The sequence below is a fragment of the Pseudomonas sp. IPO3774 genome, from assembly GCF_013386835.1.
GTDB lineage: Bacteria > Pseudomonadota > Gammaproteobacteria > Pseudomonadales > Pseudomonadaceae > Aquipseudomonas.
Map to the genome: position 1 here is coordinate 1 of NZ_JACAQY010000034.1, position 57,386 is coordinate 57,386.

Annotated in this window: 50 protein-coding genes and 3 pseudogenes (1 of these 53 running past the window's edge); 29 read left to right on the forward strand and 24 right to left on the reverse strand. The window is 61.7% G+C overall.

All coding sequences use genetic code 11. The features are described from left to right. Positions 1-197: 197 nt before the first annotated feature. From HYE77_RS18200 to HYE77_RS18290, 19 genes and pseudogenes are all read left to right on the forward strand, one after another. Positions 198-1,637, forward strand: a complete 1,440-nt coding sequence (locus HYE77_RS18200; protein ID WP_087692903.1) for a cytosine permease — start codon at positions 198-200, stop codon at positions 1,635-1,637. Beyond that, positions 1,624-1,771, forward strand: a pseudogene (locus HYE77_RS18205) (histidine ABC transporter substrate-binding protein); the annotation flags it as partial. The gene HYE77_RS18200 and the pseudogene HYE77_RS18205, both read left to right, overlap by 14 nt. Before the next feature lie 71 nt (positions 1,772-1,842). Continuing rightward, on the forward strand, positions 1,843-2,694 hold the full coding sequence (locus tag HYE77_RS18210) for a proline/glycine betaine ABC transporter permease (protein ID WP_003209260.1): 852 nt from the start codon (positions 1,843-1,845) through the stop codon (positions 2,692-2,694). Continuing rightward, positions 2,691-3,515 (forward strand): glycine betaine/L-proline ABC transporter ATP-binding protein, encoded by an 825-nt coding sequence (locus HYE77_RS18215; RefSeq protein ID WP_008430269.1) that lies wholly within the window; start codon positions 2,691-2,693, stop codon positions 3,513-3,515. Before HYE77_RS18210 ends, HYE77_RS18215 begins: the two co-directional genes overlap by 4 nt. A gap of 146 nt (positions 3,516-3,661) precedes the next feature. Beyond that, complete coding sequence (gene hutH, locus HYE77_RS18220) at positions 3,662-5,185, forward strand: histidine ammonia-lyase (RefSeq protein ID WP_177069091.1); 1,524 nt, start codon at positions 3,662-3,664, stop codon at positions 5,183-5,185. Between the two features lie 114 nt (positions 5,186-5,299). After that, positions 5,300-6,838: a histidine ammonia-lyase gene (gene hutH / locus HYE77_RS18225; protein WP_085984627.1), complete on the forward strand. Its 1,539-nt coding sequence runs from the start codon at positions 5,300-5,302 to the stop codon at positions 6,836-6,838. A 182-nt stretch (positions 6,839-7,020) separates the two neighbouring features. Then, the gene (locus HYE77_RS18230; RefSeq protein ID WP_008430271.1) at positions 7,021-8,427 is read left to right on the forward strand and encodes an amino acid permease; all 1,407 of its coding nucleotides are present in this window, start codon (positions 7,021-7,023) and stop codon (positions 8,425-8,427) included. A gap of 16 nt (positions 8,428-8,443) precedes the next feature. Further along, on the forward strand, positions 8,444-9,649 hold the full coding sequence (gene hutI / locus HYE77_RS18235) for an imidazolonepropionase (protein ID WP_003209269.1): 1,206 nt from the start codon (positions 8,444-8,446) through the stop codon (positions 9,647-9,649). Positions 9,650-9,660: 11 nt separating this feature from the next. Beyond that, complete coding sequence (gene hutG / locus HYE77_RS18240) at positions 9,661-10,461, forward strand: N-formylglutamate deformylase (protein ID WP_087692905.1); 801 nt, start codon at positions 9,661-9,663, stop codon at positions 10,459-10,461. A 259-nt stretch (positions 10,462-10,720) separates the two neighbouring features. Beyond that, on the forward strand, positions 10,721-11,668 hold the full coding sequence (locus HYE77_RS18245) for a choline ABC transporter substrate-binding protein (RefSeq protein ID WP_169386574.1): 948 nt from the start codon (positions 10,721-10,723) through the stop codon (positions 11,666-11,668). Between the two features lie 154 nt (positions 11,669-11,822). After that, positions 11,823-12,758 (forward strand): alpha/beta hydrolase, encoded by a 936-nt coding sequence (locus tag HYE77_RS18250; RefSeq protein ID WP_177069092.1) that lies wholly within the window; start codon positions 11,823-11,825, stop codon positions 12,756-12,758. Between the two features lie 103 nt (positions 12,759-12,861). Then, positions 12,862-13,833, forward strand: coding sequence for a prolyl aminopeptidase (pip, locus tag HYE77_RS18255; protein WP_008439282.1), 972 nt, complete (start codon positions 12,862-12,864; stop codon positions 13,831-13,833). After that, positions 13,830-14,267 (forward strand): D-aminoacyl-tRNA deacylase, encoded by a 438-nt coding sequence (dtd, locus tag HYE77_RS18260; protein WP_087692908.1) that lies wholly within the window; start codon positions 13,830-13,832, stop codon positions 14,265-14,267. Before pip ends, dtd begins: the two co-directional genes overlap by 4 nt. Positions 14,268-14,534: 267 nt before the next feature. Next, positions 14,535-16,286, forward strand: coding sequence for a glucan biosynthesis protein G (locus HYE77_RS18265; protein WP_008439280.1), 1,752 nt, complete (start codon positions 14,535-14,537; stop codon positions 16,284-16,286). After that, a pseudogene (gene mdoH / locus HYE77_RS18270) lies at positions 16,279-18,854 on the forward strand (glucans biosynthesis glucosyltransferase MdoH); the annotation flags it as partial. The gene HYE77_RS18265 and the pseudogene mdoH, both read left to right, overlap by 8 nt. 237 nt (positions 18,855-19,091) lie before the next feature. Further along, a complete protein-coding gene (locus HYE77_RS18275; RefSeq protein WP_043226395.1) occupies positions 19,092-19,895 on the forward strand; it encodes a transporter substrate-binding domain-containing protein in 804 nt (267 codons plus the stop codon). A gap of 219 nt (positions 19,896-20,114) precedes the next feature. Beyond that, positions 20,115-20,912, forward strand: a complete 798-nt coding sequence (locus HYE77_RS18280) for a transporter substrate-binding domain-containing protein (RefSeq protein WP_177069094.1) — start codon at positions 20,115-20,117, stop codon at positions 20,910-20,912. A gap of 143 nt (positions 20,913-21,055) precedes the next feature. Continuing rightward, positions 21,056-22,015, forward strand: coding sequence for an amino acid ABC transporter permease (locus HYE77_RS18285; RefSeq protein WP_003209286.1), 960 nt, complete (start codon positions 21,056-21,058; stop codon positions 22,013-22,015). Next, positions 22,008-22,742, forward strand: coding sequence for an amino acid ABC transporter ATP-binding protein (locus HYE77_RS18290; RefSeq protein ID WP_087692909.1), 735 nt, complete (start codon positions 22,008-22,010; stop codon positions 22,740-22,742). The genes HYE77_RS18285 and HYE77_RS18290 overlap by 8 nt, the downstream gene beginning before the upstream one ends. Positions 22,743-22,868: 126 nt before the next feature. Here HYE77_RS18290 and HYE77_RS18295 read toward each other — a convergent pair whose 3' ends face one another. From HYE77_RS18295 to ubiE, 12 genes and pseudogenes are all read right to left on the reverse strand, one after another. Then, complete coding sequence (locus HYE77_RS18295; protein ID WP_177069095.1) at positions 22,869-24,776, reverse strand: methyl-accepting chemotaxis protein; 1,908 nt, start codon at positions 24,774-24,776, stop codon at positions 22,869-22,871. Between the two features lie 172 nt (positions 24,777-24,948). Continuing rightward, positions 24,949-25,821 (reverse strand): methyl-accepting chemotaxis protein, encoded by an 873-nt coding sequence (locus HYE77_RS32975; RefSeq protein WP_371103578.1) that lies wholly within the window; start codon positions 25,819-25,821, stop codon positions 24,949-24,951. Continuing rightward, positions 25,807-26,865, reverse strand: a pseudogene (locus HYE77_RS32980) (methyl-accepting chemotaxis protein); the annotation flags it as partial. The gene HYE77_RS32975 and the pseudogene HYE77_RS32980, both read right to left, overlap by 15 nt. 178 nt (positions 26,866-27,043) lie before the next feature. Continuing rightward, positions 27,044-27,751 carry a 16S rRNA (uracil(1498)-N(3))-methyltransferase gene (locus tag HYE77_RS18305; protein ID WP_003209293.1) on the reverse strand — a complete coding sequence of 236 codons (708 nt, stop codon included), beginning with the start codon at positions 27,749-27,751 and terminating at the stop codon, positions 27,044-27,046. Further along, positions 27,748-28,539 carry a twin-arginine translocase subunit TatC gene (gene tatC / locus HYE77_RS18310; RefSeq protein WP_026078063.1) on the reverse strand — a complete coding sequence of 264 codons (792 nt, stop codon included), beginning with the start codon at positions 28,537-28,539 and terminating at the stop codon, positions 27,748-27,750. Before tatC ends, HYE77_RS18305 begins: the two co-directional genes overlap by 4 nt. Then, positions 28,536-28,982 (reverse strand): Sec-independent protein translocase protein TatB, encoded by a 447-nt coding sequence (tatB, locus tag HYE77_RS18315; RefSeq protein ID WP_003209296.1) that lies wholly within the window; start codon positions 28,980-28,982, stop codon positions 28,536-28,538. Before tatB ends, tatC begins: the two co-directional genes overlap by 4 nt. A 10-nt stretch (positions 28,983-28,992) precedes the next feature. Then, a complete protein-coding gene (locus tag HYE77_RS18320) occupies positions 28,993-29,271 on the reverse strand; it encodes a twin-arginine translocase TatA/TatE family subunit (RefSeq protein WP_003209298.1) in 279 nt (92 codons plus the stop codon). Positions 29,272-29,296: 25 nt separating this feature from the next. Beyond that, entirely contained in the window at positions 29,297-29,629 is a 333-nt protein-coding gene (locus HYE77_RS18325; protein WP_008439273.1) for a phosphoribosyl-ATP diphosphatase, read from the reverse strand. A gap of 2 nt (positions 29,630-29,631) precedes the next feature. Beyond that, entirely contained in the window at positions 29,632-30,024 is a 393-nt protein-coding gene (gene hisI / locus HYE77_RS18330) for a phosphoribosyl-AMP cyclohydrolase (protein ID WP_010169173.1), read from the reverse strand. Between the two features lie 41 nt (positions 30,025-30,065). After that, the gene (ubiB, locus tag HYE77_RS18335; protein ID WP_003209302.1) at positions 30,066-31,670 is read right to left on the reverse strand and encodes a ubiquinone biosynthesis regulatory protein kinase UbiB; all 1,605 of its coding nucleotides are present in this window, start codon (positions 31,668-31,670) and stop codon (positions 30,066-30,068) included. After that, positions 31,667-32,290, reverse strand: coding sequence for an SCP2 domain-containing protein (locus tag HYE77_RS18340; protein WP_003209304.1), 624 nt, complete (start codon positions 32,288-32,290; stop codon positions 31,667-31,669). The genes ubiB and HYE77_RS18340 overlap by 4 nt, the downstream gene beginning before the upstream one ends. Next, a complete protein-coding gene (gene ubiE, locus HYE77_RS18345; protein WP_003209306.1) occupies positions 32,290-33,060 on the reverse strand; it encodes a bifunctional demethylmenaquinone methyltransferase/2-methoxy-6-polyprenyl-1,4-benzoquinol methylase UbiE in 771 nt (256 codons plus the stop codon). The genes HYE77_RS18340 and ubiE overlap by 1 nt, the downstream gene beginning before the upstream one ends. Positions 33,061-33,203: 143 nt before the next feature. Between ubiE and HYE77_RS18350 the strand changes: the two genes are divergently transcribed. The 3 genes from HYE77_RS18350 (at position 33,204) to HYE77_RS18360 (ending at position 35,042) form a co-directional block, all read left to right on the forward strand. Then, on the forward strand, positions 33,204-33,479 hold the full coding sequence (locus HYE77_RS18350; protein ID WP_008439272.1) for a polyhydroxyalkanoic acid system family protein: 276 nt from the start codon (positions 33,204-33,206) through the stop codon (positions 33,477-33,479). Between the two features lie 105 nt (positions 33,480-33,584). Beyond that, a complete protein-coding gene (locus tag HYE77_RS18355) occupies positions 33,585-34,007 on the forward strand; it encodes a phasin family protein (protein ID WP_134325603.1) in 423 nt (140 codons plus the stop codon). A gap of 12 nt (positions 34,008-34,019) precedes the next feature. Then, the gene (locus HYE77_RS18360; protein ID WP_134325604.1) at positions 34,020-35,042 is read left to right on the forward strand and encodes a phasin family protein; all 1,023 of its coding nucleotides are present in this window, start codon (positions 34,020-34,022) and stop codon (positions 35,040-35,042) included. Positions 35,043-35,213: 171 nt separating this feature from the next. Here HYE77_RS18360 and HYE77_RS18365 read toward each other — a convergent pair whose 3' ends face one another. The 10 genes from HYE77_RS18365 to HYE77_RS18410 all read right to left on the reverse strand — a co-directional run bounded on the left by HYE77_RS18365 (position 35,214) and on the right by HYE77_RS18410 (position 48,194). Further along, the gene (locus HYE77_RS18365; protein WP_008439270.1) at positions 35,214-35,834 is read right to left on the reverse strand and encodes a TetR/AcrR family transcriptional regulator; all 621 of its coding nucleotides are present in this window, start codon (positions 35,832-35,834) and stop codon (positions 35,214-35,216) included. A gap of 27 nt (positions 35,835-35,861) precedes the next feature. Next, positions 35,862-37,544 (reverse strand): class II poly(R)-hydroxyalkanoic acid synthase, encoded by a 1,683-nt coding sequence (gene phaC, locus HYE77_RS18370; RefSeq protein WP_087692915.1) that lies wholly within the window; start codon positions 37,542-37,544, stop codon positions 35,862-35,864. Between the two features lie 101 nt (positions 37,545-37,645). Further along, complete coding sequence (gene phaZ / locus HYE77_RS18375) at positions 37,646-38,491, reverse strand: poly(3-hydroxyalkanoate) depolymerase (RefSeq protein WP_003209316.1); 846 nt, start codon at positions 38,489-38,491, stop codon at positions 37,646-37,648. 174 nt (positions 38,492-38,665) lie between these two features. After that, on the reverse strand, positions 38,666-40,345 hold the full coding sequence (gene phaC / locus HYE77_RS18380; RefSeq protein ID WP_003209318.1) for a class II poly(R)-hydroxyalkanoic acid synthase: 1,680 nt from the start codon (positions 40,343-40,345) through the stop codon (positions 38,666-38,668). 249 nt (positions 40,346-40,594) lie between these two features. Beyond that, entirely contained in the window at positions 40,595-40,972 is a 378-nt protein-coding gene (locus HYE77_RS18385) for a gamma-butyrobetaine hydroxylase-like domain-containing protein (RefSeq protein ID WP_003209319.1), read from the reverse strand. Positions 40,973-41,134: 162 nt separating this feature from the next. Next, positions 41,135-42,472 carry an ATP-dependent protease ATPase subunit HslU gene (gene hslU / locus HYE77_RS18390; RefSeq protein WP_003209321.1) on the reverse strand — a complete coding sequence of 446 codons (1,338 nt, stop codon included), beginning with the start codon at positions 42,470-42,472 and terminating at the stop codon, positions 41,135-41,137. Positions 42,473-42,510: 38 nt separating this feature from the next. Continuing rightward, positions 42,511-43,041: an ATP-dependent protease subunit HslV gene (hslV, locus tag HYE77_RS18395; RefSeq protein WP_003209323.1), complete on the reverse strand. Its 531-nt coding sequence runs from the start codon at positions 43,039-43,041 to the stop codon at positions 42,511-42,513. A gap of 256 nt (positions 43,042-43,297) precedes the next feature. After that, entirely contained in the window at positions 43,298-44,002 is a 705-nt protein-coding gene (locus tag HYE77_RS18400; RefSeq protein WP_177069097.1) for an SPOR domain-containing protein, read from the reverse strand. A 1-nt stretch (position 44,003) separates the two neighbouring features. Continuing rightward, a complete protein-coding gene (gene argS / locus HYE77_RS18405; protein WP_003209327.1) occupies positions 44,004-45,740 on the reverse strand; it encodes an arginine--tRNA ligase in 1,737 nt (578 codons plus the stop codon). 234 nt (positions 45,741-45,974) lie between these two features. After that, positions 45,975-48,194, reverse strand: a complete 2,220-nt coding sequence (locus HYE77_RS18410) for a primosomal protein N' (RefSeq protein WP_177069098.1) — start codon at positions 48,192-48,194, stop codon at positions 45,975-45,977. A gap of 297 nt (positions 48,195-48,491) precedes the next feature. On the opposite strand from HYE77_RS18410, the gene rpmE reads away from it, so the two are divergent. From rpmE to HYE77_RS18425, 3 genes are all read left to right on the forward strand, one after another. Further along, a complete protein-coding gene (gene rpmE / locus HYE77_RS18415) occupies positions 48,492-48,722 on the forward strand; it encodes a 50S ribosomal protein L31 (RefSeq protein WP_003209330.1) in 231 nt (76 codons plus the stop codon). A gap of 41 nt (positions 48,723-48,763) precedes the next feature. Beyond that, positions 48,764-49,552: a thermonuclease family protein gene (locus HYE77_RS18420; RefSeq protein ID WP_177069159.1), complete on the forward strand. Its 789-nt coding sequence runs from the start codon at positions 48,764-48,766 to the stop codon at positions 49,550-49,552. Positions 49,553-49,733: 181 nt separating this feature from the next. Further along, the gene (locus HYE77_RS18425; protein ID WP_003209334.1) at positions 49,734-51,002 is read left to right on the forward strand and encodes a malic enzyme-like NAD(P)-binding protein; all 1,269 of its coding nucleotides are present in this window, start codon (positions 49,734-49,736) and stop codon (positions 51,000-51,002) included. 195 nt (positions 51,003-51,197) lie between these two features. On the opposite strand, the gene HYE77_RS18430 is transcribed toward HYE77_RS18425, so the two are convergent. Together HYE77_RS18430 and HYE77_RS18435 are read right to left on the reverse strand one after the other, a co-directional pair. Continuing rightward, a complete protein-coding gene (locus HYE77_RS18430) occupies positions 51,198-53,654 on the reverse strand; it encodes a penicillin-binding protein 1A (protein WP_371321561.1) in 2,457 nt (818 codons plus the stop codon). After that, a complete protein-coding gene (locus HYE77_RS18435) occupies positions 53,654-53,791 on the reverse strand; it encodes a hypothetical protein (protein WP_157222895.1) in 138 nt (45 codons plus the stop codon). The genes HYE77_RS18430 and HYE77_RS18435 overlap by 1 nt, the downstream gene beginning before the upstream one ends. A gap of 83 nt (positions 53,792-53,874) precedes the next feature. On the opposite strand from HYE77_RS18435, the gene pilM reads away from it, so the two are divergent. The 4 genes from pilM to HYE77_RS18455 all read left to right on the forward strand — a co-directional run. Further along, entirely contained in the window at positions 53,875-54,528 is a 654-nt protein-coding gene (gene pilM, locus HYE77_RS18440) for a type IV pilus biogenesis protein PilM (protein WP_023659347.1), read from the forward strand. Next, positions 54,528-55,079, forward strand: a complete 552-nt coding sequence (locus HYE77_RS18445; RefSeq protein WP_087692529.1) for a PilN domain-containing protein — start codon at positions 54,528-54,530, stop codon at positions 55,077-55,079. Before pilM ends, HYE77_RS18445 begins: the two co-directional genes overlap by 1 nt. Next, complete coding sequence (locus HYE77_RS18450) at positions 55,076-56,101, forward strand: pilus assembly protein PilP (RefSeq protein ID WP_177069100.1); 1,026 nt, start codon at positions 55,076-55,078, stop codon at positions 56,099-56,101. Before HYE77_RS18445 ends, HYE77_RS18450 begins: the two co-directional genes overlap by 4 nt. Positions 56,102-56,170: 69 nt before the next feature. Beyond that, positions 56,171-57,386 carry the 5' portion of a type IV pilus secretin PilQ gene (locus HYE77_RS18455; protein WP_177069160.1) on the forward strand. 122 nt of this gene lie beyond the right edge of the window, so the window shows 1,216 of its 1,338 coding nt (coding positions 1-1,216); it begins with the start codon at positions 56,171-56,173; its stop codon lies off the right edge, out of view.

Consider the following 57,386-nt stretch of genomic DNA (forward strand, 5'->3'; position numbering starts at 1 on the left):
GATCGCGATTGATTGCGCCAAAGAGCAGGGCCTCAATCTCCCGATGATCAAATAACTAATGTGGGAGCGGGCTTGCTCGCGAATGCGGTGTATCAGTCACTGAAGTCGTTAGCTGACCCATCGCTTTCGCGAGCAAGCCCGCTCCCACATGTGATCTGCGTTTCACCCAAAAACAATCCATCAGAGGTTGAACATAAATGGCAGTAAAAGACGCTCGTGCAAGCACCACCCCGTTGATCGAAAGGCGTTCGATCGACTACATCCCGGAAGCGGAAAGACACGGCCGTCTATTGAGTCAGTTCACCCTGTGGTTGGGTGCCAACCTGCAAATCACTGCGATCGTCACCGGGGCCCTGGCCGTGGTGCTGGGCGGTGATGTGTTCTGGTCGTTGATCGGTCTGTTGATCGGTCAACTGCTGGGCGGTGGCGTCATGGCCCTGCATGCGGCGCAAGGCCCGCAACTGGGCTTGCCGCAGATGATCTCCAGCCGCGTGCAGTTCGGCGTGTATGGCGCGGTGATTCCCCTGGTGCTGGTGTGCCTGATGTACATCGGTTTTTCTGCCAGCGGCTCATTGCTGGCGGGGCAGGCGGTGGCGCAGTTGCTTCACGTTGAAGACTGGGTCGGCATCGTATTGTTCGCGGGGCTGATCATGGTGTTTACGATCTTCGGCTACCGGGTGATCCACGGCATCGGTCGCATCGCCAGCGTGCTGGGAGTGGTTGCCTTCGTGTACCTGTTCTACAGGCTGCTGGCCGGTAACGACATCGGTGCGTTGCTGGGCAACAAGCATTTTTCCCTCAGCAGTTTCCTGCTGGCGATTTCCCTCTCGGCGTCCTGGCAGATTGCGTTCGGCCCGTATGTAGCGGACTACTCGCGCTACTTGCCGCGCAGCACGCAGGCCTCGAAAACCTTCTGGGCCGTGGGCCTCGGTTCGGTGATCGGCGCGCAGGCTTCGATGGTGTTCGGTGTGTTTGCGGCAGCCCTGGCAGGCTCGCAATTCGCTCACCACGAAGTGTCGTTTATCGTCGGCCTGGGCGGCACCGGGATCGTCGCGGCGCTGCTGTATTTCAGCATCGCCTTCGGCAAGGTCACCGTCACCACCCTCAACGCCTACGGCAGCTTTATGTCGATCGCGACAATCATCAGTGGTTTCCGTGGCAGCCGGCATATCGGCAGTGGCACGCGGCTGTTGTACATCTTCGTGATGGTGTCGATTGCCGCCGCGCTGGCGTTGCTGGGCAAGGACTCGTTCCTCAAGGATTTCTCCGCGTTCATCCTGTTCCTGCTGGCGTTTTTCACGCCCTGGAGTGCGATCAACCTGGTGGACTTCTACTGCATCACCAAAGAGCGCTATGACATCCCGGCCCTGTCCAACCCCAACGGTCGCTACGGTCGCTGGAACCTGATGGGCATCAGCATCTACGTGTTCGGCGTGCTGATTCAGATGCCGTTCATCTCGACGCATTTCTACACCGGCCCACTGGTCGCGAGCCTGGGCGACACCGATATCTCGTGGATCATCGGGCTGGTGGTGCCGGCGGCGTTGTACTACTGGGCTGCGAAAAAATGGCACAGCCCGATTCCTGAGCGCCTCGTGCTGCCCGATGTGCAGGGCGCCGCTGCTCAACCTGCTTAACCAGAACCCGGTACGCATGACAAACAGCGAATTGAAACAGCAAAACTGGCGAAAACTTTCCTCAAGGGACATCCTGAACTCTGGCACGCATGGTGAGCGACAACGCAGCCAAGAAAATCGACGCGGCCTTGTAGGTTGAGCGTTTCCGGTTGCCGCCACAGGCAACCGGGCGCCCGGCCACAATCCACTGGATCGAGAGCACACTATGTTTCCTGAGAGTTTTACGTTTTCCATCGCCGACTGGGTCAACAGTTGGGTCGATGCGCTGGTGACCAACTACGGCGATGTGTTCCGGCACATCTCCGATACGTTGCTGTGGGCCATCGTTAACCTGGAAGGTTTGCTGCGCGCAGCGCCCTGGTGGTTGATGTTGCTGATTGTCGGCGGTATTGCCTGGCATGCCACTCGCAAGTGGTTCACCACCGTCGTGATCGTCGGCCTGCTGTTTCTGGTGGGCGCGGTCGGGCTGTGGGACAAACTGATGCAAACCCTGGCGCTGATGATGGTGGCCACGGTGATCTCGGTGCTGATCGGCATTCCCCTGGGGATTCTGTCGGCCCGCAGCAACCGCCTGCGTTCGGTGCTGATGCCGCTGCTGGACATCATGCAGACCATGCCCAGCTTCGTGTACCTGATCCCGGTGTTGATGCTGTTCGGCCTGGGCAAGGTCCCGGCGATTTTCGCCACGGTGATCTACGCCGCACCGCCGCTGATTCGTCTCACCGACCTGGGCATTCGCCAGGTGGACGGTGAAGTCATGGAAGCGATCAACGCCTTCGGTGCCAACCGCTGGCAGCAACTGTTCGGCGTGCAACTGCCGCTGGCCCTGCCGAGCATCATGGCCGGGATCAACCAGACCACCATGATGGCCCTGTCGATGGTGGTGATCGCCTCGATGATCGGCGCCCGTGGCCTGGGTGAAGATGTACTGGTGGGCATCCAGACCCTCAACGTTGGACGCGGCCTTGAAGCCGGTCTGGCGATCGTGATTCTTGCCGTGGTCATCGACCGCATTACGCAAGCCTATGGTCGTCCACGGCATGAGGCGAGCAAATGACTACTGTCAGCAAAATTGAAGTCAAAAACGTATTCAAGATTTTCGGCAACCGCTCCAAGGATGCACTGGCGTTGATTGGCCAGGGCAAGACCAAGGACGAGGTGCTGGCCGAGACTGGTTGCGTGGTGGGTGTGAACGACCTGTCCCTGAGCGTCGACACCGGTGAAATCTTCGTGATCATGGGGCTGTCGGGTTCCGGCAAGTCGACCCTGGTGCGTCACTTCAACCGGCTGATCGACCCTACCAGCGGTGCGATCCTGGTGGACGGTGAAGACATCCTGCAACTGGACATGGAAGCCTTGCGCCAATTCCGCCGGCACAAGATCAGCATGGTGTTCCAGAGCTTTGGCCTGCTGCCTCACAAGAGTGTGCTGGACAACGTTGCCTACGGCCTGAAAGTGCGTGGCGAAACCAGGCAAGTGTGCGCCGAGCGTGCGCTGCACTGGATCGAAACCGTGGGCCTCAAGGGCTATGAAAACAAATACCCGCATCAACTTTCCGGCGGCATGCGTCAGCGTGTAGGCCTGGCCCGGGCGCTGGCGGCCGACACTGACATCATCCTGATGGACGAGGCGTTCAGTGCGCTCGACCCGCTGATCCGTGCCGAGATGCAAGACCAGTTATTGGAGCTGCAAAAGACCCTGCACAAGACGATCGTGTTCATTACCCACGACCTCGATGAGGCGGTGCGCATCGGCAACCGCATTGCGATCCTCAAGGACGGCAAGCTGATCCAGGTCGGCACGCCCCGCGAGATTTTGCATTCACCGGCGGATGAGTACGTGAACCGGTTTGTCCAGCGGCGGGTGGCGGTGGTTTGATCCGATATTTGTGGTGAGTTGGCTGAGGCTATCGCAGGCAAGCCAGCTCCCATATTTGGAATGCGTTTCCCCTGTGGGAGCTGGCTCGTTTGCGATGAGGCCAGTGAAGCTGCACAACAATTGCGAATTTCATGAAGAGGTCAACGATGTCCCAGGCTGAAAAAATCATCATCGCCGACGCCCCGATGCGTTGGCAGGACGTGGTCGCCGTGGCTCGCCACGGTGCGATCCTCGAACTCTCGGGCCAGGCCTGGGCTCGCATCGACAATGCACAGGCCATCGTCCAGCGCATCGTCACCAGCGGCGAGCGCGCCTACGGCATCAACACCGGCCTGGGCGCCTTGTGCAACGTGTCGCTCAAGGACGAACAACTGAGCCGGCTGTCGCGCAATACCCTGCTCAGCCATGCCTGCGGCGTCGGTGCGCCACTGAGTGTGGAGCAAACCCGCGCGATCATTTGCGCGGCGATCATTAACTACAGCCACGGCAAATCCGGCTTGCATCCGCAGGTGGTGCATTCGCTGCTGGGGCTGCTCAACCATGGCATCACGCCGCAAGTGCCGTCCCAGGGTTCCGTGGGTTACCTGACCCACATGGCGCACATTGGCGTCGCCTTGCTCGGCGTCGGCGACGTCAGCTATCGGGGCCGTATCGTTCCCGCACACCAGGCGCTGGCTGAAGAAGGTTTGCAGCCCGTAGTGCTCGGTGCCAAGGACGGGCTGTGCCTGGTCAACGGCACGCCGTGCATGACCGGCCTCAGCAGCCTGGCCCTGGCCGATGCGCACCGCCTGCTGCAATGGGCCGATGTGATCGGTGCCATGAGCTTCGAAGGCCAGCGCGGCCAGATCGACGCCTTCGACGAAGAAATCATCGCGCTCAAGCCGCACCCGGGCATGCAGCAAGTGGGCATCAACCTGCGCGCGTTGCTGGACGGCAGCGAAGTGATCGCCAGCAGCAAAGGCATTCGTACCCAGGACGCCCTGAGCATCCGTTCGATTCCCCAGGTGCACGGCGCGGCCCGCGACCAACTGGAACACGCCACCCGGCAGATCGAAACCGAACTCAACGGCGCCACCGATAACCCGCTGGTGCTCGGCACTCCAGACAACTACCGCGTGGTGTCCCAGGCCAATCCCCACGGGCAGTCCGTGGCCCTGGCGGCCGACATGCTGGCCATCGCCATGGCCGAAATCGGCTCCATCGCCGAGCGTCGCCTGGACCGTCTGATCAACCCGCACGTCAGTGGTTTGCCGGCGTTCCTGGTGAGCAACCCCGGGGTCAACTCCGGGATGATGATCGTGCAGTACGTCGCCGCCTCGCTGTGCGGGCAAAACCGCCAGTTGGCGCAACCGGCGGTGCTCGACAACTTCGTCACCTCGGGCCTGCAGGAAGACCACCTGAGCATGGGCACCAACGCCGCCCTGAAGCTGTATTCGGTGCTGGAAAACGTCACCCAGATCCTCGCCATCGAGTACTTGCTGGCGGCCCAGGCGTTCGAGTTCCTCCAGGACCAACGCTTCGGCGCCGGCACCGATGCCGCCTGGCGTTTGCTGCGCGAACACGTCCCGGCCTACGACCAGGACCGCTGGCTGGCGCCAGACATCGCAGCCACCGCCGCGTTGCTCAAGGACGCCGATTTACTGCAACGCACGCTACCGAATTTGCACTGACCTTTTCCCAACAATAACCAGCGTGCCAAGCCGACTGATCCTCTAAAAGAGCACAGCGGCGGATAACGGAAGCATCCGGAGCGACTGGTAGTTAACAACACTCTCAAAAGGAGCATGAATGTGACTGCGCTAAACCTGATTCCAGGCCAACTGAGCCTTGCCCAACTGCGGGCCATCTACCAGCAGCCGGTAACCCTCAGTCTGGATGACAGCGCCTCGGCCCAGATCGAAGCCAGTGTCGCCTGTGTGGAGCAGATTCTCGCCGAGAACCGCACCGCCTACGGCATCAACACCGGTTTCGGCCTGCTGGCCTCGACCCGCATTGCCAGCGAAGACCTGGAAAACCTCCAGCGTTCCCTGGTGCTGTCCCACGCCGCCGGCGTCGGTGAGCCCATCAGCGATGCGCTGGTACGGCTGGTCATGGTGCTCAAGGTCAACAGCCTGAGCCGGGGTTTTTCCGGGATTCGCCGGCAGGTCATCGACGCGCTGATCGCCCTGATCAATGCCGAGGTCTACCCGCACATTCCACTGAAAGGTTCGGTGGGCGCCTCCGGTGACTTGGCACCATTGGCCCACATGTCGCTGGTGCTGCTGGGCGAAGGCAAGGCCCGCTACAAAGGCGAATGGCTGGAAGCTACCGAAGCGCTGAAAGTTGCCGGCCTGACGCCGCTGACCCTCGCGGCCAAGGAAGGCCTGGCGCTGCTCAACGGCACCCAGGTTTCCACCGCTTATGCATTGCGTGGGCTGTTCGAGGGCGAAGATCTGTTCGCCGGTGCCCTGGCCTGTGGCGCCCTGACGGTGGAAGCCGTGCTGGGTTCGCGCTCGCCGTTCGACGCACGCATTCACGCTGCCCGGGGCCAACGCGGCCAGATCGACTCTGCGGCCGCGTATCGCGCCCTGCTGGGTGAAAGCAGCGAAGTGTCGCAATCCCACGAGAACTGCGACAAGGTCCAGGACCCGTACTCCCTGCGTTGCCAGCCACAAGTCATGGGCGCCTGCCTGACCCAGTTCCGCCAGGCGGCCGAAGTGCTGGTGGTGGAAGCCAACGCCGTGTCGGATAACCCACTGGTGTTCGCGGCTGAAGGTGACGTGATTTCCGGTGGCAACTTCCACGCCGAACCGGTGGCCATGGCGGCGGACAACATGGCGCTGGCCATCGCGGAAATCGGCTCCCTGAGCGAGCGTCGCATCTCGTTGATGATGGACAAGCACATGTCGCAACTGCCGCCATTCCTGGTGGGTAATGGCGGTGTGAACTCCGGCTTCATGATCGCCCAGGTGACGGCGGCGGCATTGGCCAGCGAGAACAAGGCACTGGCGCATCCCCATAGCGTCGACAGCCTGCCGACGTCAGCCAACCAGGAAGACCACGTGTCGATGGCCCCGGCGGCGGGCAAGCGCCTGTGGGAAATGGCCGAGAACACCCGCGGTGTGCTGGCGGTGGAATGGTTGGCGGCTTGCCAGGGCCTGGACCTGCGCAATGGCTTGAAAACCTCGCCGGCGCTGGAAAAGGCGCGCGGGATCCTGCGCAGCAAAGTCGCGTTTTATGAGAAGGACCGCTTCTTTGCGCCGGACATCAATGCCGCCAGTGAGCTGCTGGCAACGCGTTGCCTGAACGAGCTGGTGCCGGCGAAGTTGTTGCCGAGCTTGTAAGAGCGACACCGATCCAGTGTGGGAGCTGTCGAGCCCCGGCGAGGCTGCGATGGCGCCGGAACAGGCAACACTTTCGTAGCCTGACCCGCCGCTATCGCAGCCTCGCTGGGGCTCGACAGCTCCCACATTTGATCTTCTACAGATTCGAATTTTCTCAGGATAAAAATAATTAGGGACGAGAAATGCACTCGGAAAAAGGTTTAAAACGCGGGCTCTCCGCCCGACATATTCGCTTCATGGCCCTCGGTTCCGCGATCGGTACCGGGCTGTTCTACGGCTCCGCCTCCGCCATCCAGATGGCCGGCCCGGCCGTGCTCCTGGCCTACCTGATCGGTGGCGCCGCGGTGTTCATGGTGATGCGCGCCCTCGGCGAAATGGCCGTGCATAACCCGGTGTCCGGCTCCTTCGGCCAGTACGCCAGTACCTACCTGGGCCCGATGGCCGGCTTTATCCTCGGCTGGACCTACGCCTTTGAAATGATCATCGTCTGCCTCGCCGACGTCACCGCCTTCGGCATCTACATGGGCTTCTGGTTTCCCGAAGTCGCGCGCTGGGTCTGGGTGCTGGGCATCGTGTTGCTGATCGGCGGCCTGAACCTGTGCAACGTCAAAGTCTTTGGCGAAATGGAGTTCTGGCTGTCGCTGCTCAAGGTCGGTGCCATTGTCGCAATGATCCTCGGCGGCTTCGGCATCATGCTGTTCGGTATTCACTCGGCGGGCGAAGCACCCGCTACCGGCCTCAGCAACCTGTGGGCCCACGGTGGCTTCATGCCTAACGGCGTGGGTGGCTTGATCGCGTCCTTCGCGGTGGTGATGTTTGCATTTGGCGGCATCGAAATCATCGGCATCACCGCCGGCGAAGCCAAGGACCCGCAGCGGGTGATCCCCAAGGCAATCAACGCCGTGCCGTTGCGTATCCTGCTGTTCTACGTGCTGACGTTGTTTGTGCTGATGGCGATCTACCCGTGGCCGCAGATCGGCAGCCAGGGCAGCCCGTTCGTGCAGATCTTCAGCAACCTGGGGATAGGCTCGGCGGCGACCATCCTTAACATTGTGGTGATCTCGGCCGCCGTCTCGGCCATCAACAGCGACATCTTCGGCGCCGGTCGCATGATGTATGGCCTGGCCCAGCAAGGGCAGGCGCCCAAGGGCTTTGCCCAACTGTCGAGCCAGGGCGTGCCGTGGATGACCGTAGTGGTGATGGGCGCCGCGTTGCTCGGCGGTGTGGTGCTCAATTACCTGATCCCGGAAAACGTGTTCCTGGTCATCGCCTCGATTGCGACCTTCGCCACGGTGTGGGTGTGGCTGATGATCCTGGTCACCCAGGTGGCCATGCGTCGCTCGATGACCAGGGAACAGATTGCCGAGCTGAAATTCCCGGTGCCGTTCTGGCCCTACGCGCCAGCGGCCGCCATCGTGTTCATGCTGTTCATCTTCGGCGTGCTGGGTTATTTCCCGGACACCCAGGCCGCTCTTATGGTCGGCGCCGTGTGGATCGTCTTGCTGATCGTCGCCTATCTGCTGTGGGTCAAGCCCGCCGCCGGGCAAACGGCCAAGGTCCACTACGACCCGGCTTTGTCTCATCGATAACCTAATGGAGGCGTTGATGAAAACGCTTTGGCAACACTGCCACGTTGCAACCATGGCCCAGGGCAACTACTCGATCATCGAGGACGCCGCCATTGTTACCTCGGGCACGCTCATCGAGTGGATCGGCCCGCGCGCCGATCTGCCGGATGCGAACTACGCAACCACCCATGACCTGCAAGGGGCGTGGGTCACGCCCGGGCTGATCGACTGCCACACCCACACGGTGTTCGGCGGCAATCGCAGCGGCGAGTTCGAGCAGCGGCTGCAAGGCGTGAGCTACGCCGAGATCGCAGCGGCCGGTGGCGGTATTGCCAGCACCGTGCGCGCCACGCGTGCGGCGAGCGAAGATGAACTGTTTGCCAGCGGCCACAAGCGCCTGCGCAGTTTGCTGCGCGACGGTGTAACCACCGTCGAGATCAAGTCCGGCTACGGCCTGGACCTGGCCAGCGAGCGCAAGATCCTGCGGGTGATCCGTCGCCTCGGCGCCGAGTTGCCGGTCAGTGTGCGCAGCACCTGCCTGGCGGCGCATGCGTTGCCGCCGGAGTACGTGGACCGGGCCGATGCCTACATCGATCACATCTGCACCGAAATGCTCCCGGCGCTGGCAGCGGAAGGCCTGGTGGACGCGGTCGACGCCTTCTGTGAGTACCTGGCGTTCTCACCGGAGCAGGTGGAGCGCGTGTTCATCGCCGCCCGGAAACTTGGCTTGCCGGTAAAACTGCACGCCGAACAGTTGTCGTCCCTGCATGGCTCCAGCCTGGCGGCGCGTTACCAGGCGCTGTCGGCGGACCACCTGGAATTCATGACCGAGGAAGACGCCATCGCCATGGCCGCTTCCGGCACCGTCGCGGTGTTGCTGCCGGGCGCGTTCTACTTCCTGCGGGAAACCCAGTTGCCGCCGATGGATGCCCTGCGCAAGCACGGCGTGAAGATCGCTATCGCCAGCGACCTCAACCCGGGTACCTCGCCGGCGTTGTCGGTGCGCTTGATGCTGAACATGGCCTGCACCCTGTTCCGCATGACCCCGGAAGAAGCCCTGGCCGGCGCCACGCAACACGCGGCCACCGCCCTGGGCCTGGGCAACAGCCATGGCTCGCTGGAAGTGGGCAAGGTCGCGGATTTTGTCGCCTGGCAGATTGATCGTCCCGCCGACCTGGCCTACTGGCTGGGTGGCGAGCTGGATAAACGCGTCGTGCGCCACGGCGTCGAAGTCACCGTTTAAGGAGTACCGCTGTGGATAAGGTTCTGAACTTCAAACAAGGCCGTGTGCCGCTGCTGATCAGCATGCCCCACGCGGGCCTGCGCCTGACGCCGGCGGTGCAAGCCGGGCTGATCCCCGAGGCGCAAAGCCTGCCGGACACCGACTGGCACATTCCCACGCTGTACGACTTCGCCGAAGCGCTGGGCGCCAGCACTCTGGCGGCGGAGTATTCGCGCTTTGTCATCGACCTGAACCGGCCTTCAGACGACAAGCCGCTGTACGTTGGCGCCACCACCGGCCTGTACCCGGCGACACTGTTTGACGGTGTGCCGCTGTTCCGCGAAGGCCTGGAACCGTCCAAGGCCGAGCGCGCCACGTACCTGGAGCAGGTGTGGACGCCGTATCACCGCACTTTGCAGAACGAACTGGCCCGGCTCAAGGCCGAGTTCGGTTATGCGCTGCTGTTTGATGCGCACTCGATCCGCTCGGTGATCCCGCACCTGTTCGAAGGCAAGCTGCCGGACTTCAACCTCGGCACCTTCAACGGCGCGGCCTGCGATCCGCAGCTGGCCAGCGAACTGGAAGCCATCTGTGCCGGCCACCCGCAGTACAGCCATGTGCTCAACGGGCGCTTCAAGGGCGGGCACATCACCCGTCACTACGGCAACCCGGCCGAGAACATCCACGCCGTGCAGCTGGAGTTGGGGCAGTGCACCTACATGGAAGAGTTTGAGCCCTTCCGTTATCGCGCCGACCTGGCCGAGCCGACGCGGGTGGTGTTGAAGGAACTGCTGGAAGGGTTCCTGGCGTGGGGCAAGCGGCATTACTCCTGAGTGGCGTCGCTGCTGAGATAGCCTTCGCGAGCAAGCCCGCTCCCACATTCGACCGTGTTTCTTCAGGAGGAACACGGTCGAATGTGGGAGCGGGCTTGCTCGCGAAGAGGCCCTCAACAGCAACACACCTCCCAAGTCGTCTGTGTGCAAATCCCTGTCGCCACAGTTCGCTTTGATCAAGGTCTCGCTGGGTAAGGTGTTGGGCACGGCGCGTCAGACGCCACTCCCACAATAAAAACTGCCGAGTGAGACCGCATCGATGAAAAGACTGTTCAACCGTTGTCTGTTGATTCTCACCGGCGCCGCACTCTTGAGCGCCAACGCGATGGCTGCCGACCCGGCCTCGTGCAAGGTCGTGCGCATGGGCGTGGTCAGCTGGACCGACGTGATCGCCACCAGCGGCATGGCCGACGTGCTGCTCAATGGCCTGGGCTATGACAGCAAGCAAACCAGCGCTGTGCAGCAAATCATCTTTGCCGGCATCCGCGACAAACGCCTGGATATCTTCCTCGGCTACTGGAAACCGGCGATGGACAACAACATCGCGCCATTCCTCGCGGCCAAGCAGGTCAAGGTGTTCGACAAGCCGAGCCTGTCCGACGCCCAGGCGACGCTGGCGGTGCCGCAGTACGTTGCCGACGCCGGCTTGAAAACCTTTGCCGACATTGCCCGCTTCAAGGACAAGCTGGGCGGCAAGATCTATGGCATCGAGCCGGGCAGCGGTGCCAATACCGATATCCAGAAAATGATCGACAGCAACCGCTTTGGCCTCGGCGGCTTCAAGCTCGTGGCGTCCGGCGAGGCAGGCATGCTGGCGGCGGTGCAGCGGGCAGTGAATCGCAAGGAGTTCGTGGTGTTTGTCGGCTGGACCCCGCACCCGATGAACATCAACATGAAAATGGCGTACCTGACCGGCAGTGAAGATGTGTTCGGTGCCAACGAAGGCATGGCCACGGTCTCCACGGTGACGGCGCCGGATTACGCCGAGCGTTGCCCCAACGTGACCCGCCTGCTGGAAAACCTGACCTACACCGCGGCCCAGGAAAGCCAGTTGATGGTGCCGATCATGGACCGCAAGACGCCGCAGGATGTGGCCAAACAATGGTTGCGCGACAACCCCGAGGATTTGCAGCGCTGGCTGGCGGGTGTAACGACCCTGGATGGAAAAGACGGCGTGGCGGCGGTGCAGGCCAGCCTCAAGCCCTGAGCAAATGAAGATCAAAATGTGGGAGCGGGCTTGCTCGCGAATGCGGTGGGTCAGCCACACAAGTATTGACTGATACACCGCATTCGCGAGCAAGCCCGCTCCCACATTGGATTCGTGGCGGCTGTTAAATCCTTATCTTCAGGACGATCCTTCGATGTCCCATTACCCGATTTCCGCGCAGATGTGCGCCTTCGTCGAAAAAACCGAATCCTTCACCAGCGACGACACATCGCTGGCCGGATTGCGCCGAGGCTATGACCGCATGTGCCAGGCGTTCACTCCGGCGCGGCCCGAAGGGTTACAGGTGTCAGACGTTTCCCTGGGTGACGTGGGCGTACGCATTTATCAACCGGCGACGCCAATCCCTGATGGCGGCTGGCCATGCATCCTTTATATGCACGGTGGCGGCTGGGTGGTCGGCGGCCTGGATTCCCATGACTTCATGTGTGCTGAACTGGCCGACTCACTGCAAGTGCTGGTCATCGCCATCGATTACCGCCTGGCACCCGAACACCCGTTTCCGGCCGCCTTTGAGGATTGCCGTGCGGTCTGGCAGGCGATCCAGGTGGGCGAAGCGCCCCAGCCGATCAACCTTCAGCGTCTGGTGGTGGCTGGTGACAGCGCCGGCGGTAACCTGGCGGCGGCCCTGTGCCTGGGCCTGCGGGATGACCATCAGCCGCAGCCCCTGGCGCAAGTCCTGATCTACCCCGGCCTGGGCGGCCCCGCCGACCTGCCGTCCCGCCGCGATTGCGTCGACGCGCCATTGCTCAGTACCGCCGACACCGAGTGCTACCTCGCCCTTTACCTGCGTGGGCCGGACAAGCCGTCGCCCTACGCCATGCCATTGCTGGCTGTGGATTTCAGCGGGTTGCCGCAGGCTTTGATCGCTGTCGCCCAGTTCGACCCGTTGCGGGACGACGGCATGCTCTACGCCGAACGCCTGCAAGGCGCCGGGGTGGCGGCCACGCTGTATCCCGGCAAAGGCCTGGTTCACGGCTGCCTGCGGGCCCGGGGCCAGGTGTTGGAGGTCGACCGGCTGTACATTTATCTGCTGGACTACCTGCGTGGTGTTCTGCTGGCACAGGTCTAGGTCCACGAGGACATGCTCATTGCACAATTCGGGTTTATGATGCCAGACGGCAAAATAATAGACGTCCCCCCAGGGATGAACTCGACCCCTTACGGAGCGCGCAATGCAGACTTTGTACCCGCAGATCAAACCCTACGCCCGGCACGATCTGGCCGTCGATGAAACCCACGTCCTGTACGTCGACGAAAGCGGTTCCCCGGAAGGCTTGCCCGTTGTGTTCATCCATGGCGGCCCCGGCGCCGGGTGTGATGCCAATAGCCGCTGCTATTTCGATCCTAATCTGTACCGAATTGTTACTTTTGATCAGCGTGGCTGCGGGCGCTCCACCCCACGGGCCAGCCTGGAAAACAACACCACCTGGGACCTGGTGGCCGACCTTGAGCGGATTCGCGAACACCTGGGCATCGAAAAATGGGTGCTGTTCGGCGGTTCCTGGGGCTCGACCCTGGCCCTGGCCTACGCGCAAACCCACCCGGAGCGTGTGCACGGCCTGATCGTGCGGGGCATTTTCCTGGCCCGCCCCCAGGACATTCAGTGGTTCTACCAGGCTGGCGCCAGCCGGCTGTTCCCCGATTACTGGCAGGACTACCTGGCGCCTATCCCGGCGGAGGAGCGGCACGACCTGCTCAGCGCCTACCACAAGCGCCTGACCGGCAACGACCAGATCGCCCAGATGCACGCCGCCAAGGCCTGGTCCACGTGGGAAGGGCGCATGTTGGGCCTGTGCCCGAACCCGCAATTGATCGAGCGTTTCTCCGAACCCCAGCGCGCCCTGTCGATTGCCCGTATCGAATGCCATTACTTCACCAATAACTCGTTCCTTGAACCTGACCAACTGATCCGCGACATGCACAAGATCGCCCACCTGCCTGGCGTAATCGTGCATGGCCGCTACGATATGATCTGCCCGCTGGACAATGCCTGGGAGCTGCATCAGGCCTGGCCCAACAGTGAGCTGCAGATCATCCGCGAGGCTGGCCATGCGGCTTCCGAACCCGGAATTACCGATGCGCTGGTGCGTGCGGCGAGTGAAATGGCACGGCGCCTGCTTGATTTGCCGCCTGAAGAAGCATGAAGGGCCTTTTGCAACGGGTGCGCGGCGCCCGGGTCGAGGTAGAAGGGCAGGTGGTCGGGGCGATAGACCAGGGTTTGCTGGTGCTGGTGGCTGTCGAGCCTTCGGATACGCAAGCCAGCGCCGACAAGCTGCTGCATAAGCTGCTTAACTATCGGGTGTTCAGCGACGACGAGGGCAAGATGAACCTGTCCTTGAAAGACATTGGCGGCGGTTTGCTGCTGGTGTCGCAGTTCACCCTGGCGGCAGACACCAAGAGTGGGCTGAGGCCGAGCTTCTCCACGGCGGCACCGCCGGCGTTGGGCGAGGCGCTTTTCGACTATCTGCTGTTACAAGCGCAACAATTGCATGGCACGGTAGCGGCAGGGCGTTTTGGCGCTGATATGCAGGTGCATTTGGTCAATGATGGGCCGGTCACCTTCCTGTTACAGACGTGAATGTACTGAAAACGACTTGTGATGCCCAAAAAACCGGGTTTTCGCTACAAATACTTCGCTGACCCTGATGCGTTGTCACGCGGGCTACTAGATAATCGCGCGCTACGGGGATCAGCGTTAATTGGTCCATTTTTGACTTAGGTAGAGACTTGTCCGATAGCCATTGGGGAATCATTTAGCCCCATGGGAGTCGGAACAATGCTCGCCAACCTGGCATATAGATAGCTGGCCGTTGGTTTTTTGATCTGTTTTCGGCGAGGGTTGCTCGTGATTGTTAGTCCCTGTAATGCACCAAAATTGTCTGCCAAACGGTTACGAAACGTACTGGTGACGGGCTCTGCCCTGTTTTGCCTGTTCGGCGCGGGTCAACTGTGGGCATTCAGTCTGGATGATGTGTCGGCCAAGGCAAAAGAGCTGGCCGGGCAGAAATACGAAGCTCCGCGCAGCAATTTGCCGAACGAATTCCGCGAAATGAAATTCGCTGATTACCAGAAAATTCGTTTCCGCAACGAAAAAGCCGAGTGGGCCGATCAGAACACCCCGTTCAAGCTGTCCTTCTACCACCAGGGTATGCATTTCGATACACCGGTGAAAATCAACGAAGTCACCGCCGACAGCGTTCAGGAAATCAAGTACGACCCGTCCCGCTTCGATTTCGGCGACGTCAAGTTTGATCCCAAATCCACCGAACAGCTGGGTTATGCCGGTTTCCGTGTGCTGTACCCGATCAACAAGGGCGACAAGCAAGACGAAATCATGACCATGCTCGGCGCCAGCTATTTCCGCGTCGTGGGCAAGGACCAGGTCTACGGCCTGTCTGCCCGCGGCATGGCGATCGACACCGCGTTGCCGTCCGGCGAAGAATTCCCGCGTTTCACCGAGTTCTGGATCGAGCGTCCAAAACCGGGTGAGAAACAGCTGGTGATCTACGCCCTGCTGGATTCGCCGCGGGCCACCGGCGCTTATCGCCTGATCCTGCGCCCGGGTACCGACACCATCGTCGACGTCAAATCCCAGATGTACCTGCGTGACAAGGTCACCAAGCTGGGCATCGCCCCGCTGACCAGCATGTTCCTGTTCGGCGCCAACCAGCCGTCCAAGGTCCTCAACTACCGTCGCGAGCTGCACGATTCCAGCGGCCTGTCGATCCATGCCGGCAACGGCGAGTGGATCTGGCGCCCACTGAACAACCCCAAACACCTGTCGGTCAGCAACTTCACCGTGGAAAACCCGCGTGGTTTCGGCCTGCTGCAACGCGGCCGCAACTTCAGCCACTACGAAGACCTCGACGACAACTACGACAAGCGCCCAAGCGCCTGGATCGAGCCTGAAGGCGATTGGGGCAAGGGCTCCGTCGACCTGGTAGAGATTCCGACCGCCGATGAAACCAACGACAACATCGTTGCGTTCTGGAGCCCGGAAACACTGCCGGAGCCAGGCAAGCCGCTGGACGTTGCCTACCGCCTGCACTGGACATTGCAAGACGCCGAGTTCCATTCGCCAGAAAGCGCCTGGGTCAAGCAGACCCTGCGTTCCACCGGCGACGTCAAGCAATCCAACCTGATCCGTCAGCCAGACGGCAGCGTGGCTTACCTGGTGGACTTCGAGGGCCCGTCCCTGAAGAAACTGCCAGCTGACGCACCGGTTCGCAGCCAGGTCAGCGTGGGCGACAACGCCGAAATCGTTGAAAACAGCGTGCGCTACAACCCGCACACCCAAGGCTGGCGCTTGACCCTGCGCATGAAGATCAAGGACGCAGGCAAGCCGACTGAAATGCGTGCTGCTCTGGTTCAGGACATCGTGCAGCCGGAACCGGAGAAGGTTTCGACCCAAGTGTTGAAAGCCGACAAGGTCCTGGCCAAGCAGCACGAGAAAGCAGCCAAGAAAGACGCCAAGGACAAGGACGCCAAGCAGCCGGAAGCGGCTGCCCCAGCCACACCACTCCCTACCCAGGATCAGGCCAAGACAGAGCAAGTCCTGACCGAAACCTGGAGCTATCAGTTGCCTGCCGATGAGTAATTCTCAAGTCCAGCCAGAGACTCTTGCCGAGTACCTGGCGCATCTACCGATGACCGATGAGCAGCGCGCCGAACTGGCGGGCTGCGAGTCCTTCAGTGAATTGCACAAGCGCCTGTCATCGTCCACGTTCGACGCGCCTGCCGACGCTGCCCAGGCATCGGTAGGCGCCCGGCTGACCCTCAACACTGCCGAAGAGCTGCAAGACGCCGAAATGCTGGTGCTCGACGCCAGCGGCCGGGTTTGTCTCAAGGCCACGCCGCCGATCCGTCGGACCAAGGTCGTGCCTGAGCCGTGGCGCACCAATATCCTGGTGCGTGGCTGGCGCCGCTTGACCGGTCGCACCAATCCACCGGCCCCGCCGAAGGATGAGCGCGTACTGCCGGCCGCCCGCTGGCGCACTGTCGGTTCGATCCGTCGCTATATCCTGCTGGTGCTGATGCTCGGCCAGACGATCGTTGCCGGCTGGTACATGAAAGGCATCATGCCGTACCAGGGCTGGTCCTTCGTCGACTTTGACGAGATCCGCAACCAGACCCTGCTGCAAACCGCGACCCAGGTACTGCCTTACGCCCTGCAAACCAGCATCCTCGTGCTGTTCGGGATTCTGTTCTGCTGGGTCTCTGCCGGTTTCTGGACCGCGCTGATGGGCTTCCTGGAACTGCTGACCGGTCACGATAAATACCGTATCTCCGGTAAAAGTGCCGGTGACGAGCCGATTCCGAAAGACGCCCGCACCGCCCTGGTCATGCCGATCTGCAACGAAGACGTGCCCCGGGTATTTGCCGGCCTGCGCGCGACGTTCGAATCGGTGGCTGCCACCGGTGACCTGGACCGTTTCGACTTCTTCGTCCTCAGCGACAGCAACGAGGCCGACATCTGCATCGCCGAGCAGCAAGCCTGGCTCGACGTGTGCCGCGAAGCCGGTGGCTTCGGCAAGATCTTCTATCGCCGCCGTCGCCGTCGCGTCAAACGCAAGAGCGGCAACCTCGACGACTTCTGCCGTCGCTGGGGCGGTGACTACAAGTACATGGTGGTGCTCGACGCCGACAGCGTGATGAGCGGCGAATGCCTGACCAGCCTGGTGCGCCTGATGGAAGCCACGCCGGATGCCGGGATTATCCAGACCGCGCCACGTGCGTCGGGCATGGATACCCTGTATGCGCGCATGCAGCAGTTCGCCACCCGGGTGTACGGCCCGCTGTTTACCGCCGGCCTGCACTTCTGGCAGCTGGGTGAATCCCACTACTGGGGTCACAACGCGATCATCCGCATGAAGCCGTTTATCGAGCACTGCGCCCTGGCGCCGTTGCCGGGTAAAGGTGCGTTTGCCGGTGCGATTCTTTCCCACGACTTCGTTGAAGCGGCGCTGATGCGCCGTGCCGGCTGGGGCGTGTGGATTGCCTACGACTTGCCGGGCAGCTACGAAGAGCTGCCGCCGAACCTGCTGGACGAACTCAAGCGTGACCGTCGCTGGTGCCACGGCAACCTGATGAACTTCCGCCTGTTCCTGGTAAAAGGCATGCACCCGGTGCACCGTGCGGTGTTCCTCACCGGCGTGATGTCGTACCTGTCGGCGCCGTTGTGGTTCTTCTTCCTGGTGCTGTCCACGGCCTTGCTGGCGGTCAACACACTGATGGAGCCGCAGTACTTCATGGCGCCGCGCCAGTTGTATCCGTTGTGGCCACAATGGCATCCGGACAAGGCGGTGGCGCTGTTCTCCACCACCATCGTGCTGCTGTTCCTGCCTAAATTGCTGAGCATCATCCTGATCTGGGCCAAGGGCGCGAAAGAGTTCGGCGGCAAGTTCAAGGTGACCCTGTCGATGCTGCTGGAGATGCTGTTCTCCATGTTGCTGGCGCCGGTGCGGATGATTTTCCACACCCGTTTCGTACTGGCCGCGTTCCTCGGCTGGGCGGCGACCTGGAACTCGCCACAGCGTGACGACGACTCCACGCCATGGAGCGAGGCAGTCAAGCGCCACGGTCCACAGACCCTGCTCGGCTTCTTCTGGGCGCTGCTGGTGGTGTGGTTGAACCCAAGCTTCCTGTGGTGGCTGGTGCCGATCGTCGGTTCGCTGATGCTGTCGATTCCGGTGTCGGTGATTTCCAGCCGGGTCAAACTGGGCCTCAAGTCTCGCGACGAGAGCCTGTTCCTGATCCCCGAGGAATACAATCCGCCCCAGGCGCTGTTGTCGACCGACAAGTACACCCACGAAAACCGTTGGCATGCGCTCAATGACGGTTTTGTGCGGGCGGTGGTCGATCCGCAGCAGAACGCCCTGGCGTGCGCCTTGGCAACTTCCCGTCACGGGCAGGCGGAGCCGATTGAGTGGCTGCGTGTTGACCGGGTTCGCCACGCGTTGAAAGTCGGCCCGGCCGGCCTCAACAACGGTGAACGCCTGGCCTTGCTCAGCGACCCGGTCGCCCTGGCACGCTTGCACGAGCAGATCTGGAGCGAAGGCCACGCCGAGTGGCTGAGCGCCTGGCGCGAATCGGTCAAGGCCGATCCGCATGCGCCATTGCTGCCATTGAAGCCGCTGTCGTCCCAGGCTCAACCGGCCTGATTCCGACGCCCCCGAGGTGCCACCTCGGGGGCGTTTGCGATAACCGTCCTACGTTGTTTTTCCCTTCTGCTGCATCGCGCTAACTCCTTGTTATTTCGAAACAAAAGACCCTTCTCCGAGGCATATTGCCGTGCCTGCGAGTGGGTTAGCATCGCCCCCCAAATCTGACTCGAAGCCTGCGGCTTACGCGAACTTGCGCGTGGCCGGGTGTGGGAGTGTTTAATGGAACAGGGGCTTTTTTCATGATCAAAAGGTATTTGTCGATGCTGCTGCTCGGCATCGTCACATTTTCCCACGGTTACCTGGCGCATGCCGGAGCCATAGATGAGGCCGTTCGGCGAGGTGTGTTGAAAGTCGGCACCAATCCAGCCTACGTGCCCTTTGAGATGACCGACAAGAAAGGCCGGATCGTCGGGTTTGAAATTGACCTGCTTCGGGAGATGAGCAAGGCGCTGGGGGTCAAGCTGGAGCTGGTTTCGGTACCGTATATCGACCTGATTCCCGGCCTGCTGGCCAGCCGGTTCGACCTGATCGGCAGCGGCATGACTGTCACGCAGGAGCGCAACCTGACCCTCAATTTCAGCGACTCGTTCATCATCGTCGGCCAGACCGTGCTGCTGAACCCTCGGTTGGCCGACAAGGTCCAGAGCATCGAGGACTTGAACGAGGCCGGTTACCGGATCGTGGCCGCCGAAGGCACCACAGGCGAGGCGGCGGCGAAAAGGTTTCTCGGCACTGCACGGCTGCGCAGTTTTCCAACACCTGAAGAAGGCGTGCGCCAGGTGGTGGAGGGCAAGGCCGATGCGTTTATCCATGATGCGCCGTATAACCTGATCGCCATTACCAAGCCCCAGAACAGTGCGCTGTTGGCGCTGGAGCAACCCTTCACCTACGAGCCCCTGGCGTTTGGCTTGAAAAAGGGCGATTACGACAGCCTCAACTGGATCAATCATTTCCTCAACCAGGTGGCCCAGGACGGCACCTACGATCGGCTGCATGACAAGTGGTTCAAGGACTCGGGCTGGATGGCGGAAGTGGACTGGTAGTCATAACTGCTTACACATCGAGCAATTGGCTGGGCCGTGGGTCGAGGTGTCTAGCCATGCCTTTCTCTGCACGGTTGTGGCGCTTTTCTGTCATACCTTGGCAACAAATCCCGGCGAAACCTTTGTACCCGGCGGTGAGTGAGTTAGGATCGCACCCCGAAATGGTGCGGCCCTTTTGCGCGCCGACCTCACAAGAAAATGAGTTCAGGGGACTTGATGATGAAAAAGTATCTTTCGATGCTGCTGCTGGGTGTCACCGCACTGGTGGCGGTCAACTCGGCACATGCCGGCGCCATCGATGATGCGGTCAAGCGCGGTACGCTGAAAGTCGGCATGGACCCGACCTACATGCCGTTCCAGATGACCAACAAACGCGGTGAAATCATCGGCTTTGAAGTCGACATCCTCAAGGCCATGGCCAAGTCGATGGGCGTGAAGTTCGAGCCGATTTCCACCGGTTACGACGGCATCATCCCGGCCCTGTTGACCGACAAGTTCGACATGATCGGCAGCGGCATGACCCTGACCCAGGAACGCAACCTGCGCCTGAACTTCAGCGAACCGTTCATCGTGGTCGGCCAGACCCTGCTGATCCGCAAGGAGCTGGAGGGCACCATCAAGTCCTACAAAGACCTGAATGACGAGAAATACCGCCTGACCTCCAAGCTCGGCACCACTGGCGAAATGGTGGCCAAGAAGCTGATCTCCAAAGCCAAGTACCACGGCTATGACAACGAGCAGGAAGCTGTTCTGGACGTGGTCAACGGCAAGGCTGACGCCTTCGTCTATGACGCCCCGTACAACGTGGTGGCCGTGAACAAGGTCGGCGCCGGCAAACTGGTGTTCCTTGATCAGCCGTTCACCTTTGAACCCCTGGCGTTCGGCCTGAAGAAGGGCGACTACGACAGCATCAACTTCATCAACAACTTCCTGCACCAGATCCGCAACGACGGCACCTACGATCGCATCCATGACAAGTGGTTCAAGAGCTCTGAGTGGCTCAAGGACATGGAATAAAAGCTGACCTGCATTGATCGTTCCCACGCTCCGCGTGGGAATGCAGCCCGTGACGCTCTGCGTCACAAAGCGGACGCTGAGCGTCCAGTGAGGCATTCCCACGCAGAGCGTGGGAACGATCTCGACATATCCCGGAACCCGTAATGAAACAGAAAAAAGCCCAATGGCCCTGGCACCTGCTGACGGTGCTGGTGCTGGTCGGCCTGGCCGGCGCGTTGTATTACGCCACCTCGCTGATGTCCTACGAATGGCGCTGGAACCGCGTGCCGCAGTACTTCGTCTACCAGGCCGAAGAATCCCAGCGTGCGTCGGACATTTCCACCGTCAGCGAGCTGGTGCGCAAGGGCGATGTGGCTGACGTCACCCTGCGTAATGACGAGGGCAACGAACAGCACCTGACCGTGGCCGAGAACAGCCTGCAAGTGGCCAAGGGCGATGACGTGGCCGAGGGCGATGTGGTCGGGGTCACCCGGCATTGGGCTGCGGGCCCTCTGCTGTGGGGCTTGTGGACTACGTTGTGGCTATCGGTGGTGTCCGGGGTGCTGGGACTGTTGATCGGCCTGGCGACCGGATTGTGTCGCCTGTCAAACAACCCGACTTTACGCGATCTGTCGACGATCTACGTCGAACTGGTGCGCGGTACGCCACTATTGGTGCAGATCTTCATTTTCTATTTCTTTATCGGCACGGTGCTCAACCTGTCCCGGGAATTTGCCGGGATCGCCGCGCTGTCGCTGTTTACCGGTGCGTATGTGGCGGAAATCATCCGTGCCGGCGTGCAGTCGATTGCCCGTGGGCAGAATGAGGCAGCCCGCTCCCTGGGGCTCAGTGCCGGTCAGTCGATGCGCCACGTGGTGTTGCCGCAAGCCTTCAAGCGCGTGCTGCCGCCCCTGGCCGGGCAATTTATCAGCTTGGTCAAGGACACATCCCTGGTGTCGGTGATCGCGATTACCGAGCTGCTCAAAAGCGGCCGCGAGGTCATCACCACCTCGTTCTCGCCATTCGAAATCCTGTTCTGCGTCGCAGGCCTGTACCTGCTGATCAACCTGCCGCTGTCGAAAATCGCCAGCCGGCTTGAGCGGAGGCTCGCGCAAAGTGATTGAAGTCCGCGATCTGGTAAAAGTCTTCGACACCCGTGGCCACGTCGTGCGCGCGGTGGATAACGTGACCACGCAGGTGGCCAGGGGTGAAGTGCTGGTGGTGATCGGCCCGTCCGGTTCCGGCAAGTCGACGTTCCTGCGCTGCCTTAACGGCCTGGAGGAATTCGATTCCGGCTCGGTAAGCATCGACGGCCTGCAACTGGCAGACCCGAAAACCGACGTGAACGCCTACCGCCGTGAAGTCGGCATGGTGTTCCAGCACTTCAACCTGTTCCCCCACATGACCGTGCTGGAAAACCTCTGCCTGGCGCAAAAAGTCGTGCGCAAGCGCGGCAAGAAAGAGCGCGAGGCCAAGGCCCTGGCGCTCCTGGAGAAAGTCGGCATTGCCCAGAAAGCCCACGAGTTCCCGTCGCGGCTTTCCGGTGGCCAGCAGCAGCGCGTCGCGATTGCCCGTGCGCTGGCGATGGAGCCCAAGGTGATGCTGTTTGACGAGCCCACCTCGGCCCTGGACCCGGAAATGGTCGGCGAAGTGCTGGACGTGATGAAGACCCTGGCCCTGGAAGGCATGACCATGGTCTGCGTCACCCATGAAATGGGCTTTGCCCGGGAAGTGGCTGATCGCGTGCTGTTCTTCGATCACGGCAAACTGTTGGAGGACGCCGCCCCGGCGCAATTCTTCGATGCGCCGAAGGACCCTCGCGCCCAAGCCTTCCTGCGCCAGGTTCTCTAAATGCGTGGGAATGCTTCTTGTGGCGAGGGAGCTTGCTCCCGCTGGGCTGCGTAGCGGCTCCCAAAAAAGATAGGAGCGCTGCGCACTCCAGCGGGAGCAAGCTCCCTCGCCACAGGTTAGGTTTTTTCAGACCTTGAACTTGCCCACCCACACCTGCAAATCCGCCCCCAGGCGCGCCAGTTCGACACTGGCCGCCGCAGTGTCCTGACTCGCGGCCCAGGTCTGTTCCGATACATCCTTGACCTTCAACACGCTGCGGTTGATCTCCTCGGCGACCGCGGTTTGTTCCTCGGCGGCAGCGGCAATCTGCGGGTTCATCTCCTGAATCACTGACACGGTACGGGTGATGCCAGCCAGCGCCTCTCCTGCGCGACGGGTCAGTTGCACGCTGTTGTCGGTGAGGCTGCGACTGTTGTCCATGATGTCGGCCACCTGCTGCGTGCCCCGGTGCAGGCCGCTGATCAACTCCTCGATTTCCTCGGCCGACTGCTGGGTGCGTTGTGCCAGGCTGCGCACTTCATCGGCGACCACGGCAAACCCCCTGCCGGCTTCGCCTGCGCGGGCCGCCTCGATCGCGGCGTTGAGGGCCAGCAAGTTGGTCTGTTCCGATACCGACTTGATCACCTCCAGCACGCTGCCGATCTTCCGGCTTTCCTGTTGCAGGCCTTGCATGGCCTGGCTTGAACGAGCCATTTCCTGAGCCAGGTGCTCGATGTGGGTAATGGCTTCAGCCACCACCTGATCGCCCTGGCCCGCCTGCCGGTCGGCCTCGGCAGCAGCCAGCGACGCTTGCTCGGCATGGCGCGCAACTTCCTGGGAGGTGGCGAGCATCTCGTTCATGGCGGTGGCCACCTGTTCGGTTTCCTGCTTCTGGCCGTCGACCCCGTCGCGGGTTTGCTCGGTGACCGCCGAGAGTTGCTCGGCGGCGCTGGCGATCTGCTGGGCGCTGTCGCCGATGCCGCTGATCAAACCCCGCAGGTTGAGGGTCATTTGCCCGATGCTGCGCTGCAACTGCCCCAGTTCATCCTGGCGCGAGGCCTGGATGTCGTGGCTCAGGTCACCTTCGGCAATCCGGTTGGCCACGGACAGGGCCTGGCGCAGCGGCGCGACGATCTGGCCGGCGATCAACCAGGCGGCCACGACGCCGAGCAACAGCGCCGCTGCAGTAACGTTGAGCAGCAGGGTGCGGGCGAGGCTGGCTTCGTTGTCACGCTTGGCGGTCTGGTCCTGGCTCAGCAGGTCGCTTTCCGTGAGCAATTGATCCAGCCACTGTTCAAGCTGGTTCTGGGTGGTTTCGGCGCTGAGTTGGGCGTCCTTGAGGCGTGTCAGGTGGGTCCGAAAATCGAGCAGGACTTTTTTCAGGGCGCTGGCGTCAACCGGCAGCGCGCCTACCGCCGCCTGGGCGCCATCCAGGGCCAGTAGTGCATCACTCACGCCCTTGGCATAGGCGTCCAATGACGCAGCGGCCCAGGCGGGGCTCTGGGCGCGGTCTTCGGCTTGTTCCAGGGCCTGGCGCAATTGTTCCACGGCATCGAGAGCCTTTTCATCGTCTTGATTGGGCAGGTTGCTCGACAGTTCAGAGAGGCTGTCACTGCTCTGGACTGAGCTGCGCTTGAGCTGTTCACGGGCGTTTTCACGTTGCTTGATCAGCCCCTCCAGGCCGCTTAAGGCGGTCTTGAAGCTGGTGACGAAGCGTCGGCTTTCCTGCAGCTGTTGTTGGTTGACCGGGTCGGTAAATCGCGGGGAAAGATCCACCAGGAACTGGTCGATCTTGTCCATGTGCAGCTCTATTTTGGACAGGCTGGCCGGGTCGTTCAGGGTGCGATAGACGATGCGATCAGCGCGCAACTCTTCGCCGACGACTGCCAATTGCGAGAGCAGCGTGAGTTTTTGGGAGCGATCGAGGGATGCGCTCAAGGCTTGCCAGCCGGTAGAGGCGATGATCAGGCTGAGGCTGAGCACCAGGCCAAAGCCCAGGGCAAGTTTGAGGCTGATGCTGATGTTTCCGAGCAGGCGGGTCAGTGGACGAAACATGGTGAACCTCCAACGAATCAAAAGGAGCGTCTCAAGCGTCCGGCCAACAATGGTCAGGGGAGTTGAAACGCTACTTTTATTCGGCGCCAGGTGTGTGATCCACGACCTGAAAAACGCGTAGGAAATTTCACATATTGTCGGAGCGGCGGCCCTGATGGCCGCCGCAAGCGGGTCAGACCTTGAAGCGACCTACCAGGCTTTGCAGGTAAACCCCCAGGCGCGCCAGCTCGGCACTGGAAGCCGCAGTTTCTTCGCTGGCCGCCGAGGTTTGTTCGGAAACGTCCCGCACGTTGAGCACGCTGCGGTTGATCTCTTCGGCCACGGCGCTTTGCTGCTCGGCGGCGGTGGCGATCTGCTGGTTCATCGCCTGGATCGCCGAGACGGTACGGGTGATGTTTTCCAGGGCATTGCCGGCCCGACGGGTCAGCTCGACGCTGCTGTCGGTCAGGCCGCGACTGTTGTCCATGATGGTTGCCACCTGCTGGGTGCCGCTTTGCAGGCCGACGATCAACTCTTCGATCTCCTCGGTGGACTTCTGCGTCCGCTGGGCAAGGCTGCGCACTTCATCGGCAACCACCGCAAAACCGCGTCCGGCTTCACCGGCGCGCGCCGCTTCAATCGCTGCGTTAAGGGCCAGCAGGTTGGTTTGCTGGGCCACTGACTTGATGACGTCCAGCACACTGCCGATCTTGTCGCTCTCACGCTTGAGATGGCCCATGGCTTCGGTGGAGTTGCCCACCTCGCTGGCCAGGCGCTCGATCTGGGCGATGGCCTCACCGACCACCTTGTCGCCTTCACGGGCCTGTTGGTCGGCGGCTACGGCGGCTTCCGAGGCTTCTTCAGCGTTACGGGCGACTTCCTGCACGGTGGCGGCCATTTCGTTCATGGCGGTGGCCACCTGGTCGGTCTCGACCTTCTGGCTGTTGACCCCGGCGCTGGTCTGCTCGGTAACGGCCGATAGCTGCTCGGCGGCACTGGCGATCTGGGTGACGCCGTCGCTGATACCGCCAATCAGCTCCCGCAGGCCCACGGTCATGCTTTGCATCGACCGTTGCAGTTGCCCCAGTTCATCCTGGCGCTGGGAGATCAGGTTGTGGCTCAGGTCGCCGGACGCCACGCGCTCGGCGACTTTGAGGGTCTGGTTCAGTGGAATCACGATCTGCCGGGTAATGGCCCAGGCGGCGAGTACACCAAACGCCAGCGCGAGGGCGGTGGCCAGTAACAGCAGGTTCTTGGCGTGGGCGGCATCGGTATCACGCACCACGGTTTGCGAAGTGGTGAGTTTGTTACTGCGGTCGAGCAGGATATCGCCCTGCTCGCCCATGATTTTCATCGCGGCGGCACTGGCCACCTGGGAGTCGCGGTACTGGCTCACGGCGGCGCGGTAGGCCTGCAGCGAGGCGCTGGCCTCTTGCAGGTTGGCCCGGTATTGTTCGGGCAACGGGTCGTTGAGGTCGGTGATTTTCTTCAGGGCGTTGTCGATGGCATCCAGCGCCGGTTGTTCGGCTTCGACCTTGCCGCTGTAGGTGTAGCCGCGCACCTGGAAGCGCGCTTGCTGGATCAGTTTGCTCAGGTCGACCACGCTGTTGAACAGGGTGACGCTGTCGCCTTGCAGCAGGGATTTTTCCACTTCGTTGATTTTTGCGACGGCGTTATCGGCGGTATCGCCCAGTTTGCTGCGGGCGCCTTCACGCTTGAGGCCGGCCTGCACCATGGCGCCGAAGGCTTTTTTGTATTGCCCCAAGGCATCCTGTTGCTGCTCTACCACGAGCTTGTCGTCGGGTTGCTCGATCAGGTCTGCGGCGGTTTTCAGGCCACTGTCCAGCTGGGTGATCAGGTCGTTGACCGCGCTGGTGCCTTGTTCGCCACGGCGCATTTCGAAGTCCAGTCGCGCCAGGCGCAGGTCCTTGGTCAGCCCGTTGAGGCTGGAGATGTAGCCCAGCTTGTCGCCACGGCTGATCACGCCGCTGAGGCCGGTCCAGCCGGTGAAGGTGATCAATAGGGTCAGGACCAATACCAGGCCGAAGCCTATGCTCAGCTTGCGGTTGACGCTGACATTCCCCAGTTTCTCGGCTAACCAACGATACATGCTGCGAACTCCCCTGGAACAAGGCTTGGACTTATTCAGAGCGTATCGGCAGATTCGGATGTTTCTGTAGGAGCGAGCTTGCTCGCGAAGGTCGTCAACGATAACGCGGGCATTCTGAGTGAGCGCGGTGTCCTTGAGTTTTTCGCGAGCAAGCTCGCTCCTACAGGAGAGGGCGGTGTTAGAAAAGGCGGGCGAGCAATGCGGTGACGGCGGTTTCGACCCTCAGGATCCGAGCCCCCAGTTGCACCGGCTGCAACCCGGCCTTGGCCAGCAGGTCCACCTCGTAGGGAATCCAGCCGCCTTCCGGCCCGATGGCCAGGGTGACCGGCTCATCCAGCCCGCGAGGGCAGGGCGGATAGTCGCCGGGGTGACCAATCAGGCCGAGGGTGCCTTGCGCCATGGCGGGCAGGCGGTCTTCGACGAATGGCTTGAAGCGCTTTTCGATCACGATCTCGGGCAGCACCGTGTCCCGGGCCTGTTCCAGGCCGAGGATCAATTGCTCGCGAATCGCTTCCGGCTCCAGGAACGGCGTCTGCCAGAAGCTTTTTTCCACGCGATAGCTGTTCACCAGCACCACTCGCGGCACGCCCATGGACGCCACGGTTTGCAGCACCCGGCGCAGCATTTTCGGACGGGGCAGGGCCAGCAGCAGGGTCAGGGGCAGTTTGGCCGGCGGCGGCTGGTCGAAGGTCACTTCCAGCTCGGCTTCCCGGGCTTCCAGGCGCAGCAACTGCGCGTTGCCCATCAAGCCGCCAATCCGTCCGACCCGCAGGCTGTCGCCTACGGCGGCACGGTGGACTTCCTGCATATGCACCAGGCGCCGATCACGCAGCACCACCCGGTCGGCCGCGATAAAGTCGGCCTCCTCAAGCAGCAGCAGGTTCACGGCTGGGTCGCTGGCGGCTGGTCGTCGTCGGCGGGTTGGTCATCGGGGTGATCGCCACGCTTGCTCACCAGGCTGCCAAACAGGATGCCAATCTCGAACAGCATCCACATGGGTACGGCCAGCAGGGTCTGGGAGAAGATGTCCGGCGGGGTCAGGATCATGCCGACCACGAAGCAGCCGATGATCACGTAGGGGCGGATCTTCTTCAGGTATTTGACGTCGACCACGCCGATCCACACCAGCAGCACCACGGCCACCGGGATTTCGAAGGCCACGCCGAAGGCGAAGAACAGCGTCATCACGAAGTCGAGGTAGCTGGTGATGTCGGTCATCATCTCTACGCCGGCCGGGGTGGCGGCGGCGAAGAACTTGAAGATCAGCGGGAACACCAGGAAGTAGGCAAAAGCCATCCCGGTATAGAACAGCAGGATGCTCGACACCAGCAGCGGCACGGCGATGCGTTTTTCATGCTTGTACAGGCCCGGCGCGATAAAGCCCCAGATCTGATGCAGGATCACCGGGATCGCCAGGAACAGCGAAACCATCATCGTCAGCTTCAACGGCGTGAGGAACGGTGACGACACGTCGGTGGCGATCATCGTCGCGCCAGCCGGCAAGTAGTCGCGCAGCGGCGTGGAGACGAAGGTGTAGATCTGCTGGGTGAAGGCAAACAGCCCGGCAAAGATGATGAAGATCGCCGCGACACAGCGCAGCAGGCGGGTGCGCAACTCGGTGAGGTGCGAGACCAGTGGCATGTGCTGGTCGGTTTCCGGTTTATCAGCGCTCATGGGGCTCGCGGCGGCAATGTAGGGTCGTGGGGCGCGGGCGACACGGCAGGTGTCGGCGCGGGTTCGGTCGGGGTCACGGGCGCAGTGGGCGCAGGCTCGACGGCGTGCACGGGTTCAGCGACCGGTGCAGGCGCGGGTGCGGCGGGCGGAGCAATCGAATGCTCGGCCACAGGCTCGACCGGCTTGGGCGTTTCCTGCACCGGCGAGAGAATCTTCCGTGCCTCCTGCTCCAACGACAGAATGTGTTCGTTGTGCAGTTGCCGGCGAATCTCGTCGGCGCCGATTTCCCGTTCAACTTCCTGTTTGATGGCGTTGAAACTGCGTTTCAGGCGCCCGATCCACAGGCCGGCCGTGCGCGCGGCACCGGGCAGGCGTTCCGGCCCCAGTACCAGCAGGGCCACGAGGCCGACGAGCAGCAGTTCAGAGAAGCTGATACCAAACATTATTCAGTACTCACGAGTCTTTTTGGTTCTGCTCTTTGACGTGCTCGGCCTGCACGTCGAAGGTGCGACGTTCAGTGATCGGCTGAGTGGCCTGCGGGTGTACAGGCTGCGCCGGTGGCACCGGATTGACGGCCGGGTCGGCAGGCTTTTCGTCGTCGTTCATGGCCTTGCGAAAGCCCTTGATCGATTCACCGACGTCGGTGCCGAGGTTTTTCAGTTTCTTGGTGCCGAACACCAGCACAACGACCACAAGAATGACGATCCAGTGTTTCCAGTCAAAAATGCCCATGCTGCAATTCCTCTGTAAAAGTTGGTCAGACGGACGGGCGCGAGGCCTTTTCGGCATGCCCGGACAAGCCGAAGCGACGGTCCAGTTCATCAAGCACTGCCTGTGGATGCTGCCCCAGTTGGGCGAGCATGACCAGACTGTGGAACCACAAGTCGGCAGTTTCGTAGATCACGTCGCTGCAGTCGCCGCTGATTTGCGCGTCCTTGGCCGCAATAATCGTCTCGACGGATTCTTCGCCGAGTTTTTCCAGGATCTTGTTCAGACCCTTGTGGTACAGGCTGGCGACGTAGGAGCTGTCGGCGTCCGCGCCTTTGCGGTCTTCCAGCACCTGGGCCACACGGTTGAGGGTATCGCTCATGTTCAGTGTCCTGCCGAATAGATAGCGTGCGGGTCTTTGAGCACGGGCTCGACGGTCTTCCACTCGCCGTTCTCGAACACGCGGTAAAAGCAGCTGTGACGGCCGGTGTGACAGGCGATATCGCCGATCTGCTCGACCTTGAGGATCACCACATCGGCATCGCAGTCGATGCGCATCTCATGCAGGGTTTGCACGTGCCCGGACTCTTCGCCCTTGCGCCACAGTTTGCCACGGGAACGTGACCAGTAGATGGCGCGGTTCTCGGCGGCGGTCAGGCTCAGGGCCTCGCGGTTCATCCAGGCCATCATCAGCACGCGCCCGGTCTTGTAGTCCTGGGCAATGGCCGGCACCAGGCCGTCACTGTCCCACTTGATCTCGTCCAGCCAGTCTTTCATTTTCGGCTCCGGCAATTTGCGACAGTGTATAACCGGATTGGCTATCGACGCACGATCAGATACACGCCCACCGCGACCATGATGCCGGCCGGCCAGTGGCCCAGTTCATTCAGCGGCCCGCCGGCGGCCAGTATCGTACCGCCCACCAGGTGCGCGGCGCCCAGCAGGCGCAGGAACCAGTCGTCCTTGCGCTTGTGCCACGGCGGTGCGGGGTCCTTGGCGTGGGGCTGGGACATGCGCTCCAGCAGGTCGCGGGTCATGTTGGCCAGGTGCGGCAGTTGCTCGACCTGGCTTTGCAGGTTGCCCAGCAGGGTTTTCGGGCTGATACGGTCCCGCATCCAGCGCTCGAGGAACGGCTGGGCGGTGTTCCACAGGTCGAGGTCCGGGTACAGTTGGCGGCCCAGGCCTTCGATGTTCAGCAGGGTCTTTTGCAACAGTACCAACTGCGGCTGCACTTCCATATTGAAGCGCCGCGCCGTCTGGAACAGACGCATCAGCACCTGACCGAAGGAAATATCCTTTAACGGTTTTTCAAAGATCGGCTCGCACACAGTGCGGATCGCCGCTTCGAATTCGTTGAGCTTGGTTTCGGCCGGCACCCAGCCCGAATCGATGTGCAACTGCGCCACGCGGCGGTAGTCACGCTTGAAGAAAGCGAACAGGTTGCGCGCCAGGTAATCCTGGTCTTCCGGGGTCAGGCTGCCGACGATGCCGCAGTCGATCGCAATGTACTGCGGGCTCCACGGGTTCACGGTGCTGACGAAAATGTTGCCGGGGTGCATGTCGGCGTGGAAGAAGCTGTCGCGGAACACCTGGGTGAAAAAAATCTCCACGCCGCGCTCGGCAAGCATCTTCATGTCGGTGCGCTGGTCGGCCAGGGTCGCGAGGTCGGTGACCTGCACGCCGTAGATGCGCTCCATGACCAGCACTTTCGGGCGGCACCAGTCCCAATAGACTTGCGGCACGTACAGCAGCTGCGAGCCTTCGAAGTTTCGCTTGAGCTGGCTGGCGTTGGCCGCTTCGCGCAGCAGGTCGAGTTCGTCGTAGATGGTTTTTTCGTAGTCCAGCACCACGTCTACCGGGTGCAGCAGGCGTGCATCGGCAGAAAAGCGCTCGGCGGCGCGGGCAAGGATGAACAGCCACGCCAGGTCCTGGCCGATGATCGGCTTGAGGCCCGGGCGGATCACCTTCACCACCACTTCTTCGCCGCTTTTCAGTTGCGCGGCATGCACCTGGGCCACCGAGGCCGAGGCCAGCGGCGCGATGTCGAAGCGGCTGAAGACTTCGCTGATCTTCTTGCCCAGTTGCTCTTCAATCAGCGTGACTGCCAGTTGCGAGTCGAACGGCGGCACGCGGTCCTGCAACAGCATCAGTTCGTCGGCGATGTCTTCGGGCAACAGGTCGCGGCGGGTGGAGAGGATCTGCCCGAACTTGATGAAGATCGGCCCCAGGTCCTGCAACGCCAGGCGCAGGCGCGCGCCACGGCTCAGCTCGAGGGTCTTGCGCGGGAACCAGCGCCACGGCAGCACATAGCGCACCGCCAGCAGAAACCACGGCAGCGGCAGGGCGAACAGCAGGTCATCGAGGCGGTAGCGGATTACGACGCGCTGGATACGAAACAAACGGCGGACGGCGAGCAGCTTCATGCGTTATCGCTTGAATCAAGGGAGCGGCTCAGGCGCTCGAAGCGCGCCTCAAGTCGTTCCAGGTCGAGTTTGGCCTGGTCGAGTTCGCGAAAGCGCGCTTCCGCTTCCCGTTGTCCGACCAGGGTGCGCGATTCTTCGCTCAGGTATTCGGCGAGGTTCTGGTTCAGGCTGGCGAAACCCTGCTGGTACCAGCGCGTACGGCTGCGCAGATGACCGCTGATCAGTTGGGTGGCCACCGGGCCGAGCCAACGTGACAGCTCGTATTCCCAGTCCAGTTCCAGGTCTTGCAGCACGGCGGCCAGGTCCATCAGCACCGCGCTGTCGCCTTCAAGTTCCACGTCCGGGCCGTGGAGGATCGCCGTCTTGTCCCGGCTCAGGGCCAGGCGCAGCAGGCTTGAGCCGGAAGCACGCAGGGTGCAGTCGGCGTCGGCGGCCCAGTGGGACGCCAGCAACAGGCCTTCATCGCTGGGCAGGATAAACAGCTGCAAGGCGGGGCTGGTGCAGTCGACGGCGATGATCCTGCCGTTCAGGTGCGCCAGCCGTGCCAGGGCGGTGCTGTCCAGGCGCAGTACACGGTTGAGGCCGTGTTCGACGCTGGCGAGAAGGCCTGCGAACAGCATCAGGGCTTGATGCCGCGGTGCAGGGCGACGATGCCCGAGGTCATGTTGTGGTAGGTCACGCGGTCGAAACCGGCCTCTACCATCATCGACTTCAGGGTTTCCTGGTTCGGGTGCATGCGGATCGATTCGGCCAGGTAGCGGTAGCTTTCGGCGTCATTGGTGATCAGCTTGCCCATCAACGGCATGAAGGCGAACGAGTAGGTGTCGTAGACCTTGGACATCAGTGCGTTGGTCGGCTTGGAGAACTCCAGCACCAGCAGGCGACCGCCGGGCTTGAGTACGCGCAGCATCGAGCGCAGTGCGTCTTCCTTGTGGGTCACGTTACGCAGGCCGAAGGCGATGGTCACGCAGTCGAAGTGGTTGTCCGGGAACGGCAGCTTTTCAGCGTCGGCCTGGACGAACTCGATATTGCCCGCCACACCTTTGTCCAGCAGGCGATCACGACCGACCTTGAGCATCGAGCCGTTGATGTCGGCCAGTACCACCTGCCCGGTGGGGCCCACCAGCTTGGAGAACTTGGCGGCCAGGTCGCCCGTGCCGCCTGCGATATCCAGCACACGGTTGCCGGTGCGTACACCCGACAACTCAATGGTGAAGCGCTTCCACAGACGGTGCATGCCGCCGGAGAGCACGTCGTTCATCAAGTCGTACTTGGCGGCGACCGAGTGGAACACCTCGGCGACTTTTTCCGCTTTCTGGCTTTCCGGGACGTTCTTGAAGCCGAAGTGAGTGGTGGGTTCGGCATCGCTGCCTTTGCGCTGATCAGTCATATCGCTGTCACCAAAAGAGAATGGGGGCATTCTAATCCCCAAGGCATGCTTTGTCTTGGCAAGGCTGAAGGTAAGATAGGTGGTCACCGAGACCTTTTGCCGCATGGCGGGTCGACAAGTCTCTATAACGAGGAGTCATTCAAATGGCCCGTATACAGGTTGAACGTGCCCACACACTGGGCAAAGACGCTGCCCGAGAAAAAGCCGACAAGTTGGCGAGCAAACTCAAGGAGCAATATGGCCTGGAGTCTTCGTGGGCCGGCGACACACTGAACCTCAAACGTTCGGGCGTTAAAGGCACCGTGAAAGTGGCGGAAGATTCCCTGCGGATTGAAGTCGAGCTGGGCCTGTTGATGTCGGCCATGAGTGGCACCATCAAGTCCGAAATCGAGAAGGCACTGGATAAAGCCCTGGCCTGATTTGCGACCTTCTTAGGGTGCCGATTCTAATTTTTCTGCCTACTTTGTGCCCAAGCCCCCAACTTCTGTGGGCAGTTCCTCCCCCCTTTATGCGTGAGGTGCACCATGGCCAAAGTTATTTTGAAGAAAAAAATTGCTACCGGAACTAACGCCCTGACTGACGTTAAATCCTATGCCCGCAAGATCTGGCTGGCCGGTTTGGGGGCTTACGCCAAGGTCGGAAGCGAGGGCGCCGAGTACTTCAAAGAGCTGGTTAAGACTGGTCAACATGTTGAAACTAAAGGCAAAAAAGTTGTGATTGAACAACTTGATGCAGCCAACAGTCAGATTGATCAAGTCAAGAGCGAAGTCTTCGGCGTCAAAGGTCGAGTCGAAGTGCAACTGGATAAAGTTGAAAGCGCTTTTGATAGTCGTGTTGGAAGTGCCTTGAATCGGATCGGCATTCCGTCTAAACATGACGTGGAGACACTCTCTGCTAAGCTCGATGAGCTGACGGCATTGCTCGAACGTGTCGCGCGTAAACACTAAGGAGACAACGGGATGGCTGGTAAAAAGACTACTGATAAAGAAGGCAGCTCGTGGATCGGGGAAGTTGAAAAATACTCCCGCAAGATCTGGCTGGCCGGTTTAGGCGTGTACTCGAAGGTGAGCAGTGACGGCGGTAAATACTTCGAGACTTTGGTTAAAGACGGCGAGAAGGCCGAGAAGTTGACCAAGAGCACAGTGGGTAAACAAGTCGATGCGGCAAAGGCTTCCGCCGGTTCTGCCAAATCACGTATCAGCGACAAGTGGGGCGAACTGGAAGGGGCTTTTGACAAGCGCCTGAACAGTGCCATTTCGCGACTCGGCGTACCTAGCCGTACTGAAGTGAAAGCGCTGCACAGCAAGGTCGATACCTTGACCAGGCAAATCGAAAAACTCACCGGCCTTAAAGCTGCGCCAGTTGCGGCTAAAACTGCAGCGGCTAAACCGGCTGCCAAGCCTGCGGCGAAAACTGCAGCGGCCAAGCCTGCTGCTAAAACCGCCGCTAAACCGCTGGTCAAGGCCGCCGCCAAACCGGCAGCCAAGCCCGCCGCCAAGGCGCCGGCCAAAGCTGCTGCAAAACCGGCTGCCAAGCCTGCGGCGAAAACCGCAGCGGCTAAACCGGCCGCCAAGCCTGCCGCTAAACCAGTGGCCGCTAAAGCAGCTGCAAAACCTGCGGCGAAACCTGCAGCCAAGCCGGCAGCAAAAGCAGCAGCCAAGCCAGCGGCGAAAACCGCTGCCGCCAAACCTGCTGCAGCGAAGCCTGCTGCCAAGCCAGCCGCTGCGAAACCTGCAGCCAAGCCGGTTGCTGCCAAACCCGCCGCCAAGCCTGCGGCTGCAAAACCTGCAGCGGCCAAGCCAGCTGCAAAACCGGCTGCGGCGAAGAAGCCGGCCGTAGCCAAAAAGCCAGCAGCGCCGAAGCCAGCGGTAGCGGCCAAGCCTGCAACTGCAGCGCCGGCGACGAACTCGGTCACGCCACCGACGCCTGCTGCTACCCCGACTGCAACGCCGGCAACCCCGACGCCTACCAGTCAGTCCTGATTTTTACGGGACACATAAAAACGCCCGGCCTGCGAAGGTCGGGCGTTTTTTATGGAATCTACAGAACAACACAAATCCAATGTGGGAGCGGGCTTGCTCGCGAAAGCGGTGGATCAGTCACACATGTATTGACTGACACTCCGCTTTCGCGAGCAAGCCCGCTCCCACATTTTAGTCCGCGTCGTCCAGGTAGCGCAGCGCCAACCTCTCTGTCGCCAGCCTCGCCGGCATCAGCAGATGCGGGGCCACCAGCATCATGATCTGGTACACCACCACCCGCACCTCACCTGCTCGGTCGAGAATCCGCTGGTAGTCCAGGGAAAACAGCAAGGTCATGGTGATCTGTTCCACCAACTGCCCCAGCGCCTGGGTTTCACTGACCAGTTGCCCATCCGTCTTGAGGCGGGCCAGCAACGAGGCCAGCGTGCGCTTGAGCGCCGTCAGCAGGTTGCGGATGCCCTTGGCCAGTTTCGGCAAGCGGCCCGCCAGGTTCGACAGGTCCTGGAACAGAAACCGATAGTGCGCCATGCGCTCCACGATCAGGTGCAGGAACAGCCAGTAATCCTCGGCCGCCAGTTGTGCGTCTTCCGGCGGATCGAGCAACGGCGCCAATTCGTTTTGAAAGCGCTCGAACAGCCCGAGCACCAACGGTTCCTTGCCATGGAAGTGGTAATAGAGATTGCCGGGGCTGATCCCCATTTCATTGGCCACCTCCATGGTCGACACGTTCGGCTCGCCCTTGTGGTTGAACAACTGCAAGGCACATTCAAGGATACGGTCGCGGGTCTTCATCCAGTCTTCTTAAAGTCGTCGTGGGGCTCAGCGGACTCGCACATAGGTGCCCGGCGCCGCTTCCATCGGTGGGTAATTCTGGTTGCCCAGGGCGGTCAGGGTTTCGCGCTGTACACCGGAGCGCTGCTGGATCCACGCCAGCCAGTTGGGCCACCAGCTGCCCTCGACATGATTGGCGTCGTAGTACCAGGCGCGCGGGTCGCTGCTCAGCTTGAGGTTCTCGACGTAGTTGGCCTTGGGGTTGCCCGGCGGGTTGAGGATGCTCTGGACATGCCCGCTGTTGGACAGAATGAAGCGCTTGTCGCCGCCCAGCAGCTGGGTGGAGCGGTACACCGCGTCCCACGGCGTGATGTGGTCGTTGATGCCGCCTACGCTGAAACTGTCCACCGTGACCTTCTGTAAGTCGACGGGCGTGCCGCACACCTCCAGGCCGCCGGGGTGGCTCAGCGGGTTGTGCTTGAAGAAGTCCAGCAAGTCGCCATGCAGCGCGGCGGGCAGGCGGGTGTTGTCGTTGTTCCAGTACAGGATGTCGAAGGCCGGCGGTTCCTTGCCCAGCAGGTAATTGTTGATCCAGTAGTTCCAGATCAGGTCGTTGGGACGCATCCAGGCGAATACCTTGGCCATGTCCCGGCCGTCGAGTACGCCTTGCTGGTAAGAGCGGCGCTTGGCGGCTTCCAGCGTCTGTTCGTCGGCGAACAGGGTGGCGGGGCTGTCGATCTGGCTGTCCAGCAGGCTCACCAGGTAGCTGGCGCTGGAGACACGGCGCAACTGGCGCTTGGCCTGCAGATGGCCTTGCAGCGCGGCGATGGTCAGGCCACCGGCGCAGGCGCCCATCAGGTTGACCTCACGGGCGCCGGTGATTGCGCGGGTTACGTTCAGCGCTTCTTCCAAAGCCGCGACGTAGGTGGACAAGCCCCATTCCCGGTGGCGTACATCCGGGTTGCGCCAGCTGACCATAAACACTTGCAGGCCATTTTTCAGAGCGAACTGGACGAAGCTGTTGTTCGGGCTCAGGTCGAAAATGTAGTACTTGTTGATTTGCGGCGGCACCACCAGCAGCGGCTTGGCGTACTGTTTTTCGCTCATGGGCTTGTACTGGATCAGCTCCAGCAGTTCATTGCGAAACACCACCGAACCGGGTGTGGTGGCCACCGTCTTGCCGACTTCAAAGGCCTGCTTGGTGACCTGGCGCGGCAAGCCGTTGTTGTGCAGCAGGTCGTCGAACAGGTTGCTGACGCCACGCACCACGCTGTTGCCGCCGGAGTTGAGCAGCTCCTTGATCGCCAGCGGGTTGAGCAGGGTGTTGGATGGCGACACCGCATCGTTGAGCAGGGCAAAGGCAAAGTGCGCCCGCGCCCGGTCGTCGGCGCTGAGGTTGCTGTCGTCGATCCAGTGGCGGGTCTGTTTTTGCCAGCTCAGGTAGGCTTGCAGGCTGCGCCGATAAAACGGGTTGAGCTGCCAGGTCGGGTCGGCGAAGCGGCTGTCCTTCGGGTTCGGCTCGTGCACCGTTTCCCCGAGCAGCACGCGGCCCAATTGCCCGCCCAACTTCAAGGCGTGGCGGGCGGTGTGCACCGGATTGCGCAAGCCGTGTGCGGCGACGCTGCGCAGGGTCGAGAGCAAATCCCGGCCGCGCAGGCCGGTGATCGCACTTTCAATATTGATGAACGCGGCGGGTGTGGGCACCGGGTTCGATACGGGTCTTTCTCGCATGCGCCAACACTCCTTCGTCAAGCCATCAACAAGCACGCCAATTCAGAACCATAGTCGGTTCTGGCCAAGTTGCGCGGCGCGGTCGTCCTGACCGCCGCCGTCTAAAGTGCGGGTTGCGGGTGAATCACCGCCCTCAGGCGTTCCTCTTGGAGAAACTTCATGATGATCGGCGCCACGGCCTCGGCCCGGGTAATCAGGAACAGATGGCCGTCGTCGATGATGTGCAGTTGGGCGTTGGGAATGCGCCAGGCCAGCATGCGCATGTTGATCAGCGGGATCAGTGGGTCGTCGTCGCCGGCCAGCACCAGGGTCGGCTGCTTGATCTTGTGCAGCCAGTGGATGCTGGTCCAGCCAAGCCCGGCGAACAGTTGCCAGTAGTAACCCAGCTTGCCCGCCGAACGCACTTTGCTCGCGTGTTCGGCGGCCAGTTTCGAATCCCGACGGAAGGAGCCGCCGTAGATCATCGGTGCAATGCGCACCACGTGGGACGGTTGGATATAACGCCGGGGGCTGGCCATCAGCCACAAGACCTTCGGCTTGCCCGGCACCATGAAGGCACCGGCGGCGGTGGCGGCCAGAATCAGCTTCTTGCAGCGTTCCGGATAGTCATAGGCGAACTGCTGCGCCAGCGCGCCGCCCCAGGAAACGCCCACCGCGTTGACCTGGCCATAGTCCAGGTAGTCGAGCATGCGCGCGGTGAGTTTGGCCAGGCCGGGAAAGCGATAAGGCCGGCTGGGGGTCGACGAGCCGCCGACGCCTGGCACATCAAAGGCAATCACTTCCAGGTCCGGGTCCAGGGCCTGGACGAACGGAAACACCAGCTCAAGGTTGGCGCCGATGCCGTTGAAAATCAGCAGCGGCGTCAAGTGAGGCTTGCCCGGGCGTACCGCCGTGCGGATGGCTTGGCCATCCAGGTCGATGGTACGGAAGATGAACGGTTGCGGCATGGGCTTACCCTGCAAAGTGGCGCGCTATTCCCTGTCGGAACTCGGTCAGTGTGGGAGCGGGCTTGCTCGCGAAGGCGGTGAATCCGTCTCTAGATGCATCAACTGACACACCCCCTTCGCGAGCAAGCCCGCTCCCACAGTTGATACCGTTCCAGTCACAAAAGTGTGTGTGCTTTATCGTTCATGTACATAAGTGCCCGGCGCCGCTTCCGCCGCTGCATAAGTCTTGTTGCCCAGGTTCGCAGGCGCCTTCTTCAACTTGCCCGACCGCTCCGCCTGCCACGCCTGCCAATGCAACCACCACGAATCGGTGTGCTTGGTGGCGTTCTCCTGCCAGTCCAGGGCCTTGCCCGGCATCGTATCGCTGGTCTGGTAACGCGATTTTGGATTGCCCGGCGGGTTCAGAATGCTCTGGATATGCCCGCTGCTGGACAGCACAAACTCCACCTTGCCGCCAAACAGCTGCGCCGACTTGTAGCAGGACTGCCACGGTGTGATGTGGTCGTTGGTGCCGGCCAAAGAATAAATATCGGCAGTGACCTGCTTCAGGTCGATCGGCGTGCCGCACACTTCCAGGGCATTGGCCCGCACCAAGGGATTGTTCTTGAACAGTTCGATCAGGTCGCCATGGAACGCGGCCGGCAAGCGCGTGGTGTCGTTGTTCCAGAACAGGATGTCGAACACCGGTGGCTCGTTGCCCAGCAGGTAGTTGTTGACCCAGTAGTTCCAGATCAGGTCATTGGGGCGCATCCAGGCAAACACCTTGGCCATGTCGCGGCCTTCCAGCACACCGGCCTGGTAGGAATGGCGCTTGGCTGCTTCCAGGGTCTGTTCGTCGACGAACAACGCCACCTGGGTGTCCAGGGTGGTGTCCAGCACGCTCACCAGCAGGGTCAGGGCGTTGACCTTCTTCTCGCCCAGCGCCGCGTAGTGGCCCAGCAGGGCGGTGCAGGTGATGCCGCCGGAGCAGGCGCCGAGCATGTTGATGTCTTTGCTGCCGGTGATCGCGCTCACCACATCGACCGCTTCTTTCAGCGCCTCGATGTAGGTCGACAGGCCCCACTCGCGCTGGGCCTTGGTCGGGTTGCGCCAACTGACGATAAACGTCTGCTGGTTATTGCGCAGGCAGAAGCGCGCCAGGCTCTTGTCCGGGCTCAGGTCGAATACATAGAACTTGTTGATCTGCGGCGGCACCACCAGCAGCGGGCGTTCGTGCACCTGCTCGGTGATCGGCCGGTACTGGATCAGCTCCAGCACATCGTTGCGAAACACCACGGCGCCTTCGGTGGTGCCCAGGCTCTTGCCCACTTCAAAGGCGCCCATGTTGACCTGGCTCGGCATGCCGCCGTTGTGCACCATGTCCTTGGCCAGGTGGGACAGGCCATCCAGCAGGCTCTTGCCGCCGGTTTCAAAGAAGCGTTTGACCGCCGCCGGGTTGGCTGCGCTGTTGGTGGGCGCCATGGCTTCGGTCATCAGGTTGATGACGAAGTGGCCGCGGCTGATGTCGTGTTCCGACAGGTTGCTGTCACCGATCCAGTCGTGCAGCTCCTTGCGCCACGCCAGGTAGGTTTGCAGGTAACGTTTGTAGAGCGGGTTCTGGGTCCACGCCGGGTCGTTGAAACGACGGTCGTCGGCCTCGGGTGTCAGCTGTGATTTGCCGAACACCACGTTCTTCAATTCGACGCCGAAATGGGCGACATGCTTGACGCTGTGCAACGGTTGTTTGATGGCCTGGGTCAGCACCATCCGAGCGGATGCCAGTAAATCCTTTTTCCGTAACGCGATGATCGGGTTCAGCCCCAGGGTGTTTTCCGAGGCCTGGCGTTTCAAGTCATCGTTGTTCTTGTTACTCATCTACGACGCTCCATTGTCCGACAGACGAGTACCGGGTACCGCTGTGTACCACTACTCGCCACACAGCACAGCCTGGTACTACTGCTCGGGTGACCGTTAATACCGCATCGTCAAATGCAGGGAACTTGCCAGTTCCATTGGTTACCCGAGTTTAATTTTTTTCGCAAGCGGGCCAATCGTTGGCCACGACAGAGGGGCATTCAAGCAGATGGAATTAGAAAATGCCCACTAATGAGCAAGAGGCCTGGGCTAGAGCATCAGCCGCACGACCGACTGGCTCGGGTCGCGGGTTTTTCCGGCGGCTTTCAGCTCGGCAAGATAGTCAGCCCACAGCGCGTCCTGACGCACGGCAAGTTGATAGAGGTAGTCCCAGGTGAACAATCCGCTGTCATGGCCATCGTCGAAGGTCAATTTCAGTGCGTATTGGCCGGCGGGTTCGATCTTGGTCAAGCCGACATTGAGCTTGCCGAATTGCAGGATCGGTTTGCCGTGGCCCTGGACCTCGGCGGAGGGGGAGTGCACGCGAAGGAATTCGGCGGGCAGTTGATACACCTCGTCGGGACCGTAGGTGAGGCCCAGGGTCCTGGAGGCTTTGTGCAGGTTGATGGCGGTAGGCAGTTTGGTCATTTGGGGAACCGCTCAGAGATGATCCTGAAGGAACCGGCTTTAAACTGTGGGAGCGGGCTTGCTCGCGAATGCGGTGGGTCAGTTCATGCAATTGTGACTGACCCACCGCATTCGCGAGCAAGCCCGCTCCCACATTAAAGCAGAGCGGTTCCTGCGTGAGGCTTACAGGATATAACGAGACAGATCTTCGTTCTGCGCCAATTCGCCCAGGTGGCTGTTGACGTAGTCGGCGTCGATCTTGATTGCCACGCCATTCTGCGCGCCCGCCATGTCGCCGGCACTGAAGGACACTTCCTCCAGCAGGCGCTCAAGCAGGGTGTGCAAGCGACGGGCACCGATGTTCTCGGTCTTCTCGTTGACCTGCCAGGCAATCTCCGCCAGACGCTTGATACCGTCCGGCAGGAACTCAATCCCCAGGCCTTCGGTTTTCAGCAGCTCGCGGTATTGCTCGGTCAGCGACGCGTGGGGCTCGCTGAGGATGCGTTCGAAGTCACCCGGCGTCAGCGCTTTCAGTTCAACGCGAATCGGCAGGCGACCTTGCAGCTCCGGCACCAGGTCGCTCGGCTTGCTCAGGTGGAACGCACCGGACGCGATAAACAGGATGTGGTCGGTCTTGACCATGCCCAGCTTGGTGTTGACGGTGCAACCTTCGATCAGCGGCAGCAGGTCGCGCTGCACGCCTTCGCGGGACACATCGACGCCGCCGGAATTGCCGCGCTTGGCCACCTTGTCGATCTCGTCGATAAACACGATGCCGTGCTGCTCGACCGCTTCCAGGGCCTTGGCCTTGAGTTCTTCCTCATTGACCAGGCGCCCGGCCTCTTCGTCGCGCACCAGTTTCAGCGCTTCCTTCACCTTGAGCTTGCGGCTTTTCTTCTTGCCCTTGCCCATGTTGGCGAACAGGTTCTGCAACTGGCTGGTCATTTCTTCCATGCCAGGCGGTGCGGAGATGTCGACGCCGGACACTTCGGCGACTTCAATCTCGATTTCCTTGTCGTCCAGCTGGCCTTCACGCAGGCGCTTGCGGAACAGCTGGCGGGTGTTGGAATCCGAGCTCGGTGCGGCGTCTTCGTTGAAGCCCATGCGTGCCGGTGGCAGCAGGGCGTCGAGGATGCGTTCTTCGGCGGCGTCTTCGGCGCGATGGCTGACCTTGGTCATTTCCTGTTCGCGCAGCAGCTTCAGGGCAGCGTCGGCCAGGTCACGAATGATCGACTCGACGTCACGGCCCACATAGCCCACTTCGGTGAACTTGGTGGCTTCGACCTTGATGAACGGAGCATTGGCCAGCTTGGCCAGGCGCCGGGCGATCTCGGTTTTACCGACACCGGTCGGGCCGATCATCAAGATGTTCTTCGGGGTTACTTCAACGCGCAATTCTTCGGGCAGTTGCATCCGGCGCCAGCGGTTACGCAGGGCGATGGCAACGGCGCGCTTGGCATCGTCCTGGCCGATGATATGGCGATTGAGTTCATGGACGATTTCGCGGGGAGTCATGGACATAGTAATTGGCGGTCCTCAAGCGGGAATAAGCCTGCGGCTTATTCGGCGAGGTCCTGCTCCTCAATGGTCAGGTTGTGGTTGGTGAAGACACAGATGTCGCCAGCGATACCCAGGGCAGTCTCGACGATTTCCCGGGCCGACAGGTCGGTTTTCTTCAGCAGGGCGCTGGCCGCCGCTTGTGCGTAGCCGCCGCCGGAGCCCATGGCGATCAGGCCTTCTTCGGGTTCAACCACGTCGCCGTTGCCGGTGATGATCAGGGAGGCGTCTTTGTTGGCGACGGCCAGCATGGCTTCCAGGCGGCTGAGGGAGCGGTCGGTGCGCCATTCTTTGGCGAGTTCGACGGCGGCACGGACCAGATGGCCCTGGTGCTTCTCAAGTTGGCCTTCAAAGCGCTCGAACAGGGTAAAGGCGTCAGCGGTGGCGCCGGCGAAACCGGCGAGGACCTGGCCGTGGTACAGGCGACGGACTTTTTTCGCGTTGCCTTTCATCACGGTATTGCCAAGTGAAACCTGGCCGTCGCCGCCCATGACGACTTTGCCGTGGCGGCGAACTGAAACGATGGTGGTCAAGGGGAGAGTCTCCACGCTGCGGGGCGAAAATGCCCTGATGGAACTCATATGGGGGTGGCGGGGGGGATTTCAACTGTAGGACGGGAGGGCGGACGAGTGGTGTTTATGTGTCGGACTCGGTCCTGAGGCCGATGAAAATCAAATGTGGGAGCGGGCTTGCTCGCGAATGCGGTGTGTCAGTCACCTAAAATATTGACTGATCTACCGCATTCGCGAGCAAGCCCGCTCCCACATTAACCCGATGCTGTTTCCGGAATCAGCGGCTCTGGCGTTGTTGTAACAACAGGTTGCTAAACCCGGCGCCGGCCAGTTGCTTCTGCGCCACGGTCAGCTGTTCACGGTTGCTGAACGGCCCCACCAGCACGCGATACCAGGTCGCATCCTTAACCGTCCCGGACTCCACCGTCACCGCCTGCCCCAGCAAAATAATCTGCGCGCGTACCCGGTCCGCATCCGTCTGTTTCGGGAACGAGCCCGCCTGCAGGAAGAACTTGGTCACGGGCGCGGCCTTGGTGGTGGCGACCGGCGGCGGTGGCGGCGGGGTAATCCCGGCCAACGCAGCCTGGGCCCGGGCCGTGTCGATCTTCGCTGCTTCCGCCGGGGTAACCGGCGTAGTCGGCACCGGCTGCGGCGTCGGCAGGGTTTTCTCCGGCACGGCGTCCGGCGGCACGATCACTTCCGATTCCGGCAGCAGCGTGTAGAAGTCGTACTTCGGCTTCACCGGCGCAGTCGGGCTAGGCGGTGTCTTGTTCGCCTCGGCCATTTTCGTGGCCTTCTGCTGTTCTTGCTTGACCCGTTTGACGTCATCGCCCTTGCCCGGGTCGAGCTTCATCAGGAACACCACAAACGCGCCGACCGTCAGGCCGATGGCCATCCACAACCAGCCCGGAATAGGCTTCTTCGCCGGTGCCTGATAGCGGCTGGCGCCGCGCTTGGGTGCAGGTTTTTTCTTGGCAGCCAACTTACATACGCTCCAGAGTTTCCAGGCCCAACAATTCCAGGCCTTGCTTGAGGGTCCGTCCTGCCAGTGCGGCGAGGCGCAGGCGGCTCTGCTTTTGGGCTTCGTCGTCTGCGGTCAGGATCGGGCAGTTCTCGTAGAAGCTGGAGAACAAACCGGCGACTTCGTACAAATAGGTGCAGAGGATGTGCGGTGTGCCTTTTTCGCCGACGCTGTTCAGCACTTCGCCGAATTGCGCGAGCTTGGCAGCCAGTTCCTGCTCGTGTGGCGCCTCAAGGTTGATCTGGCCTTCGACTTCGCTGAAGTCCTTGCCCAGCTTGCGGAACACACCGGCCACCCGCGTGTAGGCATACAGCAGGTACGGCGCAGTGTTGCCTTCGAAGTTGAGCATCAGCTCGAAGTTGAAGCTGTAGTCGCTGGTGCGGTGCTTGGACAGGTCGGCGTATTTCACCGCGCCAATCCCCACGACGCGGGCGATGTTGCGCAGGTCGGCTTCGGCCAGCTCCGGGTTCTTTTCCTTCACCAGGTTGTAGGCGCGGTCCTGGGCTTCGTTCAGCAGGTCGATCAGCTTCACGGTGCCGCCGTCACGGGTCTTGAACGGGCGGCCATCGGCGCCGTTCATGGTGCCGAAGCCCATGTGTTCCATCTGCATCGGGTGGGTCACGAAACCGGCGCGGCGCGCCACTTCGAACACTTGCTGGAAGTGCAGGGCCTGGCGCTGGTCAACGAAATACAGGGCACGGTCGGCTTTCAGCACGCCGCTGCGGTAGCGCACGGCGGCCAGGTCGGTGGTGGCGTAGAGGTAGCCGCCATCGGCCTTGACGATGATCACCGGCAGCGGGTCGCCGTCGGCGGTCTTGAATTCTTCGAGGAACACGCACTGCGCGCCGTTGCTTTCAACCAGCAGGCCCTTGGCCTTGAGGTCGTTGACCACGTTGATCAGGTCGTCGTTGTAGGCGCTTTCGCCCATCACGTCGGCCATGGTCAATTTGACGTTGAGCAGCTCGTAGATTTCCTGGCAGTGGGACAGCGAGATCTCGCGGAAGCGGCCCCACAGTTCCAGGCATTCGGCATCGCCGGCTTGCAGCTTGACCACCAGGCCACGGGCGCGGTCGGCGAATTCTTCGGATTCGTCGAAACGCTTCTTGGCGGCGCGGTAGAAGTTCTCCAGGTCCGACAGCTCGTTGCTGGTGATCGGGTTTTCCTGCAGATAGGCCATCAGCATGCCGAACTGGGTACCCCAGTCGCCCACGTGGTTCTGGCGGATCACGTCATCGCCGAGGAACTCCAGGACCCGCGCCACGCCGTCACCGATGATGGTGGAGCGCAGGTGGCCCACGTGCATTTCCTTGGCCAGGTTCGGTGCCGACAGGTCGATGGCCACGCGCTGTGCCGGGCCGGCCTTGCGCACGCCGATTTTCGCGTCGGCCAGGGCCGCGTCCAGGCGCGAAGCCAGGGCCTGGGTGTTCTGGAAGAAGTTGATGAAGCCTGGGCCGGCGATTTCAGCCTTGGTCACCTGCGGGTCGGCCGGCAGCGCGGCGATGATTTTTTCCGCCAGGTCGCGCGGCTTCAGGCCGGCCGGCTTGGCCAGCATCATCGCGATGTTGCTGGCGAAATCACCGTGGGTCTTGTCGCGGGTATTTTCCACCTGGATCGCCGGCGTCAGGCCTTCAGGCAACACACCTTCGTTGACGAGTTGGGTGAGGGCTTGTTGGATCAGCTGGCGAATGGTGTCTTTCATGGTGTTCTCTTTCGACCGCAAGCGGTGGCGCGCGATGCGCAGGTGGAAAAACTGGGCATTATCCGTGGCGAGGGCGGGCTTGCCAACCTTCGCGGGACCTTGACGGACGATTAACCTGTGGCGAGGGAGCTTGCTGTGGCGAGGGAGCTTGCTCCCGCTGGAGTGCGTAGCGCTCCCGGCTTTTTTGGGGCTGCTACGCAGCCCAGCGGGAGCAAGCTCCCTCGCCACAGGGGGTTAGTACAAATCTACCGGGTCTACGTCCAGCGACCATCTCACCTGGCGACCACTGGGCATTTGCTCCAGCGCAAGTAACCAGCTGCTTAATAAACGATGCAGCGGCGCGCGGGCACTGGCTTGCAAGAGTAGCTGGGCGCGGTAGCGCCCGGCGCGGCGTTCCATCGGTGCTGGCACCGGGCCCAATAGCTCGATGCCGGTCAGACCCAGTTCCCCCAGCAAACGTTCAGCCTCGCTGCACGCTTCATCCAGGAAACCTTCGGCCTGCCCCGGCTTGTGTGCTTCGGCCCGCAGCAGCGCCAGATGCGCAAACGGTGGCAAACCTGCCGAGCGTCGCTCGCTCAAGGCCTGTTCGGCGAAGGCAAAGTAACCTTGTTCTGTCAGTTGAATCAGCAGCGGGTGGTCGGCCAGGTGCGTCTGGATGATCACCTTGCCCGGCTCTTCGGCCCGCCCGGCCCGGCCTGCGACCTGCACGATCAACTGCGCCATGCGCTCGCTGGCGCGAAAATCCCCGGAGAACAGCCCGCCGTCGGCATCCAGGATCGACACCAGGGTCACCCGTGGGAAGTGATGCCCTTTGGCAAGCATCTGCGTGCCCACCAGAATGCACGGCTGGCCCTTCTGGATCGTGGCGAACAACTGATTCATCGCGTCCTTGCGCGAGGTGCTGTCGCGGTCGACCCGCAGCACCGGGTAATCCGGGAACAGGATGCCCAGTCGTTCTTCGGCGCGCTCGGTGCCCGCGCCCACCGGTCGCAAGTCGACTTTGCCGCACTGCGGGCAGTGCCGCGGCACCCGCTCCACATGGCCGCAGTGATGGCAGCGCAACTCGCCGGAGCGCTGGTGCACGGTCATTCGCGCATCGCAGCGATTGCACTCGGACATCCAGCCGCAGTCGTGGCACAGCAGCGTCGGCGCAAAACCCCGGCGGTTGAGGAACACCAGCACTTGCTGGCCCGCCGCGAGGGTTTGCCCGATGGCTTGCTGCATCGGCCCGGAAATGCCGCTGTCCAGCGGGCGACTTTTTACATCCAGGCGCAGGAAGCGGGGTTGCTTGGCACCGCCGGCACGTTCATTGAGACGCAGCAGGCCGTAGCGCCCGGTGTAGGCGTTGTGCAGGCTTTCCAGGGAAGGCGTGGCCGAGCCCAGCACAATCGGGATGTTTTCCTGGCGGGCACGCACCAGCGCCAGGTCGCGGGCGTGGTAGCGCAGGCCTTCCTGCTGTTTATAGGAGCCGTCGTGTTCTTCGTCGATGATGATCAGCCCGGGATTTTTCATCGGGGTGAACAGCGCCGAACGGGTGCCGATAATAATGTCGGCCTCGCCGTCCCGGGCGGCGAGCCAGGATTCCAGGCGCTCGCGGTCGTTGACCGCCGAGTGCACCAGGGCGATGCGCGCGTTGAAACGCTGCTCGAAACGCGCCAGGGTTTGCGGGCCGAGGTTGATCTCGGGGATCAGCACCAGTGCCTGTTTGCCGGCTTCGAGGGTTTCGCGGATCAGTTGCAAATAGACTTCGGTCTTGCCGCTGCCGGTGACGCCCGCCAGCAGGAACGCGTGGAAACTGTCGAAACCGGTGCGAATCGCTTCATAGGCGGCACGTTGTTCGGGGTTGAGCGGCAGTTCCGGCTGGGCCAGCCAGTGTTCGTGGCGCTCGCCGGGAGCGTGCTTGCGAATCTCCACCTGCACCAGGCCCTTGGCCAGCAGCAAGTCCAGGCTGTCCTTGCTCAGCATCAGCTTGCTTAACAGCTGATGGGCGACGCCGTGGGGATGCTGGGCCAGGGTTGCCAGGGCTTCACGCTGGCGCGGGGCGCGGGCGATGCGCGGGTCGTCCATGCGCGCCCCCGGGACCATCGACCAGAAACGCTCCTGGCGCGCCTCGGCCAGTTCGCCCTGGCGCAACAGCACCGGCAGCGCCCAGCTCAAGGTGTCGCCGAGGCTGTGCTGGTAATACTGCGAGGTCCACAGGCACAGCTTGAACAGCGCAGGCGGCAGCGGCGGCGTGCTGTCGAGGATGGCCACGGCGGGCTTAAGCTTCTCGGCGGGCACTTCGCTGTGATCGGCGACCTCCACCAGGATGCCGATCATCTCCCGCCGGCCAAACGGTACCCGTACGCGCATGCCGGGCTGCAACTGCGACCGCAATACGCCGGCAGGGGCCCGATAATCGAACAGGCGGCGCAGGGGCGAGGGCAGGGCGAGGCGCAAAATGGCGTCGGGCACGCGGGGGTTCTCATATGACGGGCGGCGAAGAAGGGCGGGAGCCTAGCAGACCAGCGGTGGATGTGGGAGCCGGGCTTGCCCGCGATAGTAACGACACGGTGCACCTGAGACACCGCAGCGTCTGCATCGCGGGCAAGCCCGGCTCCCACAGGGCCTTGTGTATGCCGCGCTTTTCTGATGAAAGGGGCCGTTGTGCTTCTTGCGCGTTTAAAAAGGTCTGGTAGAATCCGCGGCCTAATTACGTGCGGTATTCAACAATAGTGTTGATTGGCGGCACGCTAGCCTGAGGAATACACCATGAAAGCCGATATCCATCCAAACTATGTTGCCATCGACGTTACCTGCAGCTGCGGTAACAAGTTCGAAACCCGTTCGACTTTCGGCAAAGCTCTGCCAATCGACGTGTGCAACGAGTGCCACCCGTTCTACACCGGTAAGCAGAAGACTCTGGATGTTGGCGGCCGTGTTGACCGCTTCAAGACCCGCTTCGGTGCTTTCGGCGCTAAAGCTGCTCCTAAAGCCGAGTAAGGCTGGTCCGCTTGGATGGCCTGTATGGCTTGTCCTCGCTGATGAAAAAGGCGTCCCTTGTGGGCGCCTTTTTTGTGTCTGCGATTTGGCTGGCGCCCGCCCAGGCCGAGGTGTTCTGCCCGGCGCTCGGCGATGTCGCGACCTTCGACGTGCAGCGGGTAGTGGATGGCGACACCGTGCGCCTCAAGGATGGCCGCAGCATACGCATGATCGGCGTCAATGCCCCGGAAACCGGCAAGCAGGGGCGCACTGATGAGCCCTTCGCCGTGGCTGCTCGCGAGCGCCTGCAAAGTCTGGTGGACGCGAGCGGTGGACGCGTTGGCGTGGTGCCCGGACGGGAGAGCAAGGACCGTTACGGCCGCACCCTGGCCCATCTCTACGGTGCCAATGGAGCAAATCTGGAAGCGCAGTTGCTCGCCGAAGGCCTTGGCTTCCAGGTGGCGGTCGCGCCGAATGTGGAACTGGTGGCCTGCCAGCAAGCCGCCGAACGCAGCGCCCGGCAGGCCCGGCTGGGGGTGTGGCGCCGGTCACCGGTGGTCGATGCGGCGAACATCCAGCGCTCGGGCTTTGCCGTGGTCAACGGCCGAGTGAGCAAAATCGAACGCAATCGCGGCGGAGTCTGGATTGAGTTGCAGGGCTCACTGGTACTGCGCATTGCACCCAATCTGGTGGGCCGATTCGACAGTGCGCTGTTGAAGGGTTTGCAGGGCCAGTCCATCGAAGCCCGCGGCTGGGTGCTGGACCGCTCCCGACGCGGCGGCCTGGAAAAGGGCCAGGCACGCTGGCTGTTGCCACTGACCGATCCCGGCATGCTCGAGCAGGCGCCGTAAGAAAAAATTGTAGACATTTTTCAGGTCGATTGTGAACAGTTGAGCCCTTGTATCCCGTGGCTCTTGGCCAAAAGTCGTAGGGCAGGGCCCTTGACACCTGTGACTGCCCAGTCTTGTGGGGACTTTGCGACACGCGTATCCTCGGCGGTCCGTCGACCAACAGTAAAAGCGGAATGCCGATATGTCTGATTTGAAAACTGCCGCTCTCGAATATCATGCCCATCCTCGTCCAGGAAAGCTGAGTGTAGAGCTCACCAAAGCCACTGCCACCGCCCGCGACCTGTCGCTGGCCTACAGCCCTGGCGTTGCCGAGCCCGTACGTGAAATCGCCCGCGATCCTGAACTGGCCTACAAGTACACCGGCAAAGGCAACCTGGTTGCAGTGATCTCTGATGGCACCGCGATCCTCGGCCTGGGTAACCTCGGCCCATTGGCTTCCAAGCCAGTCATGGAAGGTAAGGGCGTGCTGTTCAAGCGCTTCGCCGGCATTGACGTATTCGATATCGAAGTCGATTCCGAGAGCCCGCAGGCTTTCATCGACACCGTAAAGCGCATCTCCATCACCTTCGGTGGCATCAACCTGGAAGACATCAAGGCACCTGAGTGCTTCGAGATCGAAAAGGCCCTGATCGAACAGTGCGACATCCCGGTATTCCACGATGACCAGCACGGCACCGCGATCGTTACCGCGGCCGGCATGATCAACGCCCTGGAAATCGCCGGCAAAACCCTTGGCGAAGCCAAGATCGTTTGCCTGGGCGCCGGCGCCGCGGCCATCTCCTGCATGAAGTTGCTGGTGAGCATGGGCGCCAAGCTGGAAAACATCTACATGGTCGACAGCAAGGGCGTTGTGCAGTCCGAGCGTACCGACCTGAACCAGTACAAGGCGATGTTCGCGCATCCGTCCTCCAAGCGTACCCTGGCTGATGCCCTGGACGGTGCAGACGTGTTCGTTGGCCTGTCCGGCCCGAACCTGCTGAGCGCCGAAGGCCTCAAGTCCATGGCGGCCAACCCGATCGTGTTCGCGTGCTCCAACCCGGATCCGGAAATCTCCCCGGAGCTGGCCCACGCCACCCGTAGCGACGTGATCATGGCCACCGGCCGTTCGGACTACCCGAACCAGGTCAACAACGTACTGGGCTTCCCGTTCATCTTCCGTGGTGCCCTGGACGTTCGCGCCAAGCGCATCAATGAAGAGATGAAAGTCGCGGCCGCCAACGCCCTGCGCGAACTGGCCAAACTGCCGGTTCCTCAGGAAGTGTGCGACGCCTACGGCGGCATCAAGCTGGAATTCGGTCGTGAGTACATCATCCCGAAACCAATGGATAAGCGCCTGATCACCCTGATCTCCGATGCCGTGGCCAAAGCCGCAATCGAGACGGGTGTGGCCACCCTGCCGTATCCGAAGAACTACCCGCTGCAAAGCGTGGATGATGTGTTCAACGGCTAAGCCGTTGTAGCGCACCACCAAAAAGCCCCGGCTCTTGCGAGTCGGGGCTTTTTTTGTGGCTGGCAATTGGCTCGAGCCTGGCGGTGATCCAACTGTGGGAGCGGGCTTGCTCGCGAAGACGGTGTGTCAGTCGGCCCATCTGAGCCTGATACTCCGCTTTCGCGAGCAAGCCCGCTCCCACATTGGAGCTGCGTGTTAGAACAAGTCGATCGGCGCCGCCTCGTCCGCCGGCAGCGGGCTGCCCGGTGCAACACCATTGCCCAGCTCGTTGACCGACGGCGGCGTATCCTCGCTCTTGAACAGCTCGAAGTACGCATTCGGCGTGCTCGGCGCTGCTGCACGGCCGCTGACCGGGTCGATCCGCAGGCTCAGGATGCCTTCCGGTTCCGGCTGGGTATGCAGCGGCATATCCTTCAGCGCGGCGCCCATGTAGCTCATCCAGATCGGCAGCGCGACAGTGCCGCCGAACTCCCGGCGACCGAGGCTTTCCGGCTGGTCGTAACCGGTCCATACGGTGGTCACGTAGTCGGCGTTGTAGCCTGAGAACCAGGCATCCTTGGAATCGTTGGTGGTACCGGTTTTGCCGGCGATATCGGCACGGCCCAGGGCCAGGGCGCGACGCCCAGTACCCTTCTTGATCACGTCTTCCAGGATGCTGTTGAGGATGTAAGTGGTACGGCCATCCACCACACGCTCGGCCACGGCTGGCGCCTGTGGTGCGGCGGGTGCACCAGCTGCCGGCGCTTCGCCTGGCGTCGGCTCGATGGTGATGCCGCCGTTGGCCGGTGCTGCCTGGCCGTCAGTGGCCGCGACGCCATTGACCACGTCGCCCGGGACCCGTGGCGGGTTGGCGGTGAACAGGGTTTCGCCGCTACGGCTTTCGATCTTGTCGATCAGGTACGGGGTGATCTTGTAGCCGCCGTTGGCAAAGGTGCTCCAGCCGGTGGCGATTTCCATCGGTGTCAGCGTGGCGGTACCCAGTGCCAGGGACAGGTTGGGCGGCAGGTCCGACTTGTTGAAGCCGAAGCGGGTGATGTAGTCGATGGTCTTGCCTACGCCCATCGCCTGCAGCAGGCGGATCGACACCAGGTTACGCGACTTGTACAGCGCCTCGCGGACGCGGATCGGGCCGAGGAAGGTGTTGGTGTCGTTCTTCGGGCGCCAGACTTTGTCCAGGTACTCGTCGACGAACACGATCGGTGCATCGTTGACCAGGCTGGCGGCGGTGTAGCCGTTATCCAGTGCAGCGCTGTAGATGAACGGCTTGAAGCTGGAACCCGGCTGGCGCTTGGCCTGGGTGGCGCGGTTGTAGTTGCTCTGCTCGAAGGCAAAGCCGCCGACCAGGGCACGGATTGCACCGTTCTGCGGGTCAAGCGACACCAGCGCGCCCTGTGCCACGGGCACCTGGCTGAATTTCAGGCTGTCGTCCTTCTGGCGCTGCACGCGAATCAGGTCACCGACCTGCGCCACGTCCGACGGCTGCTTGGGCATCGCACCCATGCTGTTGGTGTTCAGGAACGGGCGAGCCCATTTCATGCTGTCCCACGACACATGCTCTTCGCCGGTGCGCGTCAGTACCTGCACGCCATCTTTCTTCACCTGGGTGACGATGGCGGGTTCAAGGCCGCTGATCGGGCGCTGTTTGCCCAGCTCGACGGTCCAGGCGCTCAGGGTCTTGCCCGGCAGGCGCGATTCAGGGCCGCGGTAGCCATGGCGCTGGTCATAGGCGACCAGGCCGTCGTGTACCGACTTGTTGGCGATTTCCTGCAGGTTGCTCGGAATCGTCGTGGTCACGCGGAAACCTTCGGTGTACGCCTCGCTGCCATAGCGGCCGACCATCTCGGCACGGGCCATTTCGGCGATATACGGGGCATTCACTTCCGGTGTCGGCACGTGATAGCTGGCGTTCAGCGGCTCGGCCACCGCACTTTCGTACGCGGCCTGGTCGATCTTGCCCAGCTTGTACATGCGGCCCAGGATCCAGTCGCGGCGCTCTTTGCTGCGCGCCGGGTTGGCCAGCGGGTTAAAGCGTGAAGGCGCCTTGGGCAGGCCGGCAATCATCGCCATCTGCGCCAGGCTGGCGTCACGAATCGACTTGCCGTAGTAAACCTGCGAAGCCGCCTCGATGCCGTAGGCGCGGTTGCCCAGATAGATCTTGTTGACGTACAGCTCAAGGATCTCGTCCTTGGTCAGCTGACGTTCGATCTGCAACGCCAGGAGGATTTCCGTGGCTTTGCGGGAAAAGCTGCGTTCGCTGGTGAGGAAGAAGTTCTTCGCCACCTGCATGGTGATGGTGCTGCCACCGGATTGAATGTGTCCGCTTTTTACCAACTGCGTGGCCGCCCGCACCAGGCTGCTTGGGTCGACGCCATAGTGATTGGCGAAGTTATCGTCTTCAGCCGACAGCAGGGCGTTGATGAAATTGGGTGGAATGTCGGCGAAACGGATCGGTGTGCGGCGCATTTCGCCGAACTCCGCGATCAGTTTTTCGTCGCTGCTGTAGACCCGCAAAGGAATCTGCAACTGGATACTTCTCAGGGCCTCTACGGAGGGCAAACCGGGACTAAGGTAGAGATAGGCCCCGCTGAGCACGAGCATCAGCCCGCAGACGATCGCGACAATGGAGTACCCGAAAAACTTCAGCAGACGAATCAAGGCTTTTGGATTTCCAAGGAAAAGAATGGGTTAGGCGTCGGGGCATGCACGGCAAGTGGTGGATCGACCCGGCCAGCAGATAAACGCGGGAAAAAACGCTGGGCATTAAAGCATTTTTCGGCTTCGGGCGTCATTCGCGCCGCTCATACAAGCCGACCGAATGCAGGAAGCCTGGCAGCAATCAGTCCGTAAGACAGGGAAAGTTTTGGGGAGTTTTATGAGAAAGGGATTTTTCAGGCGAAAAGCCGATGCCGTCCTGGGTATCGACATCAATGACACCGGCGTCAGGCTGGTGGAGCTGGAGGCTTCAGGCACTGGCTACAGCGTGCGTGGCTACGCCATGCAGCAGTTGCCGGCCCATGCGGTGGTCGACAGCAGCGTGGTTGATTTCGATGCCGTCGCGCAGGCACTTTCCCGGGCGCTGGTACAGGCGCATACATCACTCAGGCATGCCGCCGTGGCCGTGGCAGGGCCCTCGGTGATTACCCGCGTGCTGGAGATGGACACGGGGCTGACGGATGCTGAAATGGTGCGTCGAATCCATGGGGAAGCAGACCAGTACATTCCTTATCCGCTGGAGGATGTGGCTATCGACTTCCAGGTGCAGGGCCCGTCGGCCCATGACCCGCAAAGCGTCGATGTGCTGCTGGTTGCCTGCCTCAAGGAACAGGTGGAGGCCCGTGAGGCGGTTTTGGCCCTTGCGGGGCTGGCGACGCGGATAGTGGATGTCGAAGCATTTGCATTGGCTCGCGCGGGCAGGCAGGCTTCGGACAGCATCACGCCGGGCCGTCGTGTCGATGGCGCGCAATGGGCCGTGGATGCCCAGGGAATGGGAGTGGCCTGCGGGCTGGCCCTGAGGAGTTTCGACTGATGACACGAATCAACCTGTTGCCGTGGCGCGCAGAACGGAATGAGCGGCGGCGCAAATATTTTCTGGTGTTTTTGGCGGGGGCTGCAGCGGTGGCGCTGGCTGCGGTTTGGCTGGCAGACCAGGTGATCGACCGTGCAATCGATCGGCAGTTGGCCCGCAATAACCAGTTGAGCCAGGGTGTCACCGGGCTCGACTCGCGCATCAAGGCCATCGACGAACTGCATGAGCAGCGCCAGCAGTTGATGGAACGGATGAAAGTTGTGCAGGGTTTGCAGGACGATCGTGCGGCGGGTGCTCAGTTGCTGGACCAGTTGGCCCGTGCCGTGCCGGACGGGGTGCAGTTGCGCGAAGTGAGCGTCGACGGCGGTTCTGTTTCCATCAGCGGCACGGCCGGATCGAACCGGGACATTGCTCAGTTCATGCGTGGCCTCGAAGCTGCCGAAGACTTGGAAGCGCCCCGGCTTCAACGGGTTCGCGGCGCGCAGGAGGGCGACGACAATGGCTTCCAGTTGACGGTTCGCCATGGTCACTCGGATGAGGTGCGCCAATGAGAGGGGCGTCAGGCCTGCCAGGGCTGACGGAATCCGATATAACCCAGCTCTGCCAGAACGCCGCCAACTGGCCCTTGCCGGGCAAGGCGTTGCTGGCTGGCGCGGTGGTTTGCCTGCTGTGGGCGGTGGGCAATACCTTCTACTTGAGTGGGGCGCGGGAGCAACTGCGCCAGCTTGAGTCGCAGGAAGTGGCGCTTGAACAGCAGGTCGCGCTGAAAACCAGCCAGGCTGCCGGCCTGGAGTCCCTGGTCCGCGAACTCGAAACAATGCGAGGCCATTTCGCCAACCTGTTACGGCGGCTGCCTGCCGACACCCAGGTACCCGGCCTGCTTGAAGATATTGGCCGCCTGAGTGCCGCCAATGGCTTGGTGCTGGAGGCCATCGAACTTCGGGATGACCAGCCTCGCGCCCTGTACATCGAGTCGCCCATGCAGATTGGCGTCACCGGGACTTTTCACGACCTGGCGGCGTTCATCAACGGCATGGCCAGCTTGCGAGGAATTGTCACGGTGCATGACTTGGCATTCAGTCCTGTCGATCCCTCGGAGTTGCATCTCAGTCTGGTAGCCAGGACCTATCGTCACAACCGCCAGGCGGGCGATGACCTGGAGGTTGATTTGCACCCGCCGGCACAGGCTGTCGCCGAGCCCGGGCCGCAGCAAGTGGCGTACGATTTTGCAGCCTTGCGCGACCCTTTCCAGCCGCCCTCTCGCCAACTGGTTCGACCCGCCGGGCGACCGGCTGCCGGACCTGATCTCGCCAGGCCTCGCGGAATCCTCGAAGGCTTCGCCGTGGAGCAGTTCGAAATGGTCGGGACCCTGTCCCTGGGGGCCCAAACCTTCGCCCTGCTGCGCGGAGCGTCGTCTGTCCATCGGCTGGCAATCGGCGATTACCTGGGCCCGGACCACGGGCGCATCACGGCGATTCATGACTCCCATGTCGAACTGGCCGAGCTTTTCCCGGATGGCCAGGGCGCGTGGCTGGAACGCTCGCAAACCCTTGCCCTGAACGTGAGCTCATAACGGAAACAAACAATGAAAAGGACTTTTTCGTCCTTCGGTGTGGCGCTATGGATGGCGTTCACGGCACCGATGGTCATGGCTGTGCCCAATCGAATCGACTTGATTCACCTGCCGCCACCTGGCAATGCGCCCCTGAGTACCGGACGCGTGGCATTCACCGGGGACAAGCTGTCCCTCAACTTCCAGAACATCGAGTTGCGCGCGGTGTTGCAGCAGATTGCTGACGTTGCCGGCCTCAATCTGGTGACCAGCGACGACGTGCAGGGTTCGATCACCCTGCGCCTCAAGGACGTGCCCTGGGACCAGGCCCTGGACCTGGTGCTGCAAACCAAGGGGCTGGACAAGCGTGTGACGGCCAATGTGCTGCTGGTCGCGCCGGCCGAGGAGTTGGCCGCCCGCGAGTTGCTGGCGATGGAGTCGCGCAAGCAAATGACTGACTTGGCACCGCTGCACCGCGAGTTGCTGCAAGTCAATTACGCCAAGGCGTCGGACCTGGCCAAGCTCTTCCAGTCGGCCGTGGGCCTGGAAGGTGCCACCGATGAGCGCGGCTCGGTGGCGGTGGATGACCGCACCAACAACATCATCGCCTACCAGACCCGGGAGCGGCTGGAGGAGCTGCGCAAGATTGTGGCGCAACTGGATATTCCGGTAAGGCAGGTGATGATCGAGGCGCGGATCGTCGAGGCCAATGTGGATTACGACAAAAGCCTTGGCGTGCGCTGGGGCGGGCAACTGAATCGGGGTAACTGGAGCGCTGGCGGGATCAGGAAACCGCTGGCCGAAGGCACCGAGCCGCCTGAAATCCCGCCCAGCTCGCCGTTTGTGGACCTGGGGGCGGTCAACGGCAGCGCCGGCCTGGGTGTCGCGTTTATCACCGACAACCTGCTGCTGGACCTGGAACTGACCGCCATGGAAAAAACCGGCAATGGTGAAATCGTTTCGCAGCCCAAGGTCGTCACCTCCGACAAGGAAACCGCGCGAATCCTCAAGGGCACCGAGATTCCCTATCAGGAGTCCAGCTCCACCGGCGCGACCTCGGTGTCGTTCAAGGAGGCCTCCTTGTCATTGGAAGTGACCCCGCAAATCACCCCGGACGGCTGGGTGATCATGGAGGTCAAGGTCACCAAGGACGAGCCCGACTACCTGAACAGGCTCAACGATGTGCCGCCGATCAAGAAAAACGAGGTCAATGCCAAGGTGCTGGTCAAGGACGGGGAGACCATCGTGATCGGCGGGGTTTTCTCCAATACTCAAAGCAAAGTGGTAGATAAAGTGCCATTTTTGG

What these genes read in the sequence shown, in the direction of transcription:
- HYE77_RS18200 (WP_087692903.1), top strand. Translation starts at nt 198, where the DNA reads ATGGCAGTAAAAGACGCTCGTGCAAGCACCACCCCGTTGATCGAAAGG.
- HYE77_RS18210 (WP_003209260.1), top strand. Translation starts at nt 1,843, where the DNA reads ATGTTTCCTGAGAGTTTTACGTTTTCCATCGCCGACTGGGTCAACAGT.
- HYE77_RS18215 (WP_008430269.1), top strand. Translation starts at nt 2,691, where the DNA reads ATGACTACTGTCAGCAAAATTGAAGTCAAAAACGTATTCAAGATTTTC.
- hutH (WP_177069091.1), top strand. Translation starts at nt 3,662, where the DNA reads ATGTCCCAGGCTGAAAAAATCATCATCGCCGACGCCCCGATGCGTTGG.
- hutH (WP_085984627.1), top strand. Translation starts at nt 5,300, where the DNA reads ATGAATGTGACTGCGCTAAACCTGATTCCAGGCCAACTGAGCCTTGCC.
- HYE77_RS18230 (WP_008430271.1), top strand. Translation starts at nt 7,021, where the DNA reads ATGCACTCGGAAAAAGGTTTAAAACGCGGGCTCTCCGCCCGACATATT.
- hutI (WP_003209269.1), top strand. Translation starts at nt 8,444, where the DNA reads ATGAAAACGCTTTGGCAACACTGCCACGTTGCAACCATGGCCCAGGGC.
- HYE77_RS18245 (WP_169386574.1), top strand. Translation starts at nt 10,721, where the DNA reads ATGAAAAGACTGTTCAACCGTTGTCTGTTGATTCTCACCGGCGCCGCA.
- HYE77_RS18250 (WP_177069092.1), top strand. Translation starts at nt 11,823, where the DNA reads ATGTCCCATTACCCGATTTCCGCGCAGATGTGCGCCTTCGTCGAAAAA.
- pip (WP_008439282.1), top strand. Translation starts at nt 12,862, where the DNA reads ATGCAGACTTTGTACCCGCAGATCAAACCCTACGCCCGGCACGATCTG.
- dtd (WP_087692908.1), top strand. Translation starts at nt 13,830, where the DNA reads ATGAAGGGCCTTTTGCAACGGGTGCGCGGCGCCCGGGTCGAGGTAGAA.
- HYE77_RS18275 (WP_043226395.1), top strand. Translation starts at nt 19,092, where the DNA reads ATGATCAAAAGGTATTTGTCGATGCTGCTGCTCGGCATCGTCACATTT.
- HYE77_RS18280 (WP_177069094.1), top strand. Translation starts at nt 20,115, where the DNA reads ATGAAAAAGTATCTTTCGATGCTGCTGCTGGGTGTCACCGCACTGGTG.
- HYE77_RS18285 (WP_003209286.1), top strand. Translation starts at nt 21,056, where the DNA reads ATGAAACAGAAAAAAGCCCAATGGCCCTGGCACCTGCTGACGGTGCTG.
- HYE77_RS18295 (WP_177069095.1), bottom strand. Translation starts at nt 24,776, where the DNA reads ATGTTTCGTCCACTGACCCGCCTGCTCGGAAACATCAGCATCAGCCTC.
- HYE77_RS32975 (WP_371103578.1), bottom strand. Translation starts at nt 25,821, where the DNA reads ATGCAAAGCATGACCGTGGGCCTGCGGGAGCTGATTGGCGGTATCAGC.
- tatC (WP_026078063.1), bottom strand. Translation starts at nt 28,539, where the DNA reads ATGAGCGCTGATAAACCGGAAACCGACCAGCACATGCCACTGGTCTCG.
- tatB (WP_003209296.1), bottom strand. Translation starts at nt 28,982, where the DNA reads ATGTTTGGTATCAGCTTCTCTGAACTGCTGCTCGTCGGCCTCGTGGCC.
- HYE77_RS18320 (WP_003209298.1), bottom strand. Translation starts at nt 29,271, where the DNA reads ATGGGCATTTTTGACTGGAAACACTGGATCGTCATTCTTGTGGTCGTT.
- HYE77_RS18325 (WP_008439273.1), bottom strand. Translation starts at nt 29,629, where the DNA reads ATGAGCGATACCCTCAACCGTGTGGCCCAGGTGCTGGAAGACCGCAAA.
- hisI (WP_010169173.1), bottom strand. Translation starts at nt 30,024, where the DNA reads ATGAAAGACTGGCTGGACGAGATCAAGTGGGACAGTGACGGCCTGGTG.
- ubiB (WP_003209302.1), bottom strand. Translation starts at nt 31,670, where the DNA reads ATGAAGCTGCTCGCCGTCCGCCGTTTGTTTCGTATCCAGCGCGTCGTA.
- HYE77_RS18340 (WP_003209304.1), bottom strand. Translation starts at nt 32,290, where the DNA reads ATGCTGTTCGCAGGCCTTCTCGCCAGCGTCGAACACGGCCTCAACCGT.
- ubiE (WP_003209306.1), bottom strand. Translation starts at nt 33,060, where the DNA reads ATGACTGATCAGCGCAAAGGCAGCGATGCCGAACCCACCACTCACTTC.
- HYE77_RS18350 (WP_008439272.1), top strand. Translation starts at nt 33,204, where the DNA reads ATGGCCCGTATACAGGTTGAACGTGCCCACACACTGGGCAAAGACGCT.
- HYE77_RS18355 (WP_134325603.1), top strand. Translation starts at nt 33,585, where the DNA reads ATGGCCAAAGTTATTTTGAAGAAAAAAATTGCTACCGGAACTAACGCC.
- HYE77_RS18360 (WP_134325604.1), top strand. Translation starts at nt 34,020, where the DNA reads ATGGCTGGTAAAAAGACTACTGATAAAGAAGGCAGCTCGTGGATCGGG.
- HYE77_RS18365 (WP_008439270.1), bottom strand. Translation starts at nt 35,834, where the DNA reads ATGAAGACCCGCGACCGTATCCTTGAATGTGCCTTGCAGTTGTTCAAC.
- phaC (WP_087692915.1), bottom strand. Translation starts at nt 37,544, where the DNA reads ATGCGAGAAAGACCCGTATCGAACCCGGTGCCCACACCCGCCGCGTTC.
- phaZ (WP_003209316.1), bottom strand. Translation starts at nt 38,491, where the DNA reads ATGCCGCAACCGTTCATCTTCCGTACCATCGACCTGGATGGCCAAGCC.
- phaC (WP_003209318.1), bottom strand. Translation starts at nt 40,345, where the DNA reads ATGAGTAACAAGAACAACGATGACTTGAAACGCCAGGCCTCGGAAAAC.
- HYE77_RS18385 (WP_003209319.1), bottom strand. Translation starts at nt 40,972, where the DNA reads ATGACCAAACTGCCTACCGCCATCAACCTGCACAAAGCCTCCAGGACC.
- hslU (WP_003209321.1), bottom strand. Translation starts at nt 42,472, where the DNA reads ATGTCCATGACTCCCCGCGAAATCGTCCATGAACTCAATCGCCATATC.
- argS (WP_003209327.1), bottom strand. Translation starts at nt 45,740, where the DNA reads ATGAAAGACACCATTCGCCAGCTGATCCAACAAGCCCTCACCCAACTC.
- rpmE (WP_003209330.1), top strand. Translation starts at nt 48,492, where the DNA reads ATGAAAGCCGATATCCATCCAAACTATGTTGCCATCGACGTTACCTGC.
- HYE77_RS18420 (WP_177069159.1), top strand. Translation starts at nt 48,764, where the DNA reads ATGAAAAAGGCGTCCCTTGTGGGCGCCTTTTTTGTGTCTGCGATTTGG.
- HYE77_RS18425 (WP_003209334.1), top strand. Translation starts at nt 49,734, where the DNA reads ATGTCTGATTTGAAAACTGCCGCTCTCGAATATCATGCCCATCCTCGT.
- HYE77_RS18435 (WP_157222895.1), bottom strand. Translation starts at nt 53,791, where the DNA reads ATGACGCCCGAAGCCGAAAAATGCTTTAATGCCCAGCGTTTTTTCCCG.
- pilM (WP_023659347.1), top strand. Translation starts at nt 53,875, where the DNA reads ATGAGAAAGGGATTTTTCAGGCGAAAAGCCGATGCCGTCCTGGGTATC.
- HYE77_RS18445 (WP_087692529.1), top strand. Translation starts at nt 54,528, where the DNA reads ATGACACGAATCAACCTGTTGCCGTGGCGCGCAGAACGGAATGAGCGG.
- HYE77_RS18450 (WP_177069100.1), top strand. Translation starts at nt 55,076, where the DNA reads ATGAGAGGGGCGTCAGGCCTGCCAGGGCTGACGGAATCCGATATAACC.